At 70.8% G+C, this 56,410-nt stretch carries 52 protein-coding genes (2 of these 52 only partly in view); 22 read left to right on the top strand and 30 right to left on the bottom strand.

Annotated elements, in window-relative coordinates; genetic code table 11:
• The 3 genes from N1028_RS14735 to N1028_RS14725 all read left to right on the top strand — a co-directional run.
• Positions 1-913: the 3' portion of a cysteine protease StiP family protein gene (locus tag N1028_RS14735; protein WP_259530125.1), read on the top strand. The gene continues 245 nt to the left of window position 1, outside the view; only the last 913 of its 1,158 coding nucleotides appear in the window; its start codon lies beyond the left edge, outside the window; the stop codon is at positions 911-913.
• Positions 910-1,713, top strand: coding sequence for an HAD family hydrolase (locus N1028_RS14730; protein WP_259530124.1), 804 nt, complete (start codon positions 910-912; stop codon positions 1,711-1,713). The genes N1028_RS14735 and N1028_RS14730 overlap by 4 nt, the downstream gene beginning before the upstream one ends.
• Before the next feature lie 115 nt (positions 1,714-1,828).
• On the top strand, positions 1,829-3,031 hold the full coding sequence (locus tag N1028_RS14725) for a VIT1/CCC1 transporter family protein (RefSeq protein WP_259530123.1): 1,203 nt from the start codon (positions 1,829-1,831) through the stop codon (positions 3,029-3,031).
• A gap of 81 nt (positions 3,032-3,112) precedes the next feature.
• On the opposite strand, the gene N1028_RS14720 is transcribed toward N1028_RS14725, so the two are convergent.
• The gene (locus tag N1028_RS14720) at positions 3,113-3,688 is read right to left on the bottom strand and encodes a 1,2-dihydroxy-3-keto-5-methylthiopentene dioxygenase (RefSeq protein WP_259530122.1); all 576 of its coding nucleotides are present in this window, start codon (positions 3,686-3,688) and stop codon (positions 3,113-3,115) included.
• Between the two features lie 178 nt (positions 3,689-3,866).
• Between N1028_RS14720 and N1028_RS14715 the strand changes: the two genes are divergently transcribed.
• From N1028_RS14715 to N1028_RS14695, 5 genes are all read left to right on the top strand, one after another.
• Positions 3,867-4,964: a substrate-binding domain-containing protein gene (locus tag N1028_RS14715; RefSeq protein ID WP_259530121.1), complete on the top strand. Its 1,098-nt coding sequence runs from the start codon at positions 3,867-3,869 to the stop codon at positions 4,962-4,964.
• Positions 4,961-6,532: a sugar ABC transporter ATP-binding protein gene (locus tag N1028_RS14710; RefSeq protein WP_259530120.1), complete on the top strand. Its 1,572-nt coding sequence runs from the start codon at positions 4,961-4,963 to the stop codon at positions 6,530-6,532. Before N1028_RS14715 ends, N1028_RS14710 begins: the two co-directional genes overlap by 4 nt.
• Positions 6,529-7,578, top strand: coding sequence for an ABC transporter permease (locus N1028_RS14705; protein ID WP_259530119.1), 1,050 nt, complete (start codon positions 6,529-6,531; stop codon positions 7,576-7,578). The genes N1028_RS14710 and N1028_RS14705 overlap by 4 nt, the downstream gene beginning before the upstream one ends.
• A gap of 13 nt (positions 7,579-7,591) precedes the next feature.
• Entirely contained in the window at positions 7,592-8,860 is a 1,269-nt protein-coding gene (locus N1028_RS14700) for an S-methyl-5-thioribose kinase (RefSeq protein ID WP_259530118.1), read from the top strand.
• 169 nt (positions 8,861-9,029) lie between these two features.
• Entirely contained in the window at positions 9,030-9,908 is an 879-nt protein-coding gene (locus tag N1028_RS14695; protein WP_259530117.1) for an aminodeoxychorismate lyase, read from the top strand.
• 96 nt (positions 9,909-10,004) lie between these two features.
• Here the strand turns inward: N1028_RS14695 and mtnB are convergent, their stop codons facing one another.
• The 4 genes from mtnB to N1028_RS14675 all read right to left on the bottom strand — a co-directional run bounded on the left by mtnB (position 10,005) and on the right by N1028_RS14675 (position 14,011).
• Positions 10,005-10,757: a methylthioribulose 1-phosphate dehydratase gene (gene mtnB / locus N1028_RS14690; protein ID WP_259530116.1), complete on the bottom strand. Its 753-nt coding sequence runs from the start codon at positions 10,755-10,757 to the stop codon at positions 10,005-10,007.
• Positions 10,754-11,503, bottom strand: a complete 750-nt coding sequence (gene mtnC / locus N1028_RS14685) for an acireductone synthase (RefSeq protein WP_259530115.1) — start codon at positions 11,501-11,503, stop codon at positions 10,754-10,756. The genes mtnB and mtnC overlap by 4 nt, the downstream gene beginning before the upstream one ends.
• A gap of 61 nt (positions 11,504-11,564) precedes the next feature.
• Positions 11,565-12,833 carry a phosphotransferase gene (locus tag N1028_RS14680; protein WP_259530114.1) on the bottom strand — a complete coding sequence of 423 codons (1,269 nt, stop codon included), beginning with the start codon at positions 12,831-12,833 and terminating at the stop codon, positions 11,565-11,567.
• On the bottom strand, positions 12,830-14,011 hold the full coding sequence (locus N1028_RS14675; protein ID WP_259530113.1) for a translation initiation factor eIF-2B alpha/beta/delta subunit family protein: 1,182 nt from the start codon (positions 14,009-14,011) through the stop codon (positions 12,830-12,832). Before N1028_RS14675 ends, N1028_RS14680 begins: the two co-directional genes overlap by 4 nt.
• Positions 14,012-14,132: 121 nt before the next feature.
• Between N1028_RS14675 and N1028_RS14670 the strand changes: the two genes are divergently transcribed.
• From N1028_RS14670 to N1028_RS14655, 4 genes are all read left to right on the top strand, one after another.
• On the top strand, positions 14,133-14,846 hold the full coding sequence (locus tag N1028_RS14670) for a DUF2510 domain-containing protein (RefSeq protein WP_259530112.1): 714 nt from the start codon (positions 14,133-14,135) through the stop codon (positions 14,844-14,846).
• 69 nt (positions 14,847-14,915) lie between these two features.
• Positions 14,916-15,266, top strand: coding sequence for a UBP-type zinc finger domain-containing protein (locus N1028_RS14665; protein ID WP_259530111.1), 351 nt, complete (start codon positions 14,916-14,918; stop codon positions 15,264-15,266).
• Between the two features lie 35 nt (positions 15,267-15,301).
• Complete coding sequence (locus tag N1028_RS14660) at positions 15,302-15,859, top strand: gluconokinase (protein WP_259530110.1); 558 nt, start codon at positions 15,302-15,304, stop codon at positions 15,857-15,859.
• A 39-nt stretch (positions 15,860-15,898) separates the two neighbouring features.
• On the top strand, positions 15,899-17,035 hold the full coding sequence (locus tag N1028_RS14655) for an NAD(P)-binding domain-containing protein (protein ID WP_259530109.1): 1,137 nt from the start codon (positions 15,899-15,901) through the stop codon (positions 17,033-17,035).
• A gap of 173 nt (positions 17,036-17,208) precedes the next feature.
• On the opposite strand, the gene N1028_RS14650 is transcribed toward N1028_RS14655, so the two are convergent.
• Positions 17,209-18,762, bottom strand: a complete 1,554-nt coding sequence (locus N1028_RS14650) for a dihydrolipoamide acetyltransferase family protein (RefSeq protein ID WP_259530108.1) — start codon at positions 18,760-18,762, stop codon at positions 17,209-17,211.
• A complete protein-coding gene (locus tag N1028_RS14645; RefSeq protein ID WP_259530107.1) occupies positions 18,762-20,966 on the bottom strand; it encodes an alpha-ketoacid dehydrogenase subunit alpha/beta in 2,205 nt (734 codons plus the stop codon). Before N1028_RS14645 ends, N1028_RS14650 begins: the two co-directional genes overlap by 1 nt.
• 161 nt (positions 20,967-21,127) lie before the next feature.
• Here N1028_RS14645 and N1028_RS14640 point away from each other — a divergent pair, with 161 nt between their 5' ends.
• From N1028_RS14640 to N1028_RS14630, 3 genes are read left to right on the top strand one after another with little or no spacing between them, the layout of a single operon-like run.
• The gene (locus tag N1028_RS14640) at positions 21,128-21,676 is read left to right on the top strand and encodes a VOC family protein (protein ID WP_259530106.1); all 549 of its coding nucleotides are present in this window, start codon (positions 21,128-21,130) and stop codon (positions 21,674-21,676) included.
• A 5-nt stretch (positions 21,677-21,681) separates the two neighbouring features.
• Positions 21,682-22,377: a GntR family transcriptional regulator gene (locus tag N1028_RS14635; RefSeq protein ID WP_259530105.1), complete on the top strand. Its 696-nt coding sequence runs from the start codon at positions 21,682-21,684 to the stop codon at positions 22,375-22,377.
• Positions 22,378-22,434: 57 nt separating this feature from the next.
• Positions 22,435-23,811, top strand: a complete 1,377-nt coding sequence (locus N1028_RS14630; protein WP_259530104.1) for an NADP-dependent succinic semialdehyde dehydrogenase — start codon at positions 22,435-22,437, stop codon at positions 23,809-23,811.
• Positions 23,812-23,841: 30 nt separating this feature from the next.
• Here the strand turns inward: N1028_RS14630 and N1028_RS14625 are convergent, their stop codons facing one another.
• The 3 genes from N1028_RS14625 to N1028_RS14615 form a co-directional block, all read right to left on the bottom strand.
• Positions 23,842-24,948 (bottom strand): zinc-binding dehydrogenase, encoded by a 1,107-nt coding sequence (locus N1028_RS14625; RefSeq protein WP_259530103.1) that lies wholly within the window; start codon positions 24,946-24,948, stop codon positions 23,842-23,844.
• A gap of 44 nt (positions 24,949-24,992) precedes the next feature.
• The gene (locus tag N1028_RS14620; RefSeq protein ID WP_259530102.1) at positions 24,993-26,024 is read right to left on the bottom strand and encodes a DMT family transporter; all 1,032 of its coding nucleotides are present in this window, start codon (positions 26,022-26,024) and stop codon (positions 24,993-24,995) included.
• Positions 26,025-26,137: 113 nt separating this feature from the next.
• On the bottom strand, positions 26,138-27,166 hold the full coding sequence (locus N1028_RS14615) for a ketopantoate reductase family protein (protein WP_259530101.1): 1,029 nt from the start codon (positions 27,164-27,166) through the stop codon (positions 26,138-26,140).
• Positions 27,167-27,312: 146 nt separating this feature from the next.
• Here N1028_RS14615 and N1028_RS14610 point away from each other — a divergent pair, with 146 nt between their 5' ends.
• A complete protein-coding gene (locus tag N1028_RS14610; RefSeq protein ID WP_259530100.1) occupies positions 27,313-27,624 on the top strand; it encodes a Dabb family protein in 312 nt (103 codons plus the stop codon).
• Entirely contained in the window at positions 27,621-28,715 is a 1,095-nt protein-coding gene (locus N1028_RS14605) for a zinc-dependent alcohol dehydrogenase (RefSeq protein ID WP_259530099.1), read from the top strand. The genes N1028_RS14610 and N1028_RS14605 overlap by 4 nt, the downstream gene beginning before the upstream one ends.
• A 26-nt stretch (positions 28,716-28,741) precedes the next feature.
• Here the strand turns inward: N1028_RS14605 and N1028_RS14600 are convergent, their stop codons facing one another.
• On the bottom strand, positions 28,742-29,449 hold the full coding sequence (locus N1028_RS14600; protein WP_259530098.1) for a helix-turn-helix domain-containing protein: 708 nt from the start codon (positions 29,447-29,449) through the stop codon (positions 28,742-28,744).
• Positions 29,450-29,591: 142 nt separating this feature from the next.
• Between N1028_RS14600 and N1028_RS14595 the strand changes: the two genes are divergently transcribed.
• Positions 29,592-30,974 (top strand): M24 family metallopeptidase, encoded by a 1,383-nt coding sequence (locus N1028_RS14595; RefSeq protein ID WP_259530097.1) that lies wholly within the window; start codon positions 29,592-29,594, stop codon positions 30,972-30,974.
• 11 nt (positions 30,975-30,985) lie between these two features.
• Entirely contained in the window at positions 30,986-31,870 is an 885-nt protein-coding gene (locus N1028_RS14590) for an NAD(P)-dependent oxidoreductase (protein ID WP_259530096.1), read from the top strand.
• A 63-nt stretch (positions 31,871-31,933) separates the two neighbouring features.
• Here the strand turns inward: N1028_RS14590 and N1028_RS14585 are convergent, their stop codons facing one another.
• The 7 genes from N1028_RS14585 to N1028_RS14555 form a co-directional block, all read right to left on the bottom strand.
• The gene (locus N1028_RS14585) at positions 31,934-33,016 is read right to left on the bottom strand and encodes an ABC transporter permease (protein ID WP_259530095.1); all 1,083 of its coding nucleotides are present in this window, start codon (positions 33,014-33,016) and stop codon (positions 31,934-31,936) included.
• On the bottom strand, positions 33,013-34,542 hold the full coding sequence (locus N1028_RS14580) for a sugar ABC transporter ATP-binding protein (protein WP_259530094.1): 1,530 nt from the start codon (positions 34,540-34,542) through the stop codon (positions 33,013-33,015). The genes N1028_RS14585 and N1028_RS14580 overlap by 4 nt, the downstream gene beginning before the upstream one ends.
• A 4-nt stretch (positions 34,543-34,546) precedes the next feature.
• Complete coding sequence (locus tag N1028_RS14575) at positions 34,547-35,746, bottom strand: type 1 periplasmic-binding domain-containing protein (protein WP_259530093.1); 1,200 nt, start codon at positions 35,744-35,746, stop codon at positions 34,547-34,549.
• 74 nt (positions 35,747-35,820) lie between these two features.
• Complete coding sequence (locus N1028_RS14570; protein ID WP_259530092.1) at positions 35,821-37,005, bottom strand: sugar ABC transporter substrate-binding protein; 1,185 nt, start codon at positions 37,003-37,005, stop codon at positions 35,821-35,823.
• A 128-nt stretch (positions 37,006-37,133) separates the two neighbouring features.
• The gene (locus tag N1028_RS14565) at positions 37,134-39,074 is read right to left on the bottom strand and encodes a hydantoinase B/oxoprolinase family protein (protein WP_259530091.1); all 1,941 of its coding nucleotides are present in this window, start codon (positions 39,072-39,074) and stop codon (positions 37,134-37,136) included.
• Positions 39,071-41,107 (bottom strand): hydantoinase/oxoprolinase family protein, encoded by a 2,037-nt coding sequence (locus N1028_RS14560; protein ID WP_259530090.1) that lies wholly within the window; start codon positions 41,105-41,107, stop codon positions 39,071-39,073. Before N1028_RS14560 ends, N1028_RS14565 begins: the two co-directional genes overlap by 4 nt.
• A complete protein-coding gene (locus N1028_RS14555; RefSeq protein WP_259530089.1) occupies positions 41,104-41,391 on the bottom strand; it encodes a hypothetical protein in 288 nt (95 codons plus the stop codon). Before N1028_RS14555 ends, N1028_RS14560 begins: the two co-directional genes overlap by 4 nt.
• 113 nt (positions 41,392-41,504) lie before the next feature.
• Here N1028_RS14555 and N1028_RS14550 point away from each other — a divergent pair, with 113 nt between their 5' ends.
• On the top strand, positions 41,505-42,344 hold the full coding sequence (locus N1028_RS14550) for an SDR family NAD(P)-dependent oxidoreductase (protein ID WP_259530088.1): 840 nt from the start codon (positions 41,505-41,507) through the stop codon (positions 42,342-42,344).
• A 58-nt stretch (positions 42,345-42,402) separates the two neighbouring features.
• Here N1028_RS14550 and N1028_RS14545 read toward each other — a convergent pair whose 3' ends face one another.
• Positions 42,403-43,545, bottom strand: coding sequence for a flavin reductase (locus N1028_RS14545; protein ID WP_259530087.1), 1,143 nt, complete (start codon positions 43,543-43,545; stop codon positions 42,403-42,405).
• Positions 43,546-43,681: 136 nt separating this feature from the next.
• Here N1028_RS14545 and N1028_RS14540 point away from each other — a divergent pair, with 136 nt between their 5' ends.
• Together N1028_RS14540 and N1028_RS14535 are read left to right on the top strand one after the other, a co-directional pair.
• A complete protein-coding gene (locus N1028_RS14540) occupies positions 43,682-44,113 on the top strand; it encodes a cupin domain-containing protein (protein ID WP_259530086.1) in 432 nt (143 codons plus the stop codon).
• A complete protein-coding gene (locus N1028_RS14535) occupies positions 44,110-45,681 on the top strand; it encodes an FAD-binding oxidoreductase (protein ID WP_259530085.1) in 1,572 nt (523 codons plus the stop codon). Before N1028_RS14540 ends, N1028_RS14535 begins: the two co-directional genes overlap by 4 nt.
• Positions 45,682-45,741: 60 nt before the next feature.
• Here the strand turns inward: N1028_RS14535 and N1028_RS14530 are convergent, their stop codons facing one another.
• The 11 genes from N1028_RS14530 to N1028_RS14480 form a co-directional block, all read right to left on the bottom strand.
• Positions 45,742-47,034 carry an HNH endonuclease gene (locus tag N1028_RS14530; RefSeq protein ID WP_259530084.1) on the bottom strand — a complete coding sequence of 431 codons (1,293 nt, stop codon included), beginning with the start codon at positions 47,032-47,034 and terminating at the stop codon, positions 45,742-45,744.
• Between the two features lie 85 nt (positions 47,035-47,119).
• The gene (locus N1028_RS14525) at positions 47,120-48,136 is read right to left on the bottom strand and encodes an NAD-dependent epimerase/dehydratase family protein (protein WP_259530083.1); all 1,017 of its coding nucleotides are present in this window, start codon (positions 48,134-48,136) and stop codon (positions 47,120-47,122) included.
• 79 nt (positions 48,137-48,215) lie between these two features.
• On the bottom strand, positions 48,216-49,337 hold the full coding sequence (locus tag N1028_RS14520) for a zinc-binding dehydrogenase (RefSeq protein ID WP_259530082.1): 1,122 nt from the start codon (positions 49,335-49,337) through the stop codon (positions 48,216-48,218).
• The gene (locus N1028_RS14515; RefSeq protein ID WP_259530081.1) at positions 49,334-50,167 is read right to left on the bottom strand and encodes an SDR family NAD(P)-dependent oxidoreductase; all 834 of its coding nucleotides are present in this window, start codon (positions 50,165-50,167) and stop codon (positions 49,334-49,336) included. The genes N1028_RS14520 and N1028_RS14515 overlap by 4 nt, the downstream gene beginning before the upstream one ends.
• A 28-nt stretch (positions 50,168-50,195) precedes the next feature.
• On the bottom strand, positions 50,196-51,578 hold the full coding sequence (locus N1028_RS14510) for an FAD-binding oxidoreductase (RefSeq protein WP_259530080.1): 1,383 nt from the start codon (positions 51,576-51,578) through the stop codon (positions 50,196-50,198).
• Positions 51,579-51,610: 32 nt separating this feature from the next.
• Complete coding sequence (locus N1028_RS14505; protein WP_259530079.1) at positions 51,611-53,176, bottom strand: FAD-binding oxidoreductase; 1,566 nt, start codon at positions 53,174-53,176, stop codon at positions 51,611-51,613.
• Positions 53,173-53,928 (bottom strand): carboxymuconolactone decarboxylase family protein, encoded by a 756-nt coding sequence (locus N1028_RS14500; RefSeq protein ID WP_259530078.1) that lies wholly within the window; start codon positions 53,926-53,928, stop codon positions 53,173-53,175. Before N1028_RS14500 ends, N1028_RS14505 begins: the two co-directional genes overlap by 4 nt.
• Positions 53,925-54,830: an NAD(P)-dependent oxidoreductase gene (locus N1028_RS14495; protein ID WP_259530077.1), complete on the bottom strand. Its 906-nt coding sequence runs from the start codon at positions 54,828-54,830 to the stop codon at positions 53,925-53,927. Before N1028_RS14495 ends, N1028_RS14500 begins: the two co-directional genes overlap by 4 nt.
• A gap of 20 nt (positions 54,831-54,850) precedes the next feature.
• Entirely contained in the window at positions 54,851-55,300 is a 450-nt protein-coding gene (locus tag N1028_RS14490) for a carboxymuconolactone decarboxylase family protein (protein ID WP_259530076.1), read from the bottom strand.
• Positions 55,297-56,220 carry an NAD(P)-dependent oxidoreductase gene (locus tag N1028_RS14485; protein WP_259530075.1) on the bottom strand — a complete coding sequence of 308 codons (924 nt, stop codon included), beginning with the start codon at positions 56,218-56,220 and terminating at the stop codon, positions 55,297-55,299. Before N1028_RS14485 ends, N1028_RS14490 begins: the two co-directional genes overlap by 4 nt.
• Before the next feature lie 3 nt (positions 56,221-56,223).
• Positions 56,224-56,410, bottom strand: the final stretch of a protein-coding gene (locus N1028_RS14480; RefSeq protein WP_259530074.1) for an N-acyl homoserine lactonase family protein. 626 nt of this gene lie beyond the right edge of the window; only the last 187 of its 813 coding nucleotides appear in the window; its start codon lies off the right edge, out of view; it ends in the stop codon at positions 56,224-56,226.

Genomic DNA, 56,410 nt, shown 5'->3' with positions numbered 1-56,410 from the left:
CCGGCGGCTCGCGGTGGCGGTGGGCGTGGTCACCGACCTCGTGCTCGCCGAACGCGGGAACGTCCCCGTGCTCGTCTCGCTCGCCCGCGCCGGCACCCCCATCGGCATCCTGATGCGCCGCTGGGCGAAGCGGATGCGCGGGGTCGACGCCCCGCACTACACGATGAGCATCGTGCGCGGTGTAGGGGTGGACCGCACGGCGCTCCGCTACCTCGCCGCCCACCACGACCCGGCCCGGGTGGCCTTCGTCGACGGCTGGACGGGCAAGGGCGCGATCGCGCGCGAGCTCACCGCCGCGCTCGAGCTGCACGCGCAGACCGAGGGCGTGCGCTTTCCCGACGACCTCGCGGTGCTCGCCGATCCCGGACACTGCGTGCGCATCTTCGGCACCCGCGACGACTACCTCATCCCCTCCGCGTGCCTCAACTCGACGGTCTCGGGGCTCGTCTCCCGCACCGTCTACAACCGCGACCTGATCGCCGACGACCAGTTCCACGGCGCCAAGTTCTACCAGGAGCTCGCCGGCCACGACGTCTCGGAGCAGCTGCTCGACACCGTCTGCGCCGAGTTCGACGACGTCGAGGATGAGGTCGCCCGCGAGGTCGAGGCCGCCCTCGCCGAGGATCGCACACCCACCTGGGCCGGCTGGGAGGCCGTCGAGCGCATCCGGCAGGCCTACGGGATCGAGAGCATCAACCTCGTCAAGCCCGGCGTCGGCGAGACCACCCGAGTGCTCCTCCGGCGCGTGCCGTGGAAGGTGCTCGTGCGGCCCGACGCCCTCGACGACGTCGCCCACGTGCTGCTGCTCGCCGAGCAGCGCGGTGTGCCCGTGGAGTACGTGCCCGGGCTGCCCTACAGCTGCGTGGGCCTCATCCACCCGGTCACCGGCGCGCCCGCGGGGAGCGAGCAGTGAGGCCGCTGGTCGCCTGCGACCTCGACCGCACGCTCATCTACTCGCCCAAGGCCTTCTGGCTCGAGACGCCGGACGACCTCGCGCCGCCGATCGTGGTCACCGAGCTCTGGAACGGGGTGCCGATCTCGTTCATGACGCGCGAGTCCGAGCGCCTCCTCGCCGCTCTCCGCCAGGAGGCCGAGTTCGTGCCCGTGACCACCCGCACGATCGCGCAGTACCGGCGCGTGCAGCTCGGCGCCGCGCCCCGGTTCGCGGTCACGAGCAACGGCGGCGAGATCCTCGTCGACGGCGAGCGCGACGCCGACTGGGGCGACGGCGTGCGGGCCCGGCTCGCGGCCGAGACCGCGCCGCTCGCCGAGGTGCACGCGCTCTTCGGCGACCTCGCGGCGGCCGCCTGGATCCTCAAGACCAACATCGCCGACGACCTCTTCGTCTACTCGATCGTCGACCGCGACCTCATGCCCGCCGAGTGGCTCGAGGAGCTGCGGCTCACCTGCGAGGCGTTCGGCTGGGCGGTCTCGGTGCAGGGCCGCAAGCTCTACTGCGTGCCGAAGGTGCTCACGAAGCGCGAGGCGGTCTCCGAGGTCGCGAGGCGGCTCGGTGGCCCGCGCGTGCTCGCGGCGGGCGATTCGCTGCTCGACCAGCCGATGCTCGAGGGGGCGGATGCCGCCTTCCGCCCCGCGCACGGCGAGCTCCACGACGCGGAGTACCGGGCGGGCAACCTCGAGGTGACGAGCCTGCGCGGGATCCTCGCGGGCGAGGAGCTCCTGCACCTGCTCCGGGCCGCCGCCACCACGTAGGGCCTGCAACCTGAGGCGGCCAGGGCGAGGCCGTTTCGGGAGCTCGAAATTCTGGGAGTCGCGGCATCCGGGGCCGTGGGCGTGGGCGGCGACTGCCAGGATGGAGGGGATCCCCATGACGTCGCCCTCTTTCTCTGCGCCCGCTTCCGGGCCCTCTCCCTCCTCCGGACCCTCGGCTGCCGACCTCCGCCGGTGGCGGCAGTACCTCGCCGACGAGCGCGCCGAGGCGCAGGTGTACCGCGAGCTGGCGCAGCGGCGGACGGGCTCCGAGCGCGCCATCCTCGAAGCGCTCGCCGACGCGGAGGGGCGGCACGAGTCTCACTGGCTGGAGCTGCTCGGGGACGACGTGGGCAAGCCCCGGCGCGCCGACGTCCGCACGCGCCTGCTCGGTGTCTTCGCCCGGCGCTTCGGCTCGGTGTTCGTGCTCGCCCTCATGCAGCGCGCCGAGGCGCGCTCGCCCTACGACACCGACGACGACGCGACCGCCGCCATGGCGGCCGACGAGCGCATCCACGGCGAGGTGGTGCGCGGGCTCGCCGCGAAGGGCCGCAGCCGCCTCTCGGGGACGTTCCGGGCCGCGGTCTTCGGTGCCAACGACGGACTCGTCTCGAACCTCGCGCTCGTGCTCGGCATCGGCGCCACGGGGGTGCCCGCCGGCGTCGTGCTCGCCACGGGGGTGGCGGGCCTGCTCGCGGGCGCGCTCTCGATGGGGGCGGGCGAGTTCGTGTCGGTGCGCTCGCAGCGGGAACTGCTGGCCGCGTCGACGCCCGACCCCTCGGCGAGCACGGCGGTGCCATTGCTCGACGTCGACGCCAACGAGCTGGCTCTCGTCTACCGGGCGCGCGGCATGAGCCAGGAGGCGGCCGAGGCACGGGCGCTCGACGTCTTCGGTGGCCTGACGACCGCGACGTCGGCCATCCGGCTGCCCCGCGCGGGCGACGCCGGCATCACGGCACCGGGCAGTGAGGGGCCGGCCGGAGGCGGCGCGCTCGGCACGGGCACGGGGTCGCTCTCCCTCGCCTCCGACGAGCACGAGGAGATCGGCACCGCCTGGCAGGCCGCGTTCTCGTCGTTCTGCTTCTTCGCGTCGGGGGCGATCATCCCGGTGCTGCCCTACCTGTTCGGGCTGACGGGCCTGCCCGCGGTGCTCGTGGCATCCGCTCTCGTGGGCCTCGCCCTGCTCGGCACGGGAGCCGTGGTGGGACTGCTCTCGGGCGGACCGCCCCTTCGCCGAGCCCTCCGCCAGCTCGCGATCGGTTACGGCGCGGCAGCGGTCACCTACCTCCTGGGCCTGCTCTTCGGCGCATCGCTCGGCTGACCCCTCGGGCCCCTACCGCCGAGACGTCACTTTTCACGCCTCCCGGGCTCGGGATGTGTGGAAAGTGACGTCTCGATAGAGTCAGGCCGAGACGGAGGCGAGCTCGTCGTAGGTGGCGAAGCGGCTCGAGACGTCGCTGCCGGTGAAGTTGCCCACCCAGCCGTCGTCGTCGTGGAAGAAGCGCACCGAGACGTACTCGGGGTTCGTGCCCATGTCGAACCAGTGCGTCGTGTCCTTCGGCACCGAGAGCAGGTCTCCGGCCTCGCAGAACACCGCGTGCACCTTGCCGCCGACGTGCAGGTAGAAGACACCCGATCCGCTCGCGAAGAAGCGGTCCTCGTCGTCGTCGTGCTGGTGCTCGTTGAGGAACTTCTGGCGCGCGGCATCGGCCTGCGCACGGTACTCCTCGGTGTCCTCCCGCTCGATCGTGACCACGTCGACGAGGGTGTAGCCGTGCTCGGCGTTGACGGCATCGATCTCGGCACGGTAGAGCTCGAGCACCTGCTCCTGGGTGGCGTTCTCGGGCAGCTCCTTGAGCTCCCAGCGGCTGAAGCGGGCGCCGAGGCCGGCCAGCACGTCATGGATGGTGTCGAAGTCGCGAGTCTGCAGCTCAGGCGTCGAGGGGTCGTTGTCGTTCCACACGGTCAGGAGGGTCATGCCTCCATGGTATTCCTCCTCTCCTGCACAGTCCCCTCTCGTGCGCGCACGAGTAACAGAGCGCAACACGATTCGTGCGGCGGCTCGCCCGCGCGGTTGAATCGAGTCGCAGTCACAGCACCTGCCGACCCCCGGCGCAACCCATCCCGAGCACCCCGTCCTCCTGAAGGAGACTCCCATGGCCATCCTCCGCAGAGCAGCGGTCGTCACCGCCCTCGTCGCCGCCGGCGCCCTCGCCGTCACCGGCTGCGCGCAGTCCAGCGGCACCCCCGCCGCCACCAGCGGCGCGAGCACGGCGCCCACCGCGTCGGCCGAGCTCCCGGCACCGTTCGACGGCGACCCCGTCACCGTGGCCCTCGTGCGCCAGAGCGGTGCGGGCGACTACTTCGAGGCCTGGGGCGCCGGAGCCGAGGCGCAGGCCTCCTTCGCGAACATCGACCTGCAGGTGACGGATGCGCGGAACGACAACGCCAAGCACGCGAGCGACCTCGAGCAGGCCATCGCCGCGAAGCCCGACGCCATCATCGTCGACCACGGGCAGACCGACACCATCCAGCCCCTCGTCACGAAGGCCGTCGAGGCCGGCATCCCCGTCGTCATCTACGACCTCGCGCTCACCGACAGCGAGGGCGTCATCGTCACCGCGCAGTCCGACAAGTCGATGGCCGAGGGCGTGCTCGAGCAGCTCATTGCCGACGTGGGCGAGGGCGCGAAGGTCGGCTACGTCTCGGCCACCGGCTTCGCCCCGCTCGACCGCCGCGCCGAGGTCTGGGATCAGGTCGTGGCCGACAACGGCCTCGACGTCGTGTTCTCCACCGGCGAGGTCTCCGACTCCACCGCGAGCGACAACGTGCCGCTGGTCGACGCGGCGCTCAAGCAGAACCCGGATGTGGAGGCGATCTTCGCCCCCTACGACGAGATCACGAAGGGTACTGTTCTGGCTGTGCAGCAGAACAACCTCCAGGACAAGGTGAAGGTGTACGGGATCGACATCTCCAACGCCGACCTCGAGGTCATGAACGCGGAGGGCAGCCCCTGGGTCGCCACCTCGGCCACCGACCCCGCCGCCGTGGGCGCCGCGGTCGTGCGCACGCTCGCCCTCAGCCTCGCGGGTGAGCTCGACGAGACCGAGGTGCTCTTCCCGGCGATCACGATCACACAGGAGTTCCTCGCCGAGAACGAGGTCACCAACGTCACCGAGCTGCGTGCCGCCGAGCCGAGCCTCGAGCTCTCCGACGTGGTCGTGGCGGATTGGCTCCCCGCGGTCTCCGGATGACCTCTCCCTCTCTGAACGCCCTCGAGGGGCACGGCGCCGGCGTCGTGTCCCTCGCGGGCGTTTCGGTGGCCTACGGATCGAACGTGGTGCTGACAGACGTCTCGCTCGAGTTCCGCCCGGGCGAGATCGTGGCCCTGCTCGGCGCGAACGGTGCCGGCAAGTCCACGCTCATCAAGGCGCTCTCGGGTGCCAATCCCCGCTACAGCGGCGAGATCCGGATCGGCGGAGACGCCGTGCAGCTCACCTCGCCCGTGCAGGCGCGACGGCTCGGCGTCTCGGCCGTGCACCAGAAGGTGGCCGACGGCATCGTGCCCGGCCTCTCGGTGGCCGAGAACCTCACCCTCGACGACCTCGCTCAGGCCTCCCGCCGGCCGCTGCGCTCCCGCGGCTCCGCCTTCACCGATGCCCGCGCCGCTCTCGAGACGCTCGGCCTGTCGTGGTCGGACCTCGTGCTCGGCAGCGACGCCGCGGGTCTCGCCATCTCGGATGCCCAGCTCGTGGTGCTCGCACGAGCCCTCCGCGGCACCCCGCAGCTGCTCATCCTCGACGAGCCCACGTCGGCCCTCACCGCGGCCGAGGCGGAACGCCTGTTCGAGGTGCTGCGCGCCCTCCGCGCGAAGGGCCTCTCGATCATCTACGTCTCCCACCGCTTCGGCGAGATCGAAGCCCTCGCCGACCGCGTCGTCGTGCTCCGCGACGGCCGGGTGCAGAGCGACTCCGCCCGCCCGTTCGAGTGGCACGGCATCCTGCACGACATGCTCGGCCGCGCCGCCGAGCTCTCGCACGACCGCGGGGCCGCCCAGCGCGGGCACGAGGTCGTGGCCACGCTCGACGGCGTCACGCTGCTGCCCGAGTCGGAGCCCGTCTCGCTCGAGATCCGCGCGGGCGAGGTGCTCGGCGTGCTCGGGCTGATCGGAGCGGGCAAGACCGAGATCGCGGAGGCGCTCGCGGGCCTCGCCACTCCTCTCGGCGGGTCGCTCACTCTGGCGGGCGCGCCCTACTTCCCCAAGCGGCCCGGTCACGCGATCGACGCCGGGGTCGTCCTGGTTCCGGAAGACCGTCAGCGGCAGGGCATCCTGCCCGGCTGGTCGGTGCAGCAGAACGTGACCGTGCCGTTCCTCCGCTCCTCGAGCGTCGGTGGCCTCCTCACCAAGCGCCTCGAGCGCTCACGTGCGGAGGACGTCATCGACACCCTCTCGGTCGTCACCACGGGGCCCGACGAGTCGATCGACGACCTCTCCGGCGGCAATCAGCAGAAGGTCGTCGTGGGTCGCTGGCTCTCGGCGGGCCCGCGGCTGGCGCTGCTCGACGAGCCGTTCCGCGGGGTCGACATCGCCGCCCGGCGGGAGATCGGCACACGCCTCGCCGAGATCGCCGCCGGGGGCGCCGCCGCCGTGGTGCTCTCGAGCGACGTCGACGAGATCTTCGAGGTGGCCGACCGCATCGTCGTGCTCGTCGCCGGCCGCATCGAGCTCGACCGCTACGCCGACGAGACCGACCGCGCGAGCGTCATCGGCGCCTTCCTCGGCGCCGCGCACCCGTCCTCCCCCGAAGGAGCCCCCGCATGAGTGCCCGCAATCGCATCTCGGCCTCGAAGACCTCCGAGAGGGTCGCCGCCGTCGTCGTGAAGTGGGGGTTCGTGGCGGTCACGGTCGCCCTCATCCTCTTCTTCGTCATCACGGAGCCCAGCTTCCGCACGCCCGAGAACTTCTTCGGCATGCTCAAGTTCATCGCCCCGACGGCCATCGCGGGCCTCGGCGTGATGCTCGCCATGACCGTCGGCGGCATCGACCTCTCGGTGGGCGCCTCCGCGGGCTTCGCGGTGTCGATCGCGGCGTGGACGATGGTGATCGGCAACCAGGTCGGTGGTGTCGCCGTCTCGGTCGTGCTCGTCTGCGGGCTGCTCATCGGCGCACTCAACGCGTTCCTCATCGTGGTGGCACGCATCCCGGACCTGCTGGCCACCCTGACCACGATGTTCGTGATCGTGGGGCTCAAGCTCATCATCGTCGACGGCAAGTCGATCTCGTCGCAGATGACGCTCTCGAACGGCACCACGGCCCCCGGGCGCTTCACCGCCGACTTCCTCTGGCTCGACCGGGGGTCGATCGGGCCCGTGCCGGTTCCCGTGATCATCCTCGTCGTCATCACCGTGCTGCTGTGGTTCCTGCTCGAGCGCACCCGGTGGGGGCGTGCGCTGTTCGCGGTGGGGGCCAACCCCGAGGCGGCGCGGCTCGCCGGCATCCGGGTGCAGTGGTACCGCACGATCGCCTACATGGGCTGCGGCCTGCTGGCCTCGGTGGCGGGGCTCCTGCTCGCCGCGCGCATCGGTCAGGGCGACGTGAGCGCGGGCAACTCGCTCCTGCTCGACGCGGTGGCGGTGGCCCTCGTGGGCGTCTCGGTGCTCGGCATCGGGCGGCCGAACGCGTGGGGCACCGCGCTCGGCGCCGTGCTGATCGCCGTGATGGTGACCGGGTTCACGATGCTGGGCCTGCCGTACTACGCGCAGGACTTCGGCAAGGGCATCGTGCTGCTCATCGCCCTCCTGTTCAGCTTCACCTTCTCGCGCCGGCGCACCGTGGTGACCGCCGGGTCGACCACGTCCGCCTCGTAGTCCAGGGATCCCGATGAACGACTCCGACTTCACCCAGCTCACCTCCCTGACGGTCGGCGCCTATCTCGCGAGCCGTCCCGCGCTCGCGACGCGCATCGACGCGACCCGCATAGCCTCCGTGCGTGAGGTCGGCGACGGCAATCTCAACCTGGTGTTCATCATCCACGACGAGTTCGGGGCCTCCGTGGTGCTCAAGCAGTCGCTGCCGCACGTGCGCACCGATCCGTCGTGGCCGATGACCAGGGAGCGGTCGGCGCGCGAGGCGACGGTGCTGGGGGCGCACGCCGCCGCCGATCCCTCCCACGTGCCCGGCTTCTACGACTTCGACTCAGCGCATTACGTGCTGGCCATCGAAGACCTCAGCGACCACCGGGTGTGGCGCAACGAGCTCAACGAGGGCCGGGTGCACGGCTATGCGGCGGCGGAGATCGGCCGGTACGTGGCGCGCACGGCGTTCGCGACGTCGCCGCTCGGCATGGATCCGCTCGAGCACAAGGCGCTCGTGGCGCGGGCCGTCAATCCGGAGCTCGCCCAGATCACGGAGGACCTCGTCTTCACCGAGCCGTACATCTCGCATCCGCACAACGTGGTGCTGCCCGGCAACGTCGCCGACGTCGAGGCACTCCAGGGCGATGCGGCGCTCGTGCGCGAGATGGGGCTCGCGAAGTGGCGGTTCATGACCACGGCGCAGTCCCTCATCCACGGCGACCTGCACACCGGCTCGGTCTTCGTGCGCCCGGCGGCGGGCGGGGTTCCGGCTTCCGCTTCGGCTTCGGCTTCGGCTTCGGCTTCAGCTTCGGCTTCAGTGCGGGCGTTCGACAGCGAGTTCGGGTTCGTCGGGCCCACCGGTTTCGACCTGGGTGCGCTCTGGGCCAATCTCGTGCTCGCGGCGGCTCGGGCCGAGGCGATCGGGGGGGGTGAGCGGGCCGAGCAGATCCTCGAGCTGCCCGGCCGGCTCTGGGGCGCCTTCGAGGCGGAGTACCGTGCGCTGTGGCCCTCGCGCGTCGATCCGCGGGTGTGGGGCGACGACGTGCTCGAGAGCCTGCTCGAGGGCGTCCGCGATGACGCCGCGATCTTCGCCGCGGCGAAGACGATCCGGCGCATCGTGGGCTTCGCGAAGGCGAGCGACATCGAGACCCTGCCGCCGGAGCTCCGTGAGCGGGCGGCGCGCGGTGCGCTCCACGCCGGTCGTGCGCTCGCGCTCACCCGCCACGGCATCCGTACCGTGGAGGCCCTCTCGGCCGAGACCCTCGCCACGCTGCGTGCCGCCATCCGCGCCTGAGGGCCTAGGCACCGCAGCGCGTCGCCGTCCGCTTTCGCGGGAGCTCACGGCATCCGATCCCCTCCACTTGACAGTAGATGCGCTCAGAACGCTCGACTTGGCACAAGTTGTGTCAAGTGGGTGAGGCGGGCGGGGCGCGGGGGACCGCCGGGTGGGGGAGACTTGGGGGATGAGCGGTGGCGTGTCGGGTGAGGATCTGGTCGTGTTCGTGGGGACCGGGACGGGGGCCGACGGCGTCGGGCCCGTGCTGCCCATGCGGGAGGCGGCCGTGAACGTGGCCGACCTCGCGGTGACGCGGGGCGACGGGGTGTTCGAGTCGATCGGGGTGATCGACGGACGGTTCATCGAGCTGCCCCGGCACCTGGCGCGCCTGAAGCACTCGGCGGCCATGCTCGACCTGCCCGAACCCGATGTCGACGCGTTCGCACGTGCCGCCCGGCTCGCGGTCGGTGCGCACGCCCCGCAGCGCGAGCTGCTCGTGAAGCTGCTGCACAGCCGCGGCATCGAGGGCTCGGATCGAGCGAGCGGGTGGGTGCAGGTGCTCTTCGGAACCGATCACAGCGAGGCGCGCAGCACGGGCATCCGCGTCGTGACACTCGATCGCGGCTACCGGCACGACATCGCGCAGACCTCGCCGTGGCTGCTGCAGGGAGCGAAGACGCTCTCCTACGCGCTCAACAAGGCCGCCCTCCGCGAGGCTGCTCGCCGCGACGCCGACGACGTGATCTTCGTGAGCACCGACGACGTCGTGCTCGAAGGTCCCACCTCGAACGTGCTCGTGCGCCATGGCGACCTGTTCCGCACCCCGCGTCCAGACCTCGGCATCCTGGCGGGCACCACGCAGGCCGCCGTGTTCGAGACGCTCGGCGCGCTCGGCTTCGAGACCTCCGAGGCCGTGATGGCCCCGGCCGAGCTCGCCACGGCCGATGGCGTCTGGCTGCTCTCGAGCGGGCGCCTGATCGCGCCCGTGCGCGAGCTCGACGGCCGCTCGCTGCCCGTCGACGCGGCCTTCACCCGCACCCTCCTCGAGCGCACGTTCGGCCTCTGACGGTTCAGAACCGCACCCCTCCCGACCTCCGCGCCGTGGAGCGCCCCGGCCCCCGCGAGCTTTGCGCTTTCGAACCGATCCGGCGCCGTGGGGCGCTCAGCGGGTGGCGAGGGCTATCTGGAGGAGGGCCTCGGTGAGTTCGAGGTGCCAGCGGGCCTGGCGGAGGTCGGCGCCCCAAGCGTAGATGCCGTGGCTCGCCACCAGCAGGGCCGGCACCTCGGCGACCGCGGCCGTGCCGGTCCCCGGGTCGGCGGCGGTGGGCCGGAGGTAGACGCGCTCGAAGTCGTCGCCGAGCACGCCCATGTCCTGGTGGTTCTGCACCACGGGGATGACGACGCGCTCGCCGTGCGCCGAGTGCCCGATTCCCTTCAGCATCTCGAGGTCGTGCAGCACCACGCCCTCGGGCCACTCGTGCGCCGCACGCACCGCCGCGAGCGCGTGCACGTGGATGACCGCACCCGCTCCCGTGACCGCTGCGATCCGCGCGTGCAGTCCCGCCTCGGCGGACGGCCTGCGGGCGAGCCCGAGCCGCTGGGTGAAGGTGACGGATGCCGGCCCGCCCGGCGCATCCGGGACCCATTCGCCGTCGCCGTCGATGAGCACGATGTCGCGCGCGGTGAGCTCGCCCTTGTCGAGGCCCGAGGCCGTGACCGCGAGCCGCAGCGGATCGCGCGCGAGGGTGACCGAGAGGTTGCCCGCCGTGCCGGGCATCCAGCCGAGGCCGGCGAAGCGCGCCGACTCGGCCGCGAGTGCGGCTCCCGCCTCCGTGAGCGACGCGTCGTCGACGACGCCCTCGCCGAACACGTGCCCGGATGAGCTCAGCCCGCCCGGCGCATCCGCTGCGGTCACGGGGCGACGACCTCGACCTCGGCGAACGACGACACCACGGCCGCCTCGCCGAAGTCGGCCTCGAAGAAGGGCTCGCCCGCGCGCGAGAAGGCCACGACCTGCCACCCCGCCTCGAGGGCTGCCGCCACCTCGCCGGGATTGTCGGTGAAGAACACGAGCTCGCCGGCAGGAACACCGAGCGACGACGCGATGGCGTCGTAGGAGGCGGGCTCCTTCTTGGGTCCGGCGCTCACGGTGTCGAAGAAGTCGGTGATGAGGCCCGTGAGATCGCCGTCGGGCGAGTGCCGGAACCACGGCACCTGCGAGGCGATCGATCCCGACGAGAACACCGCGAGGCCGACGCCGTGGGCGTGCCAGTCCCGCAGCTTCGGAATGACGTCGTCGAAGAAGTGCGACGAGATCTCGGACTTCGCGAAGCCCTCCGCCCAGATCTGCCCCTGGATGGTCTTGAGCGGGGTGGCTTTGACGTCGCGCTCCATCCACTCGTGCAGCACCGCCACGACCTCCTCGGTCGAGGCGTCGGTGGCGAGCGAGGCGTCGTGCACGACCTGCTGCCGCGCCTCGGCGATGGCGGGGTCGTCGGCGTGGTCGTCGATCCAGGAGGCCAGGCGCGGACGGGCGTAGTCGTAGAGGTCGCCGAGGATGAAGCCGGCGGCGCTCGTGGTGCCCTCGATGTCGACGACGACGGTGCGCGCCGAGACGGCGAGCGGATCGGGGGTGGGGGCGGGGGTGTGGTCTTCGGTCATGGTGCGCTCCTCGAGGGGATCGGGGTGGTGGGCGGGGTTCGGATGGAGTTCGGGACGCCCATCAGGCGTCCGCGGCGAACGGCTGCGAACGCACCGCCTCGCCGGTGAGCAGGTGGTGACGGGCGGCGTCGAAGAGCCGCACCGAGGCATCCGGCACGAGAGCCGAGGGCAGCGACTCGATGTCGGCGGCGTGCGAGTAGCCCACGGCCCGGCGGATGCCCTCGACGCCGGCGAAGCGCCAGGCGTCACGCTCGATCGCCTGGAGCGACGACAGCGGATGCCCCGCCGCGCTCCAGACTTCGGCGAAGGCGGCCCACGAAGCCGGCACCGCAGAATAGCGCTCTAGGGCCAGCTCCTCGTCGCCGACCGACGACGCCGCGATGGCCGCGAGCTCGAGGTTGGCCCAGAAGAGGCCGAGATCGAGGCCGATGGGGCCCACGAAGCTGAACTCCGGATCGAAGACGACGACGCGCTGCGGCCCGCCGACAGCACCGCCGTCCGCACCGCCGCCGGCCCCGCCGTCAACACCGCCGCGACCGATCATCACCGATCCGCTGTGCAGGTCGCCGTGCACAAGCGCCTCATGCCGTGTATCGAAGGCACCTCGCACCGCGGCGACGGCCTCGCGCACGTCGTCGTCGGCATACAGTTCGCGCACCCTCGACGACAGCGCCGGATGCCAGTGGTTGTGCTCGTGCTCCCGGTACGGCTCGTCGAGCACCACGTCGACCGTGAGCGCGCAGAGTTCGGGGTTGGCGGCGAGCTCCACGAGCCGCGCGTGCTCCTCGTCGCCGAGGGCCAGCCGCGAGGTGGCGGCCGCGAGCGAACCGACGAAACGGCCGACGACCGCACCGAGGGCCTCGAAGTCGATCTCGAGCGCGTCGTCCGGAGTCGCGATGCGGCGCACGAGGGCGTCGCGCAGCACCTCGAGGGCCGAGAGGTCCTCCATGACGAGCACGTACCGGCTCTCGTCGAAGTCGACGATCTGCGGGATCGACTCGGGCACGCGCTCGGCGAGCCGCTCGTAGGTGCGGGCCTCCGAGACGATGCGCGACGGGTCGATCGGCCACTCCGGGCCCGCCACCTGCACCCACGGCGGCGCTTGCTTCACGGCGAGCGAACCGGCAGGCCCGCGGGCGATGAAGACGCGGTTCATGTTGCCCGCGGTCACCTCGACGACCTCGATGGATGCGGCGGATTCAGCCCCACCGACCGCGCCTGCGCCATCCCCGCCCGCCACGAGGTGCAGCAGCCCCCGCTCGTGCAGGTGCGCGATGACGTTGTCCCGATCGGTCAGCAGCGCATACCCGGCCGACGCATCCGCGGTCACGCCCGCTCCCCCGCCGCTGCGTACAGCTCGCCGACCCGCGCGGGCTCGAACGCCCCCCGGTCGGTGACGATGCGCGACACGAACCGCGACGGGGTCACGTCGAACGCCGGATACCAGGCCTCGGTCACGAGCGACGACGCGGTGCGGCGGCCGAGCGTGTGCAGCACCTCGTCCGGATCGCGCGACTCCACGACGATGTCGGCGGCCGTGGGCGACTCGGCATCCGGGGCTTGCACGAGCGCGTAGAACGGCACTCCGAAGGTGTGCGCGGCCACCGCGAGACCGAGGGTTCCCACCTTGTTGACGACGCTGCCGTCGAGCGAGACCCGGTCGGCCGCGGTCACGAGCGCGTCGATCGGACCGATGCCCGCCGTGTGCCGTGCTCCCGGCTCGAGGCCCGAGTCGGCGTCGTGGCCGGCGGCGAGCGCGGCGGCGCCCATGCCGTCGGTGATGAGGGTCACGTGCTCCCCGAACTCGGCGAGCGTGTGGGCGGTCAGCCGAGCACCCTGCAGGTAGGGGCGGGTCTCCGTGGCCACCCACTCGAAGCGCTTGCCGGCCGCACGGGCGGCGCGCACGAACTCGATCAGGTAGGTGTCCATCCAGCAGTGGGTGAGGATGCGCGCGCCGTCCGGCAGCAGCTCGACCGTGGCCTCGCCGAGGCGGCGGCTGCGGTCGCGGTAGATCGCGGCACCTTCGCGGGCGGCTTCGACGGCGGCCTCGACGATCGAAGCGGTTCCGGCGTCGCTCGCGCCTCCTCCACCGGCCACGGCATCGACCGCGGCGAGCACGTGGGCCACGGCCTCGCGCGGGTGGTTGTTCGTGGGACGAGCGCTCTCGAGCACTCGACCGGCCTCGCGCATCCGCTCGCGTGCCGCATCGGGGGCGAGGCCCGCCACCTGCAGCGCCGTCATCTCGAGCCCGGCGTAGGCGGCGAACAGCGGCCCGGAGCTCTGCGTGATCATGCCCGCGATCGCGGCACCCACCTCCTCGGCGTCGGTGGCGGTGACCCAGCTCACGGTCTCGGGGAAGACCCGGCGGTCGAGGATGCGGACGACCCCGCCCTCGACCCGCACCGAGTCGTCGAGCGCGGGGGCGCTGCGAACGGCCACGCCGTGCACAGGGTCACCGAGGGCGGATCCGCCTGCTGCGGGTGTCGTGGCGTTGCCGGTGGTGGTCATGTGCATCCCGTCGAATTCCCCCCACGAGGATACCGCTCCCTCCGGAACGGTTGCTCGAAGTGCCGCCCGTAAGCTTGGTGCGGCGCGGTGCACGCGCCGACCCCTCCTCGAAAGGCACGCGGTGAGCACAGCGGATGGGCGGACGCCCGCAGGTTGGTACCCGGATCCGGCCGGCTCGGCCTTCCAGCGCTGGTGGGACGGCACGGCGTGGACGGGACACCTGCAGCAGGCATCCGCCTCGCAGCCGACGGCCGCCGCACCACCCGCGTACCCCGCGCAGCCGGACCACTACGCCTACTCCGCGCAGCAGTCCGCACCCGCGACGCCTCCGAAGGTGGCTCCCGGGACGCCCGCCTACGGCCCCTTCATCTGGGTCATCACGCTCCTCCCCCTGATCGGTCTGCTCACGCTGCCGTTGTCGTTCACCGACCTCGAGCAGCAGCTGAGCGTGCCGTACTCGACCGACCCGAGCTCGGTCGATCCGTTCGCCGGCATGTCGACCGCGGCGCTCGTGGCGCAGGCCGTGGCCGCCGTCGTGGGCTGGGCGATCTACGGCGCGGGCGTGGTGCTCGCCTTCTTCGACCGCAAGTGGCTCCTCGCCCGCGGGTATGCGCAGCCGTTCCACTGGGCCTTCGCGTTCCTCGGCGTCGTGGCGCCGGTCTACGCGATCGGCCGCTCTCTCGTGGTGCGCCGACGGAGCGGCCGCGGCATCGCGCCGATGTGGGTGGCGTTCGGGATCGTGGCGCTCTCGTTCGTGATCACGATCGTCGTGATCGTCTACGTCGTCGACCTCACCCTTCGCAGCATGGGCGCGATGCCGGGCATCACGGCCTGACCCGCCGGCGGTTCGCGGCGAACGGCATCTGCGGTTGCCCGAGCGCACCGCAGCGGGCAGAATCACCGCATGAGCGAGCGCGAGCAGTCCATCGACCCCACCGTCCCGCCGAGCGGAGCGGGTTGCCTCGAGTGCGGTGAGACCGGCGGGTGGTGGCTGCACCTCCGCCGCTGCGCCCGGTGCGGTCACGTGGGCTGCTGCGACTCCTCGCCGAGCGGCCACGCCACCGCCCACTTCGAGTCGACCGGGCATCCGGTCATCCAGAGCTTCGAGCCCGGGGAGGACTGGTTCTGGGACTACACGGCCGGTGACTACGCCGACGGCCCTGTCCTCGCGCCGCCGCACGCGCATCCGCTCGACCAGACCGTGCCAGGGCCCGCCGACCGCGTGCCCGCGGACTGGCAGAGCCACCTGCGCTGAAGCCCGCCCGGGCCCGCAGTGGGTACGGTGGAGGGATGAACCCGCCTCCTGCTCTCGTCGTGATGGGGGTCAGCGGATCCGGCAAGTCGACGGTGGGAGCCGCTCTGGCCGAGGCGCTGGGCGTTCCGTTCGTGGACGCCGACGACCTGCACCCGCTCACGAACATCGAGAAGATGCGGGCGGGCCTGCCGCTCGACGACGACGACCGGTGGCCGTGGTTGCGGGCCGTGGGCGACGCGATCCGTGCAGCCAGCACCGGCACCGGCACCGGCGCCCCCGCGACCGGCGTCGTGGTGGCGTGCTCGGCGCTCCGGGTGAGCTACCGCGACGCGATCCTCGAGCGAGCCCCGCGCACGCGCTTCGTGCTGCTGCAGGGCGATCGTGAGATGCTGCTCGGCCGGTTGCGCTCCCGCACCGGCCACTTCATGCCCGCATCGCTGCTCGACTCGCAGCTCGACGCGCTCGAACCCCTCGGCCCCCACGAGCCCGGTCTCACGGTCGACGCCGCCGACACGCCCGAGGCGGTCATCGCGGAGGTGCGGGGGTTCCTCACCCGCAGCCCGGATGGCCCGCAGCGCATCGCGCACCCGTGACGCCGGGAACATCCGCCGCCCCATGACGTTGTACCGGGCATGACCGCCCGTCCGCCTCAGCACTCCGCGACAGTCGTCGTCATCGGTGCCGGACAGGCGGGTCTCTCGGCGGCGTTCCACCTGCGGCGGCTCGGCTTCGAGAGCGCGCTCGAGCATCCGGGCAGCGCGGACCGGGGACTCCGGACCTTCGTGGTGCTCGACGCCGAGACGGCTCCGGGCGGTGCATGGCAGCACCGGTGGGAGTCGCTGCGGATGGCGACGGTCAACGGGATCTTCGACCTGCCGGGCTTCGCCAAGCCGCCGATCGACGACGACGAGCCCAGCCGCACAGCCGTTCCGCGCTACTTCGCCGACTACGAGGAGCAGAACGACTTCCCCATCCTGCGGCCCGTGCGCGTGGGCTCGGTGCGGGCCGTGGACGACGATCCGGCGGGACTCCTGATCGTCGAGACCATCGGCGGCCCTCCCGGGGAGCACGGCCAGCCCGGCGCGTGGCTGACGCACGTGGTCATCAATGCCACCGGCACCTGGGGCAACCCGCTGCGGCCGTCCTCCCCCGGGAGCGACGTCTTCCTCGGTCGTCAGCTGCACACGCGCGACTACGTGTCGCTCGAGGAGTTCCGGGGTCGCCGGGTGGCGGTCGTGGGGGGTGGGATCTCGGCCGTGCAGCAGCTCGAGGAGATCTCACGCGTGGCCTGGACCGCCTGGTACACGCGCCGAGAACCGGTCTTCCTCGAGGGACCCTTCGGGCAGGAGACCGGCCGCGACACGATCGCCCGCGTCACCGCCGACGTCGAGGCGGGGCGCCCGGCCTCGAGCGTCGTCTCCTACACGGGCCTGTTCTGGACCCCCTACGCCCTCGCCGCCCGCGATCGCGGCGCCCTCGAGCGGCGGCCGATGTTCACGGCGCTCGAACCGCACGGCGTGCGCGAGGCCGACGGCTCGTTCACCTCGATCGACACGGTGCTGTGGGCCACGGGCTTCCGCGCCGACCTCGCGCACCTCGATCCGCTGCACCTGCGGAACGCCGCCGGCGGCATCCGGATGCGTGGAACGGCTGTCGAGGCCGACCCACGGGTGCAGCTGGTGGGCTTCGGTGCGTCGCAGTCGACGGTGGGCGCGAACCGCGCGGGCCGGGCAGCGGCCACGGCCGCGGCCGCCCTGCTCCGCCCCTGACCCCCGCTGCCGTGCACTCGGAGACGACGGAGTTTCAGGGCCGAAGTCGGAGAAGAAGGAGATCTGCGCGGGGCTGGCCGTACAACTCCTTCGATTCCGTCCTCAGAGGGCGGATGGGGTGCCTGCACCCCGCGTGACGGGACGGTACCCGGGGTGCAGGGCGAGATCCTGCCCTAGATCAGGATCGTGAGGGGGTTCTCGATGCGCTTGACGAAGGCCGCGAGCCACTGGGCGGCGAGGGCGCCGTCGAGCACGCGGTGATCGGCCGAGAGCGTGACGGTCATGACCGTGCCGACCGCGAGCTCCCCGTCGACGACGACCGGCTGCTGCCGGGCGGCACCGACCGCGAGGATCGCGGACTGCGGCGGGTTGATGATCGCCGAGAACTCGGTGACCCCGTACATGCCGAGGTTCGAGACGGCGAAGCTGCCCCCCTCGAGCTCGTTCTGGCGGAGCTTTCCCTCGCGGGCCCGGCCGGCCAGGTCGGCGACGGTGCGCGCGACCTCGGTGAGCGGGAGCTTCTCGACCGAGCGGAGCACCGGAGTGACGAGCCCGCCCTCGATGGCGACGGCCACCGACATGTCGACGGTGTCGTAGCGGCGCACCGCGGTGTCGCCCCAGGTGGCGTTGGCCTCCGGCACGTCGCCGAACGCCGCCGCAGCCGCCTTCAGCACGAAGTCGTTGAGCGACACCTTGATGCTGGCCGCCTCGTTGACCGTCTTGCGCAGGGCGATGAGGTCGTCGACCCGGCAGTCGGCCACGAGGTAGAAGTGCGGCACCGTCGACTTGCTCTCGGTGAGCCGCCGCGCGATGGCCCGCCTCATGCCCGTGTGAGGCACCTCGGTGAACCCGGCCCCGCCGGCAGCGGCGGGCGCGGTCGCCGGAGCGGCAGCAGGCGCCTCCTTCGCAGGCGCGGCGGAGGCAGGGGACGCGGATGCAGATGCAGCGGGTGCACCGGCACGACCGGCCCCGCCGCTCCCGGCCGAGGCCGGTGCGCTCTCCGGCGCCCGCTCGAGGTCGGCCCGCACGATCCGCCCACCCGGCCCGGTGCCGCGCAGCGACGCGAGGTCGACTCCGCGCTCCTTCGCCAGCCGGCGCACGATGGGACTCGCGAACAGCCGCGACCCGGGCTCACCTGATCCGGAATCGCCGGACCCGGACGCTCCTGATCCGGACTCACCGGAACCGGACGCCCCTGATCCGGACTCACCGGAACCGGCCTCGCCCCCGCTCAGATCCACCGGCGCATCCGCCACGGGCGAGCTCTCGCCCTCCGGCGCGGTCTCGGGCTCGGGCTCGGTCCGAGGCTCTGAAGGCGACGCGCCGTCGGCCGGCTTCGACCCCGCAGGCACCGATGTGCCGGCCTCGACGGTCGAAGCCCCCGATGCAGAACCACCCGACGCAGAACCACCCGACGCAGAACCACCCGACGCAGAAGCATCCGAAGCCGAGCCGCCCGAGGGCGCCTCCGCATCGTCGGCGCTCTCGCCCGGCTCGCCGACCACGGCGATCGGCTCGCCCACGCTCACCGACACCCCCTCATCGACGAGCACCTTCAGCAGCGTGCCACCGATCTCGGCGGCGTACTCCACGGTCGCCTTCTCGGTCTCGACCTCGGCGAGCGGCTCACCCACCACGACGGACTGCCCCACCTGCACCAGCCACGACTGGATGGCGCCCTCGGCGGCTCCCGCGAGAACCTCCGGCATACGGATGACGGTCGACATCAGCGCTCTCCGAATCCGAGTCGCACGCGCTCGAGGCCGGCGACGACCTCCTCGGTGCGGGCGATGGCGGCGCGCTCGAGCACCTTCGAGATGCTGGGCGACGCCTCACCCCCGTGCACCCGCTCGATCGGCTGATCGAGCCAGTCGAAGTAGCGACGCTGGATCTCGTCGGCGAGCCAGCCGCCGTACGAGGTGCCCTGGGCGCCCTGCTCCACGATGAGCACGCTGTTGGTCTTCTTGATGGACTCCCCGATGGTGTCCCAGTCGATCGACGCGCGGTCGAGCCAGCGCAGATCGATGACGTCGGCGTCGATGCCGGTCTGCTCGACCGCCTCGAGCGCGTGGCGCACCATCGAGAGGTAGCTGATCACGGTCACGTCCGATCCGGTGCGCCGCACGGCCGCGCGACCCGGAGGCAGGATGTAGTCGAGGTCGCCTTCCGGCACCTTGTCGGCGGTGCCGTAGAGGTCGACGTGCTCGATCACGAGCACCGGATCCTCCAGCGCGAGCGCCGCGTTCATGAGGCCCACGTAGTCGGCCGCCGTGGAGGGGGCGACGATCCGCCAGCCGGGACTCGTGGCGAAGATGCCCGCGGGATCCATGAGGTGCTGCGAGCCGTAGCCCGAGCCCATCGCGACCTTGGTGCGCAGCACGAAGGGCACGGGCGTGTCGGCACCGAACATGTGCCGCGCCTTGCCGATCTGGTTGAACACCTGGTCGGCGGCCACCCACATGAAGTCGGGGTACATGAACTCCACCACGGGCCGGAACCGGCCGTCGAGCGCGAGGCCCGCGCCGAGCCCTGTGAAGGCGTTCTCGCTGATGGGGGTGCCCAGCACGCGGCCGTCGCCCTGCGCGTCGGAACCGTACTTCTTGGCCAGGCCCTTGGTGGCGCCGTTCGTGCCACCGTTCAGGCGGTGCACGTCTTCACCCATGACGATGATGCGCGGATCCTCCGCCATGCGGCGGTCCATCACCCCGGCGACGGCGTCGACGAACTTGAGGTCGCGCCACTCGCCCTCGTAGGAGGTGGGATCGGAGGCGTCGAGCTCGGCGAGCTCGCTCGCGTCTCCGCGCACGCCCACGTTGACGTAGCCGACGTCGGGCCAGAGCGACGGGATGATCCGGCGCTTGCCGTCGGATTCCGGATCGGCCTCCACGAGCTCGGCGACCGCGGCGCTCATGGCGGCCTTGGCCTGCTCGCGCAGCGCCACCACCCCCGCCTCGTCGATGAGCTTCAGCGACATCATCTCCTTGGCCAGGCGGTCCAGCGGATCGCGCGCCTTCCACTGCCCCTCCTCCTCCTTGGGGCGGTAGCCGAAGGCGCTGCCCGGGTATGGCCCGTTCTGGTGGAAGAAGCGGTAGACCTCGGCCTCGATGATGGCGGGGCCCTCGCCCGAGCGCATGTGCTCCTCGGCGGCCTTGGTGGCCAGGTGCACGGCGAGCGGATCCATGCCGTCGACCCGCCAGGAGCGGATGCCGAAGCCCTGGCCCCGGACGGAGAACCGGGTGTCGGCGGTGATCTCGTCGGACTTGGTGGAGACGGCGTACATGTTGTTCTCGATGAAGAACATGACCGGCAGCTTCCACGCCGCCGCGAGGTTCATCGACTCGAGCACGGAGCCGATCTGGGCGGCGCCGTCGCCGAAGTAGTTGATGGTGATGTTGTCGGTGCCCGAGTGCTTCTGCGCCCAGGCGTTGCCCGCCGCCATGGGGGCGCCGCCGCCCACGATGGCGTTCGTGCCGAGGGCTCCCGCTTCGAACCACTGCAGGTGCATCGAGCCCCCGCGACCCGAGCAGTAGCCCTGGGCGAGACCGAGGATCTCGGCCAGCGTGCGCTGGAGCACGGCCTGGATGGGCTCGGTGACCGCGTGCGCCGGGTCGATGCGGCCGTCGGAGACGTGGGTGAGCGCCTTGGCGAGGAACTGGTGGTGGCCGCGGTGCGAGCCGTTGACGGCATCGGCCGACGAGAGCCCCACGATGGAGCCGACGGCGCCGCCCTCCTGCCCGATGCTCGAGTGCGCGGGGCCGTGCACGAGGCCCTCGCCCGCGAGTTCGAGCACGGTCTCCTCGAAGGCCCGGATGAGATGGAGCTCGGCCAGCATGGTTCCGAGCAGCGCCGGGTCGGCGGCCTTCCAATCGGCGGGCGTGGTCGTGAGCTCCTGCCACTCCACTCCGGTCTGCAGTCGACGGGTCTTCGGCATCTTCGCCACGTTCCTTCCGCACGGCGGCACCCGGCGGTGCCTCTCGCTTGCCCACGACGATACGAGGGATTGCATCCAATATCAACGCCTGATCGTGAAATCGATGGATTTTCTCGTGCGGATGGCGCACAATGGATCCAATCGAGCGTCAAGGAGGTCGCATGTCCGCAGGAATCCCGGGCTCGCGCGGTATCGACCATGTGGGCTTCACGGTGCCCGACCTCGAGGAGGCCGAGCGCTTCCTCGTCGACGTCCTCGGCGCCGTCCCCGTCTACACGCTGGGCGCCAAGCGCGCCTCCGGCCCCGACGACGACTTCATGCAGGTGCAGATCGGGGTCGACCCGCAGACCGAGATCCGCGAGATCCGCTTCTACCGCCTCGGCCACGGCACGAACCTCGAGGTGTTCGAGTACGCGGTGCCGGAGGACGGCCGGCCGCAGGCGCCGCAGCCGCTCAACAGCGACATCGGCGGCCATCATCTCGCCCTCTACGTCGACGACCTGGACGTGGCGGAGGCGTACCTGCGCGAGCAGGGCGTGGAGGTCATGGGTTCGCCCGTGGCCAGCAAGCAAGCCGCCGAAGGCCAGCGCTGGCTCTACTTCCGTGCTCCCTGGGGCATGCAGTTCGAGCTCGTGAGCTTCCCGCAGGGCAAGGCGTATGAGAAGGATGCGGACGTGCGCCTCTGGCATCCCGCCCGCCCGGCAGAATGACGGTCATGACCACCGACCTCATCATGCACGGCTCGGCCGGCACCCGGGTGGCCGCCGAGCTCCGCGACGCGATCCTCGCGGGCACCTACCCGCCCGGCACGCGCATCAGGCAGGAGGACGTGGCGGGCAGGCACGGCGCCAGCCGGGTGCCCGCTCGCGAGGCCCTCCGCCTGCTCGAGTCGGAGGGCCTCGTGAAGGTCGTGGCCAACACGGGGGCCTGGGTCACGAGCCTCAATCTGGCGGAGTGCGAGGAGATCTACCAGATCCGCGAGCGCCTCGAGCCGCTGCTGCTGCGCCTCAACGTGCCTCTGCTCACGCCCGAGCAGATCGACGGGCTCGACGCCCTCGCCCACGAGATGGAGCGCTCCGACGATGTGGAGACGTTCCTCCGCCTCGACCGCGAGTTCCACCTCTCCTGCTACACCGAGGCCGCCACCACGATGCTGCACGACACCGTGCTGCGGCTCTGGAACCGCACCCAGCCCTACCGCCGCGCCTACACGACCGTGTTCCGCTCGGCCGGCGACCGCAGCGCCCACCACGAGCACCACCTCATCGTCTCCGCCCTCCGCCGAGGCGATGCCGACGAGGCCGAGCGCGTGCTCGCCTCCCACATCCGCCGCACCCGCCTCGAGCTCGCGCGGCATCCCGAGATCTTCGACGCCCCCGCCCCCCAGCCGACACGCGCCGACGCGCGCTGACGCGCACCGGAATCCCCACCCCACGCAATCCGCACCATCCCCACGAAAGGCACCCCCATGGCGATCGCCACCATCAATCCCGCCACCGGCGTCACCGAGCGCGAGTTCGAGGCGCACACCGAGGCCGAGGTCGACGCCCGCATCGACGAGGCCGTCGACGCGTTCCGCACCCTCCGCAGCTCGACGTTCGCCGACCGCGCCGGCTGGATGCGCGCGGCCGCCGACGTGCTCGAGGCCGAGGCCGAGGAGGTGGCGCGGATGCTCACCACCGAGATGGGCAAGACCCTCGCGCAGGCGCGCGCCGAAGCTCTCAAGTCGGCCAAGACCATGCGCTTCTACGCCGACAACGCCGAGTCGTTCCTCACCGGCCGCACCATCGAGGAGCCCGAGCGCATGAACGCCTCGGGCGCCTACACGCGCTACGAGCCGATCGGGCCGGTGCTCGCGGTCATGCCCTGGAACTACCCCATCTGGCAGGTCATCCGCTTCGCCGCTCCCGCGCTCATGGCCGGCAACACCGGGCTGCTCAAGCACGCCTCGAACGTGCCGCAGGCCGCGCTCTACCTCGACACACTGTTCGAGCGCGGCGGTTTCCCCACCGGCTCGTTCCGGGCCCTGCTCATCCCCGCCGCCCGGGTCGAGAAGGTCATGCGCGACCGCCGCGTCGTGGCCGCCACCCTCACCGGATCCGAGCCCGCCGGCCGCTCGCTCGCCTCGATCGCAGGCTCCGAGGTCAAGCACGTCGTGCTCGAGCTCGGCGGCTCCGACCCGTTCATCGTGATGCCGAGCGCCGACCTGGATGCGGCGGTGGCGACCGCGGTCAGCTCCCGCACCTCCAACAACGGCCAGGCCTGCATCAACGCCAAGCGATTCCTCGTGCACGGCGACGTCTACGACGCCTTCGTGGAGAGATTCACGAGCGCGATGGGGGCGCTCACGGTGGGTGACCCCACCGACGAGTCGACCGACGTCGGCCCACTCGCCACGGCATCCGGCCGCGAGGATCTCGCCGGCCTGGTCGACGACGCACGCTCGAAGGGCGCCACCGTCACGACCGGGGGCGAGGCTCCCGAGGGCGCCGGCTGGTTCTACCCGCCCACCGTGGTCACGGGCGTCGACACGAGCATGCGGCTCTACGCCGAGGAGGCCTTCGGGCCGGTGGCCACGGTCTTCCGGGTGGCAGACGCCGAGGAGGCGCTGAAGATCGCCAACGACACGACGTTCGGGCTCAGCTCCGCGGTCTGGACGAATGACGCCGACGAGGAGGAGCGCCTCATCGCGGGCCTCACCGCGGGCGCCGTCTTCGTGAACGGCATGTCGATCTCCTACCCCGAGCTGCCCTTCGGCGGCACGAAGGACTCGGGCATCGGCCGCGAACTCTCGATCGAGGGCATCCGCGAGTTCGTCTCCCTCAAGTCGGTCTGGCGCGCCTGACCAGCGAGCCCGAGCTCGCGTCGACTCTGCTCACGGGAGCAGGATCGGCGTGAGCTCGGTGCGGTCGCGGGAGGCGGCGAGCGCCTCGTTCGCGAGCGCGAGCGGGCGCACCTCGCCCAGCAGGGCCTCCGCGTCGACCGCGCCCGACTCCAGCCACGGCAGGAACTGCGCGAGGTCGCGGCGCATGTCGAGCCGCCCGCTCTGCGAGCTCCGCACGTCGCGGCCGCGCAACGCGAGGTCGAACAGCGGCAGGTCGACGGTGCTGTCGCGCCGCACGTAGGTCGTCATCGTCACGACCCCGCCGAGGCGCGTGAAGGCGAATGCCTGCTGCACGGAGGCGATCGAGCCGCCGGCGTCGAAGCCGTAGTCGGCGCCGCGGCCGTCGAGGAGCCCGATCACGGCATCCCGCAGCTCGGCCTCGTCGAGCCCCGAAGGATCGACGGCGTCGGTGGCCCCCAGGCGCAGCGCGAGCTCGCGCCGGGCGGCGAGCGGTTCGACGGCGACGATCGTCCTGGCTCCGAGGGCCCGCGCGGCCTGCACCATCCACAGCCCCTCCTGACCGCAGCCGACCACCACGACCGAGCTCCCCGGCTCGATCCGCCCCACGTTCACCACGGCGCCCATGCCCGAGATGATGCCGCAGCCGAACATCGCGAGCCAGGTGTCGGGCAGGTCGCTCTCGACCGGGAACACCTGGATGTCGCGGATGACGCTGAGCTCGGCGTAGGTCGCCGACGAGCCGGGGGCGCGCACCTCGCGGCCGTCTTCGAGCGCTCCGATCACGGGCGCCGGCACGAACAGGCCTTCGCACTGGTCGATCCGCCCGTTCGTGCACCAGAAGCACTCGCCGCACTCGGGCGTGGCCGTGATGAGCACCCGCTGGCCCTCCCGATGCCGCGCCGACGAGCCCGCGGAGACCACGCGGCCCACCGCGGAGTGCCCGAGCACCACCGGGTAGAGGTCGAGTTCGGGCAGTCCCGTGCCACCGGCGACCGCGATCCAGTCGCTGTAGCAGAACGCGGTGGCGTCGATCTCGACCACGACGTCGCGAGCGCCGGGATCCCGGAGCACGAGCGGCTCCACGCTGAGATCGAGCGCTCCCCTGTGGGTGACGGCGGCATCGACGGTGGTCGGCATGGCATCTCCTCCTGGCCCGGCGGCTGTACCGGCCCGCGTGTTGTCTAGGGGTTCTGGCTCCCGGGCAGCGGCACCGCGGCATCACCGACACCGGCACCCTCACCTGCGGCATCACCGGCACCCGCACCCTCACCGACACCCGCACCGCCAGCACGAGCATCCGCCGCCCGCCGTCGCGCGCCGGTGAGCGCGCCGAGCCCCGCGATCCCGACCGCAGCCACCGCGAGCACCGCCCCCAGCACGGCGCCCGGCGTGAGCCCGAGGGCGTCGACCGGCACCACGAGGTCGAGCACGACCGCGGCGATGGCCTGCCCGGCGGCGATGCAGAGCATCACGCTCAGCACTCCGATGATGCGCAGGGTGAGCGCCGTGACCACGCCGATCACGGCCCCGACGGCGCCGCCAAGGGGCGCCCACGGCGGCAGCGCGGCGAAGTCGATGGGCGCGTTGAGCATCGAGATCACGAGCGCGGTGCCGACGAAGATCGCCGAGGTGGCGAAGTTGATGACCGACATGGCGGCGAACTCACCCGAGACCACGACGATCCAGCCGTTCCACGCCTGCTGCACGGCGATGATGATGCCGGCGACGATGACGACCGGGATGACGATGAGGTTCTCGACCTCGAAGCGGCCGACCGCTCCCACGACGACGGCGATGACCGCCACGCCGAGGCCCACCGTGCGGAGCAGGTTGAGCGGTCGCCGGCCTCCCGGACCGAGGTTCAGCGAGTCGGCCATCACCGAGCCGATGAGCTGCCCGAGGGTGACGGCCACGGCCACCGCGACGACGCCCACGGTGGGGGTCACCGTGATGATGGCGAGCACGGCCACGAAGCCCATCAGGCCGCCGAGGAACCACCACCAGCGGAGCTCGGCACGCCGCTGCCGGAGCGCTCGGGCGGCCCGGGGCAGCGCCCCCATGGCGAGCGCCACGATGAGCGAGAGCAGCAGCGCCGAGCCGTGGTTCACCGCGGTCGCGAGCACGGGAGATCCGACCGCCACGCTCGTGTGCCCGTTGATGGAGGTCTGGGCGGCCACCGCGCACCCCGCCACGAGGGCTGCGATGGTCGCCACGACCGGCCGCGTCCGCTTGACCGGGCCGGGGTTCGACACCGGGTTCGACCCCGGCTTCGACACCGGCTCCGACCCCGGATCCGATGCAGCGGCCTGAGAGTAAGGGCCCTTCGTCACCCGCGCGCCCGCGACATCGCGTCGAGGTGCGCCGGCGAGGGCTGCAGCTCCCCGCGCTCGATGGCGTGGGCGAGCTCCACGACGGCCGCGTTGACGGGCGTCGGCACGCCGAGCTCGGCGCCGCGCGCGACGACGTGCCCGTTGAGGTCGTCGACCTCGCTGTGCCGCCCCTTCACCCAGTCCTGCAGCACGGTGGTGGTGGCGCCCGGCACCACGAAGCCCGTGAAGAGCTTGTCGGTCATGATCTCGACCACCCGGTCGGGGTCGGCGATCTCGTCGGGGGTGAGCCCGAAGATGGGCAGCACCGGATGCCCCGCGGCGGCCCCCACGGCGAGCGCCTCGTTGCCCGCGGCCACCATCACCTCGCGATACCCGGGAGTGTGCAGGGCGTCGAGCATCGGCAGGCCGAGGATCGCGCTCGTGACGAGCAGCGTGCTGTTCGAGACGAGCTTCATCCACTTCGCCGCCTCGATGTCGCCGAAGTGCTGCACGGTGCCGGAGTGCCTGAGCAGCGCCGCCACCTCCTCGGCGCGGCCGGCGGGCCCGCCGGGCAGCTCGCCCACGGCGAACCAGGAACGGTCGACACCCGTGTGCCGGTGCACGACACCCGGCTCGTCCATGGTGGCGGAGCACTCGATGACGGTGCCGATGGTGCGGGATGCGCCCACCACGTCCTCCACCACACCCGCGGTCATGCCGTTCTGCACGCCGGCCATGAGGCCGTCGGCGGCGAGATACGGGCGGATCAGCTCGGCGGCCCACCGGGAGTCGTAGGCCTTCATGAGCATGAGGACGACGTCGAAGGGCTGCTTGAGTTCGGCGACCTCACACAGATGCATCACCCGGGGCCGCACGTGGAGCTCGCTGTCGGGGGTGATGATGCGGATGCCGTCGGTGCGCATCCGCTCGACGTGCGAGGGCCACTGCTCGATCAGCACCGGGTCGAGGCCGGCCGCTGTGAGGTCGGCGCCGATCGAGGCTCCGTTCGCTCCGGCTCCGAGTACGGCGATCCGCGGTTCACTCATCGGTGTCCTCTCCAGCCCTCGTCGGCAACGGTCTCGAGAATACAGCAAGGATGTACAACCGTCACACAATCGCCTGATAAATTGAAGGCCAGAGCGCCACACTGTACATTGTCGCTTGACATCCTCGACGAAGAGAGCAGAGACCGATGATCCTCCACCTCGCCGCATTCCGCTGGAAAGACGACGTCACCGAAGCCGACGTGAGCGCGCTCACCGCAGCCCTCTCCGAGATGGCCGAAGGCATCCCCGAGATCAAGTCGTACACCGCAGGCGCCAACCTGCACCTCCGCCCGGCCGGCTCGGACTACGGGGTCGTCGCGATCCTCGACGATGCCGCAGGCCTCGACGCCTACCTCGACCACCCCGACCACGTCGCGGTCTACGAGAAGCACCTCGGCCGCATGATCGCCGAGCGCTCCGCGGTGCAGCTGCCCATCGAATCCGGATCGCTCGCGTGACGACCGTCCCGGATCCGCTCGTGCCGGAGGCGACCATGCGCGCGGTCGTGCTGCACGACGTCGGCGACCTCCGGGTCGACGAGCTGGCCGTTCCCGAGCCCGGCCCCGGGGAGGTGCTCATCCGCGTGGGCGTCTGCGGCGTCTGCGGCAGCGACGCCACCGAGTTCGGCCGCAGCCTCGTGCTCGCGGCTCCACCCGTGGCGCTCGGCCACGAGCTCGCCGGCACCGTCGCGGCCGTCGGCCCCGGCGTCACCGACCTCGAGGTGGGGGCCACCGTGGTGAGCGGCGCCGGGATCTCGTGCGGCGAGTGCAAGCCCTGCCGCCAGGGTCGCACGAACCTCTGCCGCAGCTACAGCACGATCGGCTTCCACCACGACGGCGGTCTCGCCGGCTACGTGATCTCGCCGGCCGCCATCACCTTCGACGCCTCCGACTCCGGCCTCCCCCTCGACACCCTCGGGCTCACCCAGCCGATGGCGATCGCCGTGCACGCCGTGCGTCGCAGCGGTCTCGCCGCCGGCATGGACGCCGTGGTGATCGGCGTGGGCGGCATCGGCGCCTTCATCACGGTCGCCGCCGCGGCCACGGGCGCGCGGGTGCTCGTGGTCGACCTCAACGACGACCGGCTCGAGCTCGCCAAGCGCCTGGGAGCGGCCGAGACGCTCAAGGGCGGCACCGCGAGCCTCGCCGAGCGGATCGAGGAGCTCGGCATGGACATCGACGTGTTCTTCGAGGTCAGCGGCTCGGCTCCCGGCCTGGCCTCCGTGCTCGACGCGGCCAAGCCCGGCGCCACGATCGTGCCCGTGGGTGTGCAGCGCGGCGAGCCCGCCCTGCCGCTCGGGCGCTGGACGCTCAGCGAGTACACGATCATCGGCACCGTGGCGCACGTCTACCGGACCGACTTCCCCGAGGCCGTGCGGCTGCTCGGCACCCGGCCGGACTGGTCCGACATCGCGAGCGAGGTCATCCCGCTCGACACCGTGGGCGAGGATGCGCTGCAGCCGCTCCTGGAGGGCCGCTCCACCCAGATCAAGACGCTCGTCGACCCCTGGATCGCCGAGCCGCGGCCCGCGGTGCACACCCGCAGCTGAACCGCCGCCGGTGGGCGGGCTCGGGCCTAGGCGCCGAGCCCGTCCATCTGGCGCAGCACGTCGACGGCAGATCCCGGCGCGCCCTCGGGAGCGCCGCTCTCCCCCTGCGGGGCGTCGCGCATCGCGAGGTTCTGCTGCCGGCGGCCGAAGACGAACCACACGCCCTTCGCCGGCACCGACCCGCGGTTGGAGTAGAGGTGGGGGCGCACGGAGTCGAACTGCAACGAGTCGCCCGGGCCGAGCACATGGGTGTCGAAGTCGATGTGCAGGGTGAGCTCGCCCTCGAGCAGGTAGGCGTACTCAGTGCCGGCGTGCCGCATGAGCTTGCCCTCGACCGAGCTCGAGGCCCCGGGCTCGTAGGTCACGAGCAGGGCGTCGACGGGGCCGCCCGCTCCGGCCGCGAGCCGCTCCCAGCGCACGCCGTTCTCCATCTCGATCACGGGGTTCTCGGCACCGCGCTGCACGTCGGGCAGGGCGGGTCCGGTGTGCCCGAACATCGACACGGGGGCCTCGTCGGGCGCGGCCGGCGCGGGCTGCATGCCCACGAGCTCGTCGAGCGAGACCCCGAGGTGGCTCGCCATCGCGTAGAGCGTCGAGACCGAGGGCTGCGTCTTGCCGATCTCGACCTGGGAGATGAGGGAAGCCGAGACACCGAGGCTCTGCGCGACGCTGCGCAGGCTCAACCCCTGCTTCAGTCGTGCTTCGCGCAGTCGTGCGCCCAATCCGTCCGGCATGGTCTCCATAGTAGAGCCCGAGCGTACGCGAGATCGGTGTTGTAGTGTTAAGTCGGGCTGTACGCGTGTAAAGTGCGGCGCCGCCAAGCCAGTCAGATCGTCAGCGCGACCAGATCATCAGCGCGACCCCAAGGAGGACTCGATGAAGAGCACCGGCACCACCGGAACCAACGCCGTGGACTGGGAGGAGCGCGTCGACATGGATCGACTGCGCGACGCCCGCCTTGCCCGACTGAAGGCGGAGCTCGACATCTCCTCGCTCGGTGCGGTGCTCGCGTTCGACTTCTCCAACATCCGCTACATGAGCGCCACCCACATCGGCACGTGGGCGATGGACAAGCTCATCCGCTTCTCCCTCCTCACCCGCAACACCGATCCGATCGTCTGGGACTTCGGTTCGGCGGCGAAGCACCACGCGCTCTACAACCCCTGGCTCGACACCACGACGGCCGAGATGGATGCCGACCCCAACGCCCCGCACGAGGGCGCCAAGCGGCCGCGGCTGGAGTCCGGCGCCCGCGCCGGAATCTCCACCCTCCGCGGCGCGTTCCCGCCCGAAGCGGAGATCGCGCAGAAGGTGGCCAAGAAGATCAAGCGCGAGCTCGAGAAGTTCGGGCTCGCCGACCAGCCGCTCGGTGTCGACGTGATCGAGCTGCCCATCCTCTTCGCCCTGCAGCAGGAGGGCATCCAGGTGGTCGACGGCCAGCAGGTCTTCATGGAGGCCCGCCGCGTGAAGACGCCGGACGAGATCCGCCTGCTCACCCAGGCCGCCTCGATGGTCGACGCGGCCTACGAGGACCTCTACCGCTTCCTCCGCCCCGGTGTCCGCGAGAACGAGGCCGTTGGCCTCGTGGCGAAGACCCTCTACGACCTCGGCTCGGAGTACGTCGAGGGCGTGAACGCGATCTCCGGCGAGCGCTGCTCGCCGCACCCGCACGTGTTCTCGGACCGTCTGATCCGCCCGGGCGACCCGGCGTTCTTCGACATCCTGCACTCCTTCAACGGCTACCGCACCTGCTACTACCGCACCTTCGCGGTCGGCTCGGCGTCGTCGGCCCAGCGAGACGCGTACACCCGAGCCCGCGAGTACATGGACCGCGCGATCGCCCTCGTGAAGCCGGGCGCGACCACCGCCGACATCGTGAAGGTGTGGCCCAAGGCCGAGGAGTTCGGCTTCGCCGACGAGGAGGCCGCGTTCGCCCTGCAGTACGGCCACGGCGTGGGCCTGTCGATCTGGGAGAAGCCGATCTTCTCGCGCCTCACCTCGCTCGACCACCCCGAGGTGCTGCAGGAGGGCAACGTCTTCGCCCTCGAGACCTACTGGCCCTCGGCCGACGGCTGGGGTGCCGCGCGCATCGAGGAGGAGGTCGTGGTCACGGCCGACGGCTGCGAGGTCATCACGAAGTTCCCGGCCGAGGAGCTTCTCGTGGCCGGCAAGCGCTACTACACGATCGACGGGCCGCTCAACCTCGAGCGCGACTCGCAGTCGCACCTCAACACCACCTGGGGGCGCGGCGAAGCGTGACGAGCGACACCGTGACCACGATCGCCAAAGCCGCTGTGGGGTTTCTCGGCCTCGGCTCGATGGGCGCCGGGATGGCGAGACGCCTCGTCGACGCCGGCCACGACGTCGTCGTCTGGAATCGCTCACCGGCTGCCGCGGACGAGCTCGTGGCCGCGGGGGCTCGGCGGGCCCAGGCGCCCGCCGAGGCCCTCGAGCCCGAGCTGTCGTTCTCGATGCTCGCCAACGACGAGGCCGTGCAGTCGGTGCTCGACGAGGCCGCCATCCGCTCTCTGAAGGGGCGCACGCACGTCGTGATGGCCTCGATCAGCCCCTCGCTGGCAGATCGGCTCGCGACGGCGTTCGACGCGGAGGGAGCCACCTACGTGGCCGCCCCCGTGCTCGGCCGGCCGCCGGTGGCCGCCGCGGGCCAGCTGAACATCCTCGCGGCGGGTCCGGCCGAGGCGCTCGACGCCCTCGAGCCGTACTTCGCCGAGCTCGGCAAGCGCACCTGGCGGCTCGGCGAGCGGCCCTCGGCCGCCAACGCCGTGAAGGCCGCGGTGAACTACAACATCATCCACGCCATGCAGGCGATCGGCGAGTCGGTCGCGATGACCGAGCGCCAGGGGGTGGATCCGGAACTGTTCACCGAGCTGCTCTCGAGCACCCTGTTCGGTGGCGTGGTCTACTCCGGCTACGGCGGCATGATCGCGCGCGGCGAGTACACCCCACCCGGCTTCCACATCGCCCTCGGGCGGAAGGACCTCGGGCTCGCCCAGGAGGTCGCGGAGGCCGGCGGCGTGACCCCGGCGACGCTGCCGGCCCTGATCGAGGTGTTCGATGCGGCCCTCGCCGATCCGGATCTGAAGGACGCCGACTGGAGCGCCATCGCGGAGGTCTCACGCCGCGACCTGCTCTAGCTGCCCTGCCCAGGCACGAAGAAGCCCCTTCCACACGACGTGGAGGGGGCTTCTTCGTGGGTGCTACTTGCCCCGGCCGAACTTGGGCGTCGCCCGCTTGATGGCGCTGCCGCGCTTGGCGGTGCGCTCCCAGCGGGACAGGCCCACGGCGGCGAGGAGGGCGACGCCGTTGAAGAGGTCGCTCACCCAGTTCTGCGCACCGAGCAGCTGCAGGCCCTTGATGCCCACGGCGAGCACGTACACCGAGATGACCGTGCCCCACACGTTGAACCGGCCGCCCTTGAACTGGGTCGATCCGAGGAACACCGCGGTGAGCGCCGGCAGCAGCAGGCCGGGGCCGACGGTCGGGTCACCGGCGTTGATGCGCGAGGCGAGCAGCACACCGGCGAGGGCGGCGATGATGCCACCGGCCACGAGCGAGGCGATCTGCAGCCGGGCGACGTTCACGCCCGAGAGGCGAGCGCCGTCCGGGTTGTAGCCCGCCGCGTACATGCGGCGGCCGACGGGCGTGCGCTCGAGCAGGTACCAGACGATGAACGCCACGATCAGCATGATGAACACGGGGTTCGTGAGCTTGAAGTTCGGGTTGTCCGGAACGAGCGGCAGCCCCCCGGTGGCGAAGAGCCGGAAGCCGTCCTGCAGGCCGATGATCTGGCGGTTCTCGGAGAGGAACGCCAGGCCTGCCAGGAGGATCGAGCTCATACCGAGGGTCGCGATGAACGAGTCGATCTTGCCCTTGGTGATGATGAGCCCCGAGACGAGGCCGATGAAGGCGCCGATCAGGATCGCGACCGCGATGGCGAGACCCCACGGCATGTTGAGCTTCGTCTGCAGCACCGCCACGAGGATGACGGCGAAGCCGACCTCCGCGCCGATGGCGAGGTTGAAGACGCCGTTGACGAGCGGGATCAGCACCGCGATCGCCGCGAGCACCGTGATCGACTGCGCGTCCAGCAGAACGAGCCAGGTGCCCGGGGTGAGGAACGTGCGCGGCGTGATGATCGCGAAGATCGCGAACAGCACGACGAAGATGTAGATCGCGCTGATGTTGCGGAACGACAGCGCCGCCAGCACGCCGTTCTTCTTGGCCGGTCCGCGATCCGCGACCGCCGGATCGACCGTCTGGATGGCTTCGGTCTTCTTCACAGTTCGTCCTCGCTCTTCAATCCATAGCCTTCGATGACGAGCTGCGTCTCCGTCAGCTCGTCGCCCGCCAGTTCGGCGGCGATCCGTCCATCGCGCAGCACCAGCACCCGGTCGCACAGGCGCACGAGCTCCTTCGCCTCCGACGAGCACACGAGCACCGCGGCGCCCGTGGAGGCCGCTCGGTCGATGGCGTCGTAGATGGCCTGCTTGGCGCCGATGTCGACGCCCTGCGTGGGCTCCTCCAGGAGCAGCAGCGAGGGCCTGTTGCGCAGCCACTTCGCGAACACGATCTTCTGCTGGTTGCCGCCCGAGAACTGGGCGAACACCTGCTCCGCCCGCGGCGGCTTCACGTCGTACTCCTGCATGAGCGTCTGAGCGTGCTCGCGCTCGCGCTTGAGGCTGATGGCGCCGCCGGCGCCCGTCAGCGACTTCAATTCAGGCAGCGTCACGTTCTCGCGCGCCGTCATCGGCCGCACCGAGCCGAACTTGGCCCGGTCGCCCGGCACGAACGCGGTGCCGCGGCGGATGCTCTCCCGCGGTGACCGCTTGAGGTAGGGCCTGCCGTCGAGGGTGAACGACTCCACGTCGGCGTCGATCGATCCGTAGATCATGGCGGGCAGCGCCTCGCGCCCCGAGCCGAGCACGCCGGCGACGCCGACCACCTCGCCGGAGCGCACCTGCAGGTCGACCCCCTCGAGGATCTCGCCCGTGAGGCCCTTGATGTCGAGCACCACCTCACCCGCCCTCCGCGCGTTCTCGCCGTGCTCGGCCTCGCCCACGGGGATGCCGGTGACGTAGGAGACCAGACGGTCGTGGTCGAGGTCGGATCGGGGCTCGTCGGCCACCTTCCGCCCGTCGCGGAGCACGACGACGCGATCGGCGAGGTCGAGCACCTCGTCGAGCCGGTGCGAGATGAAGATGACGCCCGCGCCGTCGGCGGCGAGCTTCTTCACGGCGTCGAAGAGCACCCGCACCTCGGTGGCGTGCAGCGCCTCCGTGGGCTCATCGAGGATGAGCACGTTGCGGGGGTGCTGCCACCCGTCCAGCGCTCGGGCGATGCCGATGATCGAGCGCTGGGCGGGGGCGAGCTTGGAGATGGGGATGTCGACGTCGAACGGCTCACCGAAGCGGCCGATGAGCTCGCGCGCCTTGGCCCGCTCCTTCTTGCGGTCGAACGGAGCGAACGACGAGGCGCCGTGGTAGTGGGTGATGCCCAGGTTCTCGATGCCCGTCAACTCGTTGGCGAGACCGAGATCCTGATGGATGATGTGCAGCTCGGTGTCGAAGCCGTCCTGGGACGACAGCTCCACCGTGCCCCCGTCGGAGGTGTAGACCCCCGCGAGGATCTTCACGAGGGTCGACTTGCCCGACCCGTTGTGGCCCACCACCGCGACCACCTCACCGCTGCCGACCTGGAGGGAGACGTTGTCGAGGGCCCGGTTGCCCGGGAAGTCCTTGATCATCCCCTCGATGCTCAGAAGCGGTGGGGTGCCCATCGGCGACCCGATCGTCGACTCGTTCGTCATCGGATCACTTGCCCCAGAGTTCCAGGAACTGGTCCTCGAAGCCCTCGAGCGCCACGTAGCCCGCAGGGGTGAGGTACTCGTCGGCGTTCCGGATGGTCACGATGTGCGAGATGGCCTTGGCCGCGGCCTCCCAGTCGCCGTCGAGGTAGGGGACCTCCATGCCCTGCATCGTGCGGAGTCCTTCATCGACCTGCAGCCACATGAACATGTTGAAGTCGACCACGTAGCCCGCCACCTCGGTGCCGTCGGCGATCTGCTGGATGTTCTGCGGCAGCGACGACTGGCCCACGCCGTAGGCGTTGGTGAGTCCGGCGAGCTGCGCCTTCTCGGAGAGGCCGATCTGGAACTGGTCGGCGAGCGAGATGAAGAACTCCGTCTGCGGGTTGGCCTGCAGGTCGGAGACGATCTTGTCGGCGGGGCTGGCGTCGGCGATCGAGATGTCGACGATGCGCAGCGTGCACTCGGGGCAGAGCTCGGCGAGCGCGGCAGGCACGGCCTCGTTCTGGATCTCGGAGGCCGGGATCTCGGGGATGGAGTACATCACGAACTCGGTCGCCGTGCCGCACGTGAGCTGGATCGCGGCATTCGCGAGCACATCACTGTTGACCTCGATGCTGCCGGCGCCGCCGAGCGAGTCGCGCAGGCCGAACTCCTCGGCGTTGAGCTGACCGCCGTAGACGATGGCCGCACCCTGGTCCTGCAGCTGGGTGAGCTGGTCCTGGAAGAAGCGGGCGTCGACCGACTGGTCGAAGACGATGTCGGGCTTCATCTCGACGACCGAGTTGAGCGCCGAGTTGATGCTCTGCGCGTCGGTGCCGGTGTCGACGTTGACGAACTTGATGCCGGCGGCCTCGGACGCGGCCTGGAGACCGGCCTGGAAGAGTCCGGCGACCGGGGTGCCGTTGTTGAGGTACACCGCCGTGGTGTTCGGGTCGACCGGCTCCTTGAGGGGCTCGGTGGCGAGGATGGCCTCGTTGGGGGTCTCGAAGCTCTTCACGACCTCGTCGGCTGCGGCGAAGTCGATTCCCTCGGCGGGGCCCTCGGCGCAGGTGCCGTCCTCGGCCATGTAGGTCAGGGGCACGTCGCCGCCGGCCGCGTCGCCGCCACCGCCGTCGCTCCCTCCGGAGGAACAGCCTGCGGCCAACAGGGAGACCGCGCCCAGAACCGCTGCGGCTCGGAGTGCGTTCGTGATGCGTCGTTGCATGTGATTGCTCGCTTTCTAATGCGGATGAGGGGTGTGGCCGCCGGCCGGTGCTGGGCCGGCGGCCACGGGTGCTGCTACTTGCCCCAGAGGGCCTTGAAGTCGTCCTCCATGCCCGGGTAGGCCTCGAAGCCCGCGACGTACTGGCCGGCGTTCTCCGGGGTCAGCACGAGCGAGACAGAGCGGTTGACGGCATCCCAGTCGGTGTAGGGCTCGTAGACGCCCTGCGCCTTGCGGAACGCCTCGTCGAGCAGCAGCCACATGAACATGTTGAGATCCACGGCGAAGCCGGCGGTCTGCAGGCCGTCGGCGAGCTGCTGCACGTTCGGCGGCAGCGACGACTGACCGAAGCCGTAGGCGTTGGTGAGGCCGGCGAGCTGCGCCTTGTCGCCGAGACCGATCTGGTACTGGTCGACAGGGGTGATGAAGAAGTCGGTCTCCGGGTGCGACTGCAGGTCGCTCACGATCTTGTCGGCCGGGCTCGGGTCGATGATCGAGATGTCGACCACGCGGAGCGAGCAGTCGGCGCAGAGCTCGGCGAGGTACTCCTGGGCGGCCTCGAGCTGGATGGCCGAGAAGGTGAGCTCGGGCACGTTGTAGAACACGAACTCGTCGCCGGTGCCGCAGGTGAAGGCCACCGCGCCCGCCGCGAGCACCTGGCCGTTGACGAGCGAGGCGTTGAGCCCGCCGAGGGTGTCGTCGAGGCCGAACTCCTCGGCGTTGCCCTGCGAGGCGTAGACGACCGGGATGCCCTTGGCCTCGAGCTGCTCGAGCTGGTCCTGGTAGAAGGTGGCGTCGATGGCCACCGAGATCACGGCGTCGGGCTCGAGCTCGACGACCGAGTTCAGCGCGCTGTTGATGCTCTGGGCGTCGGTGCCCGTGCTCACGTTCACGAGCTCGACCCCGGCGGCGTCGGCGGCGAGCTCCATGCTCGCGTACATGATGCCGGCCACGGCGGTGTCGTTGTTGAGGAAGGCGACCGTGAAGTCGGGGCCGACCGGCGTGGGAAGGGGCTCGGTCTGGATGAGGCCGGTGGAGGGCTCCTGGAACGACTGGATCAGCTCGTTCGCGGTGTCGTAGTCGACTCCCTCGGTGGGGCCCGCTTCGCACTGGCCGTCGGGGGTCTGGTAGGTGAGGGCGACTTCCTCGCCCGATCCCCCTTCGCCTGGCTCTCCGCCGCCGGCGGAGCAGCCGGTGGCGACGAGGGCGACGGAGGCGAGAACGGCGGCGGTACGCAGAGCTGCTGTGGTGCGTCTTTGCATGTGATTGCTCGCTTTCTGGGTGACGTCATTGTCATAGTGTCGGACAATAATTGTCGGACAATGGGGTAATCATACACTCGCGGTGCACGATTACCAGAGGGAATTCCACCCCTCTGTGCGCCGGGGCTTTACAGCGCGCGCAGCTTCTCCCGGAGAACCGCCGTGGCGTCGAGGTCGAGCACGAGCCCCTCGGGGTCCTCACGGGGGTCGCCCGAGACGACGACGCCGTACAGCCGCTCCGCTCCCTCGATCGTGACGTACTCGTCGCGCACGTCGACGAGCACGCGCTCGGGCTCCCGGGCGAGCGGGTCTCCCCACCCTCCGGCGCCGTTGGTGATGTAGCGCAGCACCGACTGCTTCACGCTCGTGTTGGCGTTGGCGAACGGGTACACGTACTCCCCCGCGGCCGACGGCGCCTTCGACTCCGGATCGATGACGCCCGCCCAGGCGGTGCCTCCGCCGAACGAGTCGCGTCCGGTGCCCGGCACGATCGCCGCGCCCTCGGCGTCGGGCGGGAAGATCCACACCCCGCCGTTCACACCGCTGCCACCGCCGTGCACGCCGAAGCCGGTGACCGACTTGTGCCGGAGCTCGATGATCGAGTGCGCGGCATCCGTGAGCCACAGGGTGTCGCGGAGCATGGCGTTGCCGCCGCGGTTGACGCCGGGGCCCGCCGTGTCGGCCACGGGCTCGTGCCGGAGCATCACCACGGGGCTCTCCTTCTCGATGGCCTCCACCGAGGGCGCGACGCCGTTGGCGAGGTACGACATGCACTGGGTGTCGGCGTCGCCGTGCCGGTTGGCGCCGAAAGGGCCGATCTCACCGCCGCACTGCATGGCCGAGACCCAGGGCGTGCCATCCGGATGCGCCCCGAACGCCGTGTGCAGGTTGGTGCCTGCGCGGTCGCCCGCGATGGCCCTCTCGCCGAGAGCCTTCTCGAGGGCGATGAGAACGGTGGCGAGGATGACCTGGCTCTGCTCGAAGTAGAGGAACACCGCGCCGTCCGGCGGCAGCGCCGAGACCACGCTGCCCTCGGGGATGACGATGTCGATGTTGCGGAAGAGCCCGGAGTTGAAGCGGCCGCGGGGGTCGAAGTTGTACTTCAGGGCCACGCCGATGGCGGTCTTCACCTCCCACGCGGTGGCGTTGATCGAGGTGCGGGCCTGCCGGTGCGTGCCGGAGAAGTCGACCTCGATGCGGTCGCCGCGCTTGCGGATGGCGACGTGCACGGGGTAGCTCTCGCTGTCGTCGATGCCGTCGGCGTCGACACCGTGCTCGGCCTCCCAGTCGCCGTCGGGGAGCTCGGCCATGCCGAGCGCCATCCGCTCCGCCGCCACGTCGGTGGCGTAACGCATGGCGCCGTGGAAGGCGCCGAGGCCGTAGCGCTCGATCGACTCGAGCACGAGCCGCTCGCCGAGCTCGAGGCTCGAGCAGACCGTCTTCATGTCGGGGTAGAGCACCTCGGCCATGCGCACGTTGTCGAAGATCACGCTCCACGTCTCGGGCACGTTGACGCCCTGGCTCACGAGCAGGCGCGGCGAGAGCACGAGGCCGTTCTCGAACACGTTCTGCTTGGTGGCGCTGAAGCCGCCGGGAACCGTTCCGCCCATGTCGAGCTGGTGGGCGTTGAGCGTGACGTAGGCCACGATCCGTCCGTCGACGAAGACCGGCCGCGTGAAGACGAGGTCGTTGTTGTGGTTGCCCGTGCGGTACGGGTCGTTGGCGATGAGCACGTCGCCCGGGTGCAGCCGTTCGGCGCCGAACTCGTCGACCATGTTCGGCACGGCGTCGATCGTGGTGCCGGCCATCAGCACGATGCCGTTGCTCGCGGCGGGCACGGGGTAGCCGAGCTCGGCGGGGCCGGCGATGGTGCAGGCGAGGTCGTAGAAGTCGCGCAGCACGGGCGAGAACGCGCCCGTGAGCAGGCGCGCGCTCATGTGCTCCACGAGGTAGTCGAAGCGGTTGCCGAGCACCGTGGCGGTGTAGCGGTCGCAGTCGTAGTGGGCCTGGAAGGCCGCCTCGCCGAGGTCGCGGATGAGAGCCTTGGGCCTCGTGATCTGGTCGGTCATGATGCGCTCCTCGCGGTGATGATGAGCTCGCCGCAGCGGCCCACGACGGCGGACTGCCCGGGTGCGACGAAAGTGGTGCTGAGCTCCTCGCGGATGATGGCGGGGCCCGTGACGGTCGCACCGGTCTCGAGGGCGGGCCGCGAGAACCACTCGGCCTCGACCGGTTCGCCGGTCAGGTAGCTGAGCGTCGTGGTGCCCTCGGGCACGGCGGGGAACGGATCGCGGGCCTCGGCGGGCGTGTAGTCCACCTTCTCCGACGGCACCACGAGCTCGACCCGGTAGGTGACGCCCTCCACCGGGAAGGCGTCGAAGCGGTTGCCGTTCCGCAGCTCGTAGGTGTCGTGGAACCCGGCGACGGCCCGGCCGATGGTCTCGGCCGTGATCGCACCCTCGGGGATCTGCACGAACGGCGTCTCCCAGCTCTGCCCCATCAGGCGGCCGTCGAAGCTCCGGCGCACCGGCAGCCCTGCGCCCGCCTCGCCGAGGCGCTCGCGGAGGCGCTCCTCCATGCGCTGATAGACGGCCTCGATGCCCTCGGCGCTCTCGGGCCCGAACACCACGTAGGCGCTCTCGGCCTCGTAGTAGACCTGATCGGCCGAGAGCAGCCCGATGGCCGAGAAGAGGCCGGGGTGCGGCGGGATCACGACCTCCTTGAGCGGCAGCAGGTCGAGCGCCGCCGGCAGCAGCATCCCGCCCGCGGCGCCGTAGGCCATGAGGCTGAAGTCGCGGATGTCGACGCCGTGCCGCACGGCCACGTTGAGGATCTCCTCGGCCATGTGCGCCACCGCGAGCCGGTACGCGGTGCGCACCCGCTCGTCGAAGGGCACCGGGGTGTCGAGCGACTCGAACGCACGGCGCGCGGCCTCGCGGTCGAGCTCGAACTCGCCGCCGGCGAATCCGGCCGGGTCGAGGATGCCGATCAGGAGCGCGGCATCCGTGACCGTCGGCTCGGTGCCGCCGCGGCCGTAGCACGCGGGGCCGGGCTCGGCTCCCGCGCTGCCCGGGCCCACGAGGATGCCTCCGGAGGAGGAGACGGTCACGAGGCTGCCGCCGCCCGCCCCCACGCTCGACACCTCGGTGGAGAGGGCGTTGATGATGAGGTCGTGCTCGATCTCGAAGGTGTTCTGCACGAACGGCGCACCGCCCACGATGATCGAGACGTCGGTGGAGGTGCCGCCGACGTCGGCGCAGAGGATGTCGGGGCGCCCGATGGCGGCTCCCAGGTGGCCGCTCGAGACGGTGCCCGCGGCGGGCCCGGCGAACAGGATGCGGAACGGGCGCTCGAGCGCCTCCTGCCAGGGCAGCAGGTTGGCGGCGCAGTCGGCGAAGTTGAGCTGGCCGTCGAAGCCGAGGCCGCCCAGGCCCGCCTGCAGCTGGCCGGCGTAGTCGCTGAACAGCAGCTTCATGATGACGTCGATCACCGTGGTCGAGGCGCGCTCGTACTCCTTGGCGAGCGGAGAGGTGGCCGACGAGATCGACACCTCCACGTCGTCGCCGAGCACCTCGCGCACGAGTTCGCGCAGGCGCACCTCGTGGTTGTCGTCGACGTAGGCGTTGAGCAGGCAGATGGCGACACCGTCGATGTCCATCCGGCTGAGGATCTCGAGCTCGTGGCGGGCCTGCGCCTCGTCGAGCGGGATGAGCGTGCCGCCATCGGCGGTCTTCCGCTCCACGATGCCGCGGCGGAGGTAGCGCGGAACGAGCGGGCGGGCCGCGTCACCGAAGGTGCGCCGCCACGACGGGTCGGTCTGCGCCGCGAGGGGCCGGTGCACCGAGCCGCGGTCGAGCACGTCGCGGAAGCCCTCGGTGGTGAGGAAGGCGATCTTCGGCAGCCGACGCTCGAGCACGGCGTTCAGGCCCATGGTGCTCGCGTGATTGAACACCGCGCTGCCCTCGACGCCGAGGCGGCGGGCGCCTTCGACCACGGAGCCCGCCGGATCGGTGCGGCCGGAGGGCACCTTCGTGACGGTGACCATGCCGTCGCGGATCGCGACGACGTCGGTGAACGTTCCGCCGACATCCACGCCGATCATGCGCGGCCTCCTGCGGTGGCGGTGGCGGTGGCGGTGGCGGTGGCGGAAGCGCTGGGTGTGTTCGCGACCGTGGTGCCGAGCGGCACGAAGGAGCCGAGCGCCGGTGCGGGGGTGCGCTCGAGTGAGGCGAGGCAGTCCTGGCACTTCACGACCGTCCACCACCCGCCCTCGCTGAGAGCGCGATAGCTCGCGATGTCGGTGCCGCCGCATTCAGGGCAGGTCGCGTCGACGTGGTCGCGCTCGACGGAGAGTCGTTCCGCCCGGGGCCTGGGGAAGGTGTGCACGTTCGATCTCTCCTTTGAAATCTGCGGATGCTGGCATCGGCGCTGGACGCGCGTCTACCATCGGCATCATTGTTGTACGACAATCAGACATATTGCAACCCTGGAGGGCGACGATGCCGAACCACGAAGAGACCACCCCTGCGACCACGACCGTCCGAGTAGGAGCGGTGGATGTCGAGACCTGGGGAGCCCGCCGCTTCCCCGGTCGGATCGCCGTCGTCACGGGAGCCGCCTCCGGCATCGGCCGGGCCGTCGTCGAGCGCCTCGTCGCCGAGGGCGCCACCGTCTATGCCCTCGACCTCTCGGCCGGCGCCCTCGACGCGGTGTGGGCGGGGGTCGACGGGGTCGTGACGCAAGCGGTCGACGTGGGCGACAGCGCGCAGGTCAACGCCGCGTTCGAGCGGGTCAGCGCCGACCACGGTCGCCTCGACGTGCTCGTGACGGCGGCCGGCATCTCGGATGCGCCGTGGCGGCTCTCGGACCGCAACAGCGACCCCGATCCGTCGACCATCGACGACGCGGCGTGGGATCTCGTGATCCGCGTCAACCTCACTGGCACCTTCTACTGCGTGCGCGCCGCGCTGCCGCTGCTGCGAAAGAACGAGGGGCGGGGCGGGGCCGTCGTGACCATCTCGAGCGTGGGCGCGCTCGCGCCGTATCCGCTGGCCGCCGCCTACCCCGCGTCGAAGGCCGGCGTGTTGGGCATGACGCGGGCCATCGCCGCTCTCGTGGGGTCGGAGAACATCCGGATCAACGCGGTCGCACCGGCCGCCACCAAGACCGCGATGCTCCCCGACGACGAGGAGCTGCTCGCGAGCATGGTGGCGCTGCAGCCGATCGCGCGCGTGGTGCCGGCCTCGGAGATGGCCGCCACGATCGTCTACCTCTGCAGCGACGAGGCGCAGTTCATCACCGGGCAGACCGTCAACTCCAACGGCGGCATGGTCATGTGACCGGTGATGTGGCCCGTGATGGGGCCCGGAGGCGGCGTCGGGATCCCGGTGTCGGGGCTCAGACCATGCCGTCGCCCTCGCGCATCTCCTGCGGGCGGCGGTTGTGGGCCGCGAGGGTGCGCAGCACGAGTTCGACGTCGCCGTTCTCGTAGCCCTCGACGATCGCCTTGTGGTCGTCGTGCAGCACGGTCGTGGCCTTCGTCGAGGGCTTGATCGAGCGCCGCTCGAGAGAGGGCAGCTGCAGTCCCTTGTAGGTCTCGGTGAGGATGACGCTGCCGGCCAGGCCGACGAGGTACTCGTGGAAGTCGGCGTTCGCGCGGATCCAGCCCTTGGGGTCGCTGAACTGCTCGTCGACGCTGAACCCGAGGGTCTCGTCGAGCAGCCGGCGGAGCTCTGCGAGCTGCTCGGGCTCGACCGATCCGACGGTCTGCGCGGCGGCTCCGACCTCGATGGCGAGCTTGGCCGCGTAGTAGTCGTAGATGACCTCGTCCGGCACCGGCTCGACCTCGAAGGTGCCGCCGGCGCGGCGCACGAGGCCCTCGTTCGTGAGCGCCACGAGTGCCTGGAACGTGCGGCCCACCTCGATCTCGAGCTCGGCCGCGATGCTCTCGGCGTCGAGCGGCACCGTCTCATCCGTCACCGCTGCCACCACGTAGTCGCGCACGGCGTGGAGCGCCGCGGCATCCGGAGCGGTCTCCATACGGCCGAACGAGCCGCGGAAGTAGGCGAGCGGGTTCCCGGGCTTCGACGAGACCCGCACCACGCGGGCGAGGAACACGAGATGGGTGCCGCCGCGCACGGTCTCGTCGACCACGCACTCGAAGTGGGCGATGCTGCCGGCGATGAGCGGGACATCCGCGTGGCCGCGCTCGAACGCGATCGTCGCGAACTTGTCAGGAGCCTTGCTCGCGAAGCGCTGGGCGATGGGCGCGGAGTCCTCGGCGAGCACGTTGACGGCGAAGGTGCCGTTCTTCACGATGGCCTGGGCGGTGGTGGAGGTCACGTTGAGGCAGATGAGCAGGCTCGGCGGCTCATCTGAGAGGGAGGAGACCGCGCTCGCGGCCGCGCCGAGATCCTCTCCCTCGAAGTTCGTGGTGATGACGGTCACGCCGCTCGCGAACCGTCCCATGACGTCGCGGAACTCGCCCTTGCTTGGCTCGCCCGTGCTTTTCTCTTCCGTGCTGGTCTCGACTGCAGTCATGTCTCGCCCCTTTGCGCTGACTCGGATGCGGGCATGGACCCGCGGTGTCGCCGATGCTAGCATTTAGTTACAACAGCTACAACTAGTTTGCGGCCTCGGCTGAGAGCTATAATACTGTCTGACAATCTGGACGACGATGTTCACGGAAGAGAGCGACATGCGCATCATCTCGGGCCGATCCGGTGCCCCCTCCATCACTGCCAGCGGCACGTTCACGGGGCAGGTGCTCCAGGACCCGGTGATCACCGACCGCGCCGACGTGAAGATCAACACGGTGCTGTTCACGCCGTGCTCGCGCACCTACTGGCACCACCACTCGCACGGGCAGATCCTCCAGGTCTTCCGCGGTCGCGGTTTCGTGGCCGGTGCCGACGGCGTGCCCCAGCTCATCTCGGAGGGCGACACGGTGTGGATCGAGCCCGGTGAGCGGCACTGGCACGGCGGCACCGCCGAGTCGCTGCTCGGGCACACGGCCATCACGCTCGGTGACACGGTGTGGCTCGAGGAGGTCTCGGAGGAGGAGTATGCAGCGGCCTCGGTGACCACCGGCCTGGCGGACGACAAGTGACCACCCGTCGTCCCGAGCCGGCCACGCTGCCGGACGCCGCGCGCGACGAGCTCGTCGCGGTCGTCGGCCGCGAGAACATCCTCCTCACCGAGGAGGAGCGCGACACCTTCCGCGACCCGTACTGGCACCACGACGACCGCACCTACGACTCGTCGGCGGTCGTCTTCCCCACGAGTGTGGAGCAGGTGCAGGAGATCGTGCGGATCGCCGGCCGCTACGAGGTGCCGGTGTGGACCTCGTCGCAGGGTCGCAACAACGGCTACGGCGGTCCGTCGCCGCGGGTGGCCGGTTCGGTGCTGATCAGTCTGCGGCAGATGAACCGCATCCTCGAGATCGACACCGAACTCGCCTACGCGGTGGTGGAGCCGGGGGTGCGCTGGCTCGATCTGCACGCGGCCCTGCACGAGCTGGGCGACGAGCTCATGCTCTCGGTGCCGGACATCGGGTGGGGTTCGATCATCGGCAACTCGCTCGACAACGGCATGACCTATCTGCCGCTCGGCAGCGACTTCCAGGCGCCCACGGGTATGGAGGTCGTGCTCGCCGACGGTTCGCTGCTGCGCACGGGCATGGGGGCGATCCCGGACTCGAAGTCGTGGCACGTCTACAAGCGGGGGCTCGGCCCGACGCTGGATCCGCTCTTCACGCAGTCGAACTACGGCATCGTCACGCGCATGGGCGTGTGGCTCATGCGGCGGCCGCGGGAGTACGCGCCGCTCTACCTGTCGGTGCCGCGGGATCATCAGCTGGCGCAGGCGATCGACATCATCCGGGAGCTCCGGCTCGACGGGGTCATCCGCGGGGTGCCGAATCTGCAGAACCTCATCACGATGGGCACGCAGTTCCCCGAGCACATGGGCATGTTCCCGGGGGCGGATGCGACATGGTCGGAGGACAGGCTCGATGCGCTGGCGGACGCCACGGGCATCGGGCGCTGGGGCGTGCGCACGGCGCTGTGGGGGGACGGGCCGGTGATCGATCACCATCTCGCGCGGATCCGTGAGGCGTGGTCGGCGATCGAGGGTTCGCGGATCGATGAGCTCGGCCGGTTCGGGGCGTCGAACTGGCACGAGATCTCGACGTTCATGCAGAAGATCTCGGCGGGCATCCCCACCATGGAGATGATGGAGCAGATGCCCGACTGGGTCGGGCACGTGGGCTTCTCGCCCATCGTGCCGTTGAAGGGTGCGGAGGTCGTGGAGGTCGTGGACCGGATCAAGGCGAGGGTGATCGAGCGCACGGGCACGAACTTCGTGTGTGCGATCTTCCCGACCAACGATCGGAGTGCGATGATCGTGAGCTCGGTGAGCTTCGATCGCACGAATGCCGAGGATGTGGCGCGCACGTTCGAGACGGTGAAGATCCTGATCGAGGAGGTCGCGGCGCTCGGCTACGGCGAGTACCGCGCGCACCTCGACTTCATGGACCTCGCCTCGGAGCAGTACTCCTTCGGCGATCACGCCTACCGTCGCTTCACCCAGGCGATCAAGGACGCGGTCGACCCCAAGGGCATCCTCTCCCCCGGCCGCCACGGAGTCTGGCCGGCCAAGTACCGCGACGGGGCCTGAGCCAGAGAACCGCCCATCGCGCCCGCCATCCTTCGGCACCCGCCGGCACCCGTCGGTGCATCAGAAGGGTGGCGGGTCGTTGCAGCTCGCCCGAGCGGGTGGGGTGGTGCGGTAGGTGGCGCCGAGAGGTGATCGCCACTCGAGGGTGCGGGATGCGGGCCCGGTGTCGGGTGGGCGGGCGACCTGCCAGCCGCCCTCGTGTTTCAGGTGATGGTGGCTCGTGCAGAGGTGGGCGAGGTTCGACGCGGTACTTCGACCCCCGTGCGCCCAATCCACCGTGTGATCGAGCTCGCAGCGGGCGGCCCGGCGCCCGCACCCGGGGAAGCGGCAGTGCTCATCGGCCACGACCAGCACCTCGCGCAGTGCGGTCGGGATGCGGTACCGGCCGGCGGTCTCGATCACGTCACCGGTAGCCGGGTGGGTGAGCACGCGGAGGAATGTGGGCGCGGCTGCGGCGATGCGGCGCGCGGTGCCGGGGTCGATGGGGCCGTAACCGTGCAACTCCGCGGGTGGGTCGGCCGGGATGGAAGGGAGTGAGTCGGTGGGATCTGATTCGCACCCGGCCAGCACCACCGCCGGGACCGTCACGATCACACTCGGGACGAAACCGGCCAACCCATCAGCACGGCCCAGGATGCGGTCCGCGAGGATGTCCGAACGCAGCTGCGCCTGCGTGCGCGGTTCGGCGTCGCTTCGTGCGGCGCGGGCCGCCTGATCGATCACGTCATGAATCGCCAACGCATCCACCGCCGACAGATGGTGATGGAGGGTCGCCATGCCATCACGCTCCGCATCCAGCCAGACGGCACGCTCCTCACGCGCGAGCACGGCACGGCGGGTGATCGACTCGGGGTGATGCACCTCGCGGAGATGCCGGGCGGCGTCGTCGAAGCGGGCCGGGTTCTTCTCCCGCGCCTGCGGCAGGACCGCGTGCTCGAACCCAGCACGCGCCTCGATCGGCAGCGAGCCGGCGTGCACCACCACCAAGCGGGCGTGGGCGTAGGACACCTCACCCGCCTCGAGCGCAGCGAGCGTCGAAGGCAGATCGGACACCAGCGTCTCCGCATCCGCGATCAGACGCGACACCGCCCCCTCCGAACGCCGCGACGCACACGCCACCTCCGCCCGCAACGACCGCCTCGCCCACTCCCGCGCCTTCGGCGTCAGACCACCCTGCAGCAACTCCGCCTTGGATTCCGCCAACCCCACCGCCCGCGCCAACCGGCGCGCCTGACGGGCCTGCAGCTTCGCAATCTCCCGCTCATCCCGCACGAACCCCGCAACCTCATCCGAGATCGCCCGCGCCAACCCATCCAGGGCCGCCCCAGGCGAGGATCCGAACGTCGTCTTCATGAGGTTTATTCAACCAGCACCCACCGACACTGGCCCCTGACACCCAACCACGCCCATCGAAGGCAAGCGCGAAGCGCGCGGCAGCTCACGCCCCCAGCGAAGGCGAAGGCTCATGCCCCCGATTCACCCCGAGCGCATCCACCAACGACCTCAGCGCCGCCGTGGACGACACCGTCGGCTCCCACCCCAGCTCCGCCCGGGCACGCGCCGTCGACATCACGGGCACCGAGGTGGCGATGTCGATCCACCCCGGATCCGAGGCCTGCAGCCGCAGCCGCCACGAGACGTCGACGATCGCCCGCAGCACCTGACGACGGAACGGCACCGTGCGCGGGATCCCCAACGCCTCCGCCACCGATTCAGGCCCCAGCACCGGCTCGGCAGCGATATTGAAGGCCCCGCCGGCCCGCCGCTGGATGGCACGCCAGAACGCGTCCGCCACGTCGTCGGCGTGCACCGCCTGCGAGATGAGGGAGGTGGGCAACGGCAGCACGGGCAGCCGCTTCACGAGCGCGAGCAACGGCACCGGGATGTGCCGGCCGGCGAACAGGTGCGCGATCTCCCGAGCGGCATCGGGCTGGAACACGAGCCCCGGCCGCAGGCGCGTGAGCACGATCGAAGGGTGCGAGACCTCGAACGCATCCATCTGCCGCTCGTTGATGGCCTTGTGCCGCCCGTAGTGGGAGGTCTGGATGCCACCCGTGGGCCAGCTCTCCGACACCCGCGAGTGCTTCGGTCCGAAGCTGTATGCCCCCACCGACGACGCCACGAGCACGTGCGGCACCCCCGCCGCCGCGGCCGCCTCGAGCACCACGCGCGTGCCGCGCACGTTGGTGCGGGCCATCTCGGCCTCGTCGTGGTTCGGCTGCAGCTTCCAGCCGAGGTGCACCACGGCGTCGGCACCGTCGAACACGGCGCGCAGCCGGGTGGGCGCACTGCCCGCGGCGATGTCGAGCGGATGCCATTCCGCAGCCGAGTAGGGCGCCTCGTCGCTCGGTCGCCGGCGCGACACCCCCACGAGCTGCACCTCCGGCTCCGGCAGGGCCCGCCGGAGCAGTGCTGTTCCGAGATTGCCGCTGGCTCCCACGATGACGATGCGCATGGGACGAGTGTGCTCCGCCCGAGGCTGAACCGCTCGCGGGCCCCACCCAGGAAGGACCCGACCGCGAGAACCCCCGACCTCAGTGGTCGAAGACGATCACCCCGCACACGTCGTCGAGACTCCCCGACCGATCCCGCGCGAGATCGAGCTCCTCGATCGGGTAGCGCCGCGTCAGGATCGGAGCCGCGTCGAGCAGCCCGCGCTCGAGCAGCCCCGTGTAGCGCTGCAGATCGCTCTTCATGTGCACCTGCCCGTTCTGCGAGCTCAGGATGCGCCGGCTCTGCAGCGCGGTCTCGACCTGCGGCAACGGCAGCGTGGCACCACCGATCTCGAAGCCCGTGAGCACCGTGCGGCCACCCCGGCGCGACGCCTGCACCGCGAAGCTCTGCGACACCGCAGGCCCCGCGGCCTCGAGCACCACGTCGGCACCCCGACCCCCGGTCGCGGCCCGCACCGCGGCGAGCGCCTCGGCGGCCTCCTCCGGCGTGGATCCGGGATCGACGAGCACATCCGCTCCCAGCGAACCGGCGAGCGCGAGCCGCTCGGCGTGCGGCTCCACCACCGTGACGCTGCCCGCCCCCGCGAGTCGCGCGGCCTGCAGCATCCACAGCCCGAGGTGCCCGGCACCCACGATGGCCACCGACTCCCCCGGCTGCACCTGTGCGACGTTGAACACCGATCCGACCCCCGTCGAGATGCCGCAGCCGAGCATCGAGAGCACGTCGGAGTCGAGGTCCGACTCCACCGGGAAGACCTGGTTGCCCGAGATCGACATGTACTCGGCGTAGCCTCCTACACAGCCGGCGCACGAGATCCGTGCACCGTCATCGCCCGAGGCGATGTCGGGGTAGATGCCGCCGAGGTCGAACAGCTCGCCGCACTGCCACGGCTCACCGATGCCGCAGTAGTAGCAGACGCCGCACTCGGGGGTTCCCGGCACCACGACGCGCTGCCCCACGCGGATGCCGGAGACGGCCGAGCCCACCTCCACCACTTCGCCGATCGAGGCGTGACCGAGGATGGTGGGCGGGATCTTGTAGAGCTTGCCCTTCCAGTTCTTCACATCGGTCGAGCAGAAGGGGCTCGCGTGCGTCTTCACGGCCACACGATGCGGGTCGAGCGGCAGGAGGTGGACCTCTTCGATCGAGAACGGCTCCTTGATCGCGCGCAGCACACCGGCGCGCCCTCGCCACGTGGTCATGACGCGTCCGCCGCAGCCGCCGACGCGTCGACCGGGTACTTCTCGAAGGCGGTGCGGATCGCGGCCTGCCGTCCCTCGACGATGTGCCACCAGTCCGGATGCGTGAGCGCGTACAGATCGTCATTGCGGATAGAGCGGGTGACGATCCGCCCCGCCTCGATCGGGTCGATCCAGCGGAGGTCTGCGGCGACCCCCTCCGAGATGTCGACGTCGGCGAGGCCGCCCGCGAGCTCCGCCGGCCGGTTGCGGGTGCTGTTCTTGATGTTGGTGCGCACGGTGCCGGGCGCGAGGAGCGTCACGTGCACCGGCACGCCGTCCTCCTCGAGCTCGATCGCGAGCGCCTCGGTGAGCGCGGCCACCCCGTATTTGGTGACGGCGTAGGCCCCGCCGCCGGCCATGGGCGAGAAGGACGCCATCGATCCGGTGTTGACGATGTGCCCACCGTCCGGGTTCGCCTTCAGAAGCGGCAGGAACGTGGTGATGCCGTGGATGACGCCCCAGAGGTTGACGTCGATCATCCACTTCCAGTCGGCCAGCGAGAGGTCGGCGAGGCGCCCGAGCGCCCCGATGCCCGCGTTGTTCACGACGATGCCGACCGAACCGAACCGCTCGATCACCTCGGCGGCGAGCGCCTCGACGCTCGCGGGGTCGGTGACGTCGACGCGGATGCCCGTGGCGCCGATCTCCGCGGCCGTCGCGTCGAGCGCATCCTGCTGCACGTCGGCGATCACGACCTGGGCGCCTTCGGCGATCAGCTGTTCGGCGATGCCGCGGCCGATGCCGCTGGCTCCTCCGGTGACGACGGCCACCCGTCCGGCGATGCTGGTCATGAGTGCACTCCTCTTATATGTCTATCTGTCAGTTCCCGTAGGCGAAGACGCCGGCAGGATCGTAGGTTGCGCGCACCTGGGCGAGCCGCGCCGCGATGTCGGCGGGCCACAGCCGCGCGAAGACCTCGGGGCTCGGGTGCCCGGCCCAGTTGTAGTTGATCTCGTCGTGCGAGTAGTCGGCCACCGAGTCGTAGAGCGCGGGACCGGCCACGGGGAGCGCCTGGTCGTTGACCCCGGGGATGACGGCCGCGATGGTGAGCAGCGAGAACTGGGCTCCGCGGCCTCCGATCGCGTTGGGCAGCGCGGCGTCGCGCGCGATGGCCCCGCCGAGGAGCCTCGTCTCGACGTTGGCGAAGGGCGCCTCGACATCGCCGCCCGCGTGCTCGAGGATGCGCTCGACGTAGGTCTCGTCGACGTCGTCGAGGAACTCACCGCGCTCCCAGATGGGCAGCGGGCCGAAGGGCTCCGCGTGGATGGTGCCCACATCGGTGAAGGGCATGACGTCGACGCCGTCGATGTAGACCGGCGCCACCGCGCGCATCGGGGCGAGCAGCTCGGCGCCCCGCGACGACAGCGCGCCCGTCTCGGCGCCCTGCTCCACGTAGGCGAACCGCAGGTGGGCGAGCGTGCGCCCCGCCAGCGGCTCGGGCACGCCGACAGGCGGCAGCCGCACGATCGACATCGAGGTGTTCGCCGACTCGGGCAGGCTCTTCGCCCACGGTAACCAGGCCCGGTGCACGGTGGCGATGTCCTCCTGCGCGAAGAACAGGCCTCCGCCGTAGATCTCGGTGAGCTCGAGCGCCTGGAGGGTGAGCTCGGTGACCACGCCGAGGCCCACCTTGCCGCCCTTGAGCGCCCAGAACAGGTCGGGCTCGCTCTCGGCGCTCGCCACGACGACCGATCCGTCGCCGATCACCACGCGGAACGACACGGCGCGGTCGGCGGCCCAGCCGAGCGTGCGGCTGAGCGGGCCGATGCCCCCGCCGAGCACGAGGCCCACGGCTCCCACGCTCGGGGAGGATCCGGTGACGGCGGCTAGGCCGTGCTCGCCGAGGTGCGGCAGGATCCCCATCCAGCGCGCGCCCGCCCCGATGGTGAACGTCGGCCCTGCCGGGTCGACCGTCACCGAGTCGAGCCGGTGGGTGCGGATGAGCACGCCGTGGTCGACACCCCGATAGGAGCCGTGACCCGTGGCCTGCACGCTCACCTCGAGGCCGTGCGCGCCGGCGAACCGCACCGCCGCCTGCACGTCCGCCTCCGAGGTGGCGCCCACCACGTAGTCGGGCCGCATGGGAGAGAGCGAGTTGAAGCCGTCGATCTCGGGCTGGTAGCCCTCGTCGCCGCGCTCGAACAGGGGGCCGTCCAGCTCGGAACGGAGGGCGGAGAGATCCGCGTCGGAGACCTGGGGCATCGTTGCTCCTTGGGGAAGAGGTGGGCGGAGGGTCAGGGGTTTCGTCGGGAGGACGGCCAGATGCCGTGCCGGCCGGGCGAGAGGATGCCCTTGGGGTCGACGGCGTCCTTGATCCGCTCCACGAAGCGGCGGTAGGCGTGGTCGCCGAAGGAGAACTCGGCGGTGGCCTCCTCCATGAAGTCGAGATGGGCGCGGTACTCGCCGTAGCCGAGCTTCCCCACCTCCCGGATCATCGTCTTCACGGTGGCGTAGGCGTTGCGGGTCTCCTCCACATCGGCGGTGTTGAAGCCGAAGCCGCTCACCACGAGCGCGCTGCGCTCGCTCGAGACGCAGATGCCCACGAGGAAGCTGTTGCCGGTGTCACGGGTCACGATCTCCTCGAGCGTGTCCATGACCTTCCGCATCTCCGATCCCACGAGGGGGACGGCGGGCGAGAAGCCCACGTGACCGAAGTCCGGCGGCAGCGACTCGAGCATGTCGAGGTTCGGGATGCCGGCCTGCACCTTGTCGACGAAGTGCTCGATCTGGTCCCACTCGTCGTGCAGGTAGGTGCGGTGGTGGTCGACCCGGGATCCCTCGATCGCCGACCACGCCTCGGTGATCTTCTCCACGTGCCGCGCCACGACGACCTCGTCGCCCCAGACCGCGGTGCGCATGCCCCAGCGGCCGACGCCCGAGATGTCGGCGAGCTCGTCGAGCTGCTCGGGGCCGAGGGCCCCACCGGCCTGCATCTGGCCGAGCAGCTCAGGGAAGTGCGAGGCGAGGGTGAGGGTGTTCTGCATGACGGGAACGCCGCGGATGACGCCGTCGAGCCGGAGCTCGCGCAGGATGTCGATGGCCTGCTCGAGCTGGTGGTCGCGCGGCACCGTGAGGAACAGCGGAGCGTAGGCCGCGGGCTTGCGCATGAGCCAGTAGCCCATCTTCGTGACGATGCCGAAGTTCGACTGCACGAACAGCGGGTCGAGCGACGGGCCGAGACCCCGCTTGTAGGCGTGCCACGACTTCGAGTTCGGGATGCCGCCCATGCCTGTGCGAAGCAGCGACCCGTCGGCGAGCACGACCTCCATGCCGGTGGGGGCCTGGAAGTCGACGCCGAGCGGCAGGTAGGTCATGCCGCTGTCGAGCGAGTTGCCCACCACGGAGCCCCAGCCGAGGTCGGGCACCGAGATGAGCAGGTCGTCGTGCCCCGCCTCGGCTATGGCCGCGTGCAGGTCCATCCAGCTCACGCCGGGCTCCACCACGGCGTAAGCGAGCTGGGCGTTGATCTCGAGCACCTTGTTCATTCGGCGCAGGCTCACCAGCACCGATCCGGCGACGCGCGGCGAGGGGCCGCCGTAGCCGTTGTTGCGGCCCTGGGACGAGACCCACAGCGGCACACCGAGCTCGTCGGCGAGGCGCACGACGGCCTGAACCTGCTCGGTGCTCGTGGGGTAGAGCACGGCGGAGGAGTCGTAGGTGCGGTCGCCCTTGATCCAGTACGGATCGGCGTACTCGTCGCGGCCCGCACGGTCGGTCACGACCGCGTCGTCGCCGAGCACGTCGCGGAACCGTGCTGCGGCCTCGTCGCTGAGCTCGTAGGGGGTGGTGTCCGGGGTCATGAGAGCTTCCGCGCTTCCTCGACGAGGATCGGGGCAGCCTCGAAGACGCCGTGGATGCCGAGCGTCGCCGCGATCTCCATGACCTCCACGATCTCGGCGGCACTGGCGCCGTAGCGCACCGCGTTCTCGATGTGGAGGCGGAGGCCGGAGGTGTAGAGGTGCGTCGCCGCCGTGTCGAAGGCGATGTACATGAACTCCTTGACCTTGGGCTCGAGCGTGCCGCTCACCCACGGCACCGAGGAGAACTCGGTGTAGGCGTCGAAGAACTCGGGAGCGAGCTCGAGGATCTCGTTCCAGAACGAGTGCCAGTAGCCGCGCTTCTCGGTGAACTCGGCCTTGAGGCGCTCCTGGTACCCGTCGAACTCGGCGGCCTCCGTGCGCTTGCCCTCCTGCTCGAGCACGTCGACGAGGATCGGCACGCCGATGTTCATGGAGTGGATGCCGAGGGTGGCGCAGCACTCCAGCACCTCCATGACCTCCTCGGGGGTCGCTCCGGCGGCGAGGGCACGACGGATGTGACCGCGCACGGGCGGCAGGTAGAGGTGGGTCGAGTTCGCCGCCACGGCGAGGCGCACGAAGTGCTGCACCTTCTCCGGCAGGGCGCCGACCTTCGCGGGCACGCCGGCGAGCTTCGAGTACGAGGCGAGGAACTCGGGGTCGAGGTCGAGCACCGCCTGGGTGCCGGCATCCCACTCGCCGTGGGACTCCTCGTACTCCCGCTTGATCTCGGCTTTTCGTGCGTCGTCTGTCACTTCGCGGTCCCTTCGTTCTCGCGCTCGCGCAGCCAGCGCGCCACCTCGGTGTGGTCGGCGGCGGGGCCCAGGTCGCCGCTCGCGGCGCTCCAGTGCTCTACGGCTCTGTCGCTCAGCGTATGCGGCACGCCGAGACTCTCGGCGAGACCCGTCGCGATCTTCATGTCCTTCAGCATCAGGCTCAGCCCGAAGCCCGAGTCGTAGGTCTCGCCCACGATGAAGTTCGGCCACTTCAGCTGCGTCGATCCGCTGCGCCCGCTCGAGGTGTTGATGGCCTCGAGCATGACATTCGGGTCGAGGCCGAACTCGATGCCCGTGAGCATCGCCTCACTCGTGACCCAGAGGTGCGCGGCGGACATGAGGTTGTTGATGGCCTTGAGCGCGTGCCCCGCGCCGATGCCGCCGATGAGGGCGGGCTTGCCGAGCACCTCGAGCACGCCGAGCGCGCGGGCGAGATCCTCCTCGGCACCGCCCACCATGATCGTGAGGGTGCCGGCGACGGCTCCCTTGACGCCGCCCGAGACGGGAGCGTCGATGAGGCGCGATCCTGCCGCGTCGACGACCTCGGCGAGGGAGCGGGTGCGCAGCGGCTCCGACGAGCTCATGTCGACGAACAGCGTGCCGGGGCGGGCAGCGGCGAGCACGCCGTCCGGGCCGGTCAGCACGCTCTCGACGATGTCGGAGTTCGGCAGCATGAGGATGACGACGTCCGACTGCGCCACGACGTCGCTTGCGGTCTCGGCGGCGGCGCCCCCGGCCGCGGCGAGCCGCTCACGGGCGGCGGGTGCGAGGTCGAACCCCACCACGGGGTAGCCGGCGGCCACGAGGCGCTCCGACATGGGGCCGCCCATGTTGCCGAGGCCCACGAAGCCGACGGTCTGCTTCACATCGGGCTGATTCACCTCGGGCTCATTCACATCGCTCACAGCTCGCCGGCCGCCTTCATCTCGTCGAGCTTGGCCTCGGCCACGCGGAACGACTCCAGCGCCGCCGGCACGCCCACGTAGATGGCGGTCTGCATGAGGGTCGCCTGGATCTCGGAGATCGTGACTCCGTTCCGGATCGCGCCGCGCACGTGCACCCCCAGCTCGTGCGAGCGGTTGAGTGCCGTGAGCATCACGAGGTTGAGCAGGCTCCTGGTGCGGCGGTCGATGCCGTCGTCGGTCCAGACCGCTCCCCAGCAGTACTCGGTGACGAGCTCCTGGATGGGGCGGGAGAACTCCGTGACGGCGCCGAGCGAGCGATCGACGTGCGCGGCCCCGAGCACCTCGCGGCGCACGTTCAGACCAGCCTCATAGGTCTCACCCCGCGTGGCGTCGTGCTTCGAGCCGTGCTTCGAGGCATCCTGCTTCGTCGTCTCCTGGTCGGTCATGGCTTCTGTCCTTCGTGTCGTGGGGTCGATTCCGGCTCGTGCAGTCGCACGCGCCCCGAGACGTCTCCGATCGCGTCGACGACGGTGTTGCTGATCTCCTGGCCGTAGCCGAGCGACTGGGCGAGGCCGAAGCTCGCGAGTGGTCCGGCGGAGTTGAGCGAGGCGACGCCCAGCTCGTGCAGGTGGTCGACGTAGAGCACGACGTCCTTCATCATCAGCGCGTTCGTGAGGCCGCCCTTGAGGTAGTCGCCCGTGATGATCTTCGGGAACCGGTTGAGGGTGGCGAAGTTCACGCCCGAGCTGGAGTTGAGCACATCGAGCACCGTGGCGAGGTCGAGCCCCGCCTTCTTCGCCGCCACCATGACCTCCGCGGTGGCCGCGAGGCTGATGGCGTTCAGGAAGTTGTTGAGCAGCTTCGTGCTGTGGCCGGCCCCGGAGTCTCCCATGAGGAAGACGTTCGTGGCGAAGTGGGCGAGCACGGGCTGCACGCGCTCGAGCGCCGCCGCGTCACCGCCCACCATGAGGGTCAGCGCTCCCTTCTCGGCGGCCGCCGCGCCACCGGAGATGCCGGCGTCGAGGTACGCGACGCCGCGTTCTGCCAGCCGCGCGCTGATGCGCTTGGTGGAGGCGGGGGCGGCGGTGCTGAGATCGACCACCACGGCGCCCTCGCGGAGGGCCGGGATGAACGACTCGTCTTCGAGCACGACCTTCTCGACCACCTTGCTGTCCGGCAGCGAGAGGAAGACGACGTCGCTCGCGCCCGCCACCTCGGCGGCCGAGCCGAGCGGCTTCGCGCCCGCGGCCTCCACGGCGGAGCGCTGCATGTCGAAGCCGAGCACCTCCACACCGCCGTCGACCACACGGCGCGTCATGCGACCGCCCATGTTGCCGAGTCCGATGAATCCGATCACGTCGGTCATATGTCAGGCGTCCTTCCGGAGGGTTCCGATGGTGGCGGAGATCCCGGCGAGCGGGCCCTCCTCCACGAGGGTGAAGCGGTTGAGCGTGTCGGGGTCGTGCCCGCTCACGAGGTGCTGCACGCCCGAATCGAGCAGCTCCCGGATGCGGTCGAACCCGGCGTACATCGCGGGCAGGTCGGCCACGTAGGCG

The organism is Herbiconiux oxytropis, from assembly GCF_024979315.1.
Classification (GTDB): domain Bacteria; phylum Actinomycetota; class Actinomycetes; order Actinomycetales; family Microbacteriaceae; genus Herbiconiux; species Herbiconiux oxytropis.
This window is presented reverse-complemented; position numbering and strand designations above follow the sequence as displayed.

Coding starts and splice junctions, on each gene's coding strand:
- N1028_RS14725 (WP_259530123.1), top strand. CDS start 1,829: ATGACGTCGCCCTCTTTCTCTGCGCCCGCTTCCGGGCCCTCTCCCTCC.
- N1028_RS14720 (WP_259530122.1), bottom strand. CDS start 3,688: ATGACCCTCCTGACCGTGTGGAACGACAACGACCCCTCGACGCCTGAG.
- N1028_RS14715 (WP_259530121.1), top strand. CDS start 3,867: ATGGCCATCCTCCGCAGAGCAGCGGTCGTCACCGCCCTCGTCGCCGCC.
- N1028_RS14710 (WP_259530120.1), top strand. CDS start 4,961: ATGACCTCTCCCTCTCTGAACGCCCTCGAGGGGCACGGCGCCGGCGTC.
- N1028_RS14705 (WP_259530119.1), top strand. CDS start 6,529: ATGAGTGCCCGCAATCGCATCTCGGCCTCGAAGACCTCCGAGAGGGTC.
- N1028_RS14700 (WP_259530118.1), top strand. CDS start 7,592: ATGAACGACTCCGACTTCACCCAGCTCACCTCCCTGACGGTCGGCGCC.
- N1028_RS14695 (WP_259530117.1), top strand. CDS start 9,030: ATGAGCGGTGGCGTGTCGGGTGAGGATCTGGTCGTGTTCGTGGGGACC.
- mtnC (WP_259530115.1), bottom strand. CDS start 11,503: ATGACCGAAGACCACACCCCCGCCCCCACCCCCGATCCGCTCGCCGTC.
- N1028_RS14675 (WP_259530113.1), bottom strand. CDS start 14,011: ATGACCACCACCGGCAACGCCACGACACCCGCAGCAGGCGGATCCGCC.
- N1028_RS14665 (WP_259530111.1), top strand. CDS start 14,916: ATGAGCGAGCGCGAGCAGTCCATCGACCCCACCGTCCCGCCGAGCGGA.
- N1028_RS14660 (WP_259530110.1), top strand. CDS start 15,302: ATGAACCCGCCTCCTGCTCTCGTCGTGATGGGGGTCAGCGGATCCGGC.
- N1028_RS14655 (WP_259530109.1), top strand. CDS start 15,899: ATGACCGCCCGTCCGCCTCAGCACTCCGCGACAGTCGTCGTCATCGGT.
- N1028_RS14650 (WP_259530108.1), bottom strand. CDS start 18,762: ATGTCGACCGTCATCCGTATGCCGGAGGTTCTCGCGGGAGCCGCCGAG.
- N1028_RS14645 (WP_259530107.1), bottom strand. CDS start 20,966: ATGCCGAAGACCCGTCGACTGCAGACCGGAGTGGAGTGGCAGGAGCTC.
- N1028_RS14640 (WP_259530106.1), top strand. CDS start 21,128: ATGTCCGCAGGAATCCCGGGCTCGCGCGGTATCGACCATGTGGGCTTC.
- N1028_RS14635 (WP_259530105.1), top strand. CDS start 21,682: ATGACCACCGACCTCATCATGCACGGCTCGGCCGGCACCCGGGTGGCC.
- N1028_RS14630 (WP_259530104.1), top strand. CDS start 22,435: ATGGCGATCGCCACCATCAATCCCGCCACCGGCGTCACCGAGCGCGAG.
- N1028_RS14625 (WP_259530103.1), bottom strand. CDS start 24,948: ATGCCGACCACCGTCGATGCCGCCGTCACCCACAGGGGAGCGCTCGAT.
- N1028_RS14615 (WP_259530101.1), bottom strand. CDS start 27,166: ATGAGTGAACCGCGGATCGCCGTACTCGGAGCCGGAGCGAACGGAGCC.
- N1028_RS14610 (WP_259530100.1), top strand. CDS start 27,313: ATGATCCTCCACCTCGCCGCATTCCGCTGGAAAGACGACGTCACCGAA.
- N1028_RS14600 (WP_259530098.1), bottom strand. CDS start 29,449: ATGCCGGACGGATTGGGCGCACGACTGCGCGAAGCACGACTGAAGCAG.
- N1028_RS14595 (WP_259530097.1), top strand. CDS start 29,592: ATGAAGAGCACCGGCACCACCGGAACCAACGCCGTGGACTGGGAGGAG.
- N1028_RS14580 (WP_259530094.1), bottom strand. CDS start 34,542: ATGACGAACGAGTCGACGATCGGGTCGCCGATGGGCACCCCACCGCTT.
- N1028_RS14575 (WP_259530093.1), bottom strand. CDS start 35,746: ATGCAACGACGCATCACGAACGCACTCCGAGCCGCAGCGGTTCTGGGC.
- N1028_RS14570 (WP_259530092.1), bottom strand. CDS start 37,005: ATGCAAAGACGCACCACAGCAGCTCTGCGTACCGCCGCCGTTCTCGCC.
- N1028_RS14565 (WP_259530091.1), bottom strand. CDS start 39,074: ATGACCGACCAGATCACGAGGCCCAAGGCTCTCATCCGCGACCTCGGC.
- N1028_RS14560 (WP_259530090.1), bottom strand. CDS start 41,107: ATGATCGGCGTGGATGTCGGCGGAACGTTCACCGACGTCGTCGCGATC.
- N1028_RS14550 (WP_259530088.1), top strand. CDS start 41,505: ATGCCGAACCACGAAGAGACCACCCCTGCGACCACGACCGTCCGAGTA.
- N1028_RS14545 (WP_259530087.1), bottom strand. CDS start 43,545: ATGACTGCAGTCGAGACCAGCACGGAAGAGAAAAGCACGGGCGAGCCA.
- N1028_RS14540 (WP_259530086.1), top strand. CDS start 43,682: ATGTTCACGGAAGAGAGCGACATGCGCATCATCTCGGGCCGATCCGGT.
- N1028_RS14530 (WP_259530084.1), bottom strand. CDS start 47,034: ATGAAGACGACGTTCGGATCCTCGCCTGGGGCGGCCCTGGATGGGTTG.
- N1028_RS14525 (WP_259530083.1), bottom strand. CDS start 48,136: ATGCGCATCGTCATCGTGGGAGCCAGCGGCAATCTCGGAACAGCACTG.
- N1028_RS14520 (WP_259530082.1), bottom strand. CDS start 49,337: ATGACCACGTGGCGAGGGCGCGCCGGTGTGCTGCGCGCGATCAAGGAG.
- N1028_RS14515 (WP_259530081.1), bottom strand. CDS start 50,167: ATGACCAGCATCGCCGGACGGGTGGCCGTCGTCACCGGAGGAGCCAGC.
- N1028_RS14510 (WP_259530080.1), bottom strand. CDS start 51,578: ATGCCCCAGGTCTCCGACGCGGATCTCTCCGCCCTCCGTTCCGAGCTG.
- N1028_RS14505 (WP_259530079.1), bottom strand. CDS start 53,176: ATGACCCCGGACACCACCCCCTACGAGCTCAGCGACGAGGCCGCAGCA.
- N1028_RS14490 (WP_259530076.1), bottom strand. CDS start 55,300: ATGACCGACCAGGAGACGACGAAGCAGGATGCCTCGAAGCACGGCTCG.
- N1028_RS14485 (WP_259530075.1), bottom strand. CDS start 56,220: ATGACCGACGTGATCGGATTCATCGGACTCGGCAACATGGGCGGTCGC.